This is a genomic window from Arthrobacter sp. NPDC057009 (assembly GCF_042673905.1).
Taxonomy (GTDB): Bacteria; Actinomycetota; Actinomycetes; order Actinomycetales; family Micrococcaceae; genus Arthrobacter.
The window spans coordinates 56,402-114,072 of record NZ_JBHUSB010000015.1 but is presented as its reverse complement, the minus strand read 5'-3'; the positions used below and the strand labels follow the sequence as shown (position 1 = coordinate 114,072).

Here is a 57,671-nt window from a genome sequence, read left to right as displayed (position 1 = left end):
ATCCACAAGGACGAGCAGGATCTCATTCTGGATTTCAAGACGGACGATGCGTCCGGTGCTTTCGTCTTCGAGCGTCAGGCTGGACGGCTGGGCCGGCAGGCCGAGGTCGGTGGGCCGGGAGAGGCTTTCGATGTGGCTCACGCGGGCCCGGGCGATGCGCGTGATGCCCAGGAGATCGGCGAGCAGCAACAGTTTCCTCTCGACCGGGGTGCTCGCGTCGAGGATTTGCCCGATCCGGATCATCCGGCTGATAGAGCCGTGGACGCCATGCTCCCTCAGCTGTTGTGCGGAACACGGATACATGGCGGTGGCTGCCCAGCCGCCCAGTTCGGTTACCAGTGCACGCACCAGCGTTTCGGCCCGCTGCGGGCTTTCGACCTCAATCACCGCCCGTTCCCCGGTTACCCCCATTAGCGCGATGGGGCCAATCGCCACGTTTCCAATGTTCAGCGTTGTCTGACTGATCAAGGGGAAAACTCGGCCCATGGGGTCGGAATCGATAACGGGTAGCGAGGACTGCAGCCCAACCATAAGGGGGACGATTCCATTGATGTTGGCGGCGGCAAGCGAATAGATCGCTCGCACCGGCCGGCCGAGAGTGGCCTCGATGGCACGGATGCAGCCGAGGAACTCATCGCCCACGGGAGGCATGTCGGCGATGAAAAGGCCTTGCGTTACCATTCCGACCGCCACCACCAGATCATCGGGCGCAAGCTCGTCGACGGTGATGAGTTCCAACGACCGGTCCTCCATCGCCCGTTGAATCATTTCTGCGTAGATGTAGATGGCCGTCGGGTCGATCGTGCAGGTCAGAAAGTGGGCCCCCGTGCGGAGGTGCCGGATGTCCTCGGCAGTCAGTACGGTGCTCATGGGTTGGTTCCCCGCACTGCTGCTGGCAGCATGTGGTTCTCGTTCCCGGACGTTTCTCCTGCCGCTTGGACCCGGACGCGAACGATCCCGGGGTTGCCATAGGGCATGGCAAAGACGTTCGATTCAAGGATGTGGGTTTGCCCGGGGCTGGCGCCCAACTGGACCGCCGCTGAGTGGGCGTCCTCTTCGGCGAGGTCCTGGGCGCGTTTCATGTCAACCCGGCCACTGACGGTCTCGAGCCTATCGATCCACGCTGTCAGCGGGGCCACGGCAGATCCGACCAGTGCCGCGTCCTGCCCCGCCGGCAGAGTGGGCACCAACCCGAAGGGGAGCGCAGTCTCCTGCCGGTCGCGGAGGTCGACAACCACAGAGGGGACGTCGGCGCGAACCGGGTGGTGGACGGTGTACGGCTCGAGAAAGGCGGCGTTGCTCGCCAGGCTCGCGTCAAATCCCTGACGTATGAGGCTTCTGGATACAGGCAGGCCACCGCGGGTGTGGCCCACGGCGGCCCCAGCCTCCATGCAGAGAATGACTTCCGCTTCGGGGATTCCCGCCAACCTGGCCACGCCAAGAATTCCCAACGCGGGCTCGGCGCGCAACCCGTGCACAGGCGTCAAAGCCAACCGCGACAGAGGTGCGCGGCCGCCATCGTTCTCTGCAAACGACAACTGGGCCGCCGGAAACTGGCGCCGGCCCGCCTCCCCGAGCATGGCAACGAGGTCTTCCCCGGTCTCCATCAGGGCGCTGTTCATGATGGCCGTGTAGTCGCGGTCCCGGAAAACGCTGGAATAGAAGTCGCTGGAAAGACTGATCCGCATATCTCTGTCGTTGCTTAGGATGGCATCGGCTATGCGCATTTCATGATCCTTTGACGCCGTCGAGCCGACAGAAGTGATCGCGACGTTCCGTACGCCACTGGCAAGGATACCGGGGAGGTCGGCCAGGAAGGCCTCCAAGCCCAACGAAGCCAGAGGCCGTCCCCGCAGGTCGTGCCCCCCGCCGACATGCACGACGCGGGTCACTGCCGACTCAACAAAGGGTGGCAGGGCAGTCATGTGGTAGTCGTCCGCGGGGGGACGGGGCGAAATGCGGATGGCCACGACGTCGGCCAGTTTCCGCTCCACCAAGACCCGTCCGACGTCGGCAGTGATCTCCGTGATGCCTGACCCGGACTCCCGACGGAGCGCTGATAAGGACGATTCCAACGCTTCTGACAAGCTGCCCGCATGCACCTCCCGAGCCGCAGAAGCCACAGTCAGCCCGTCCAGTACAACGCTCTGGCAACTGCTTCCCTGCAGCCGCAGCCCCACTCTCATTGCTCCGCTTCCTGCCTGGCGTCTACTAACGATGAGTATCTGCCGAGCCGTGAATCTTCCATGTGTATAGAGTGCACCACGACTCGCTCTCCAGCGCCGCCCTCAGGTCGTTGGGAGAGCATTGCCGCGCGCTCCTCAGCCTATCGAGAGGTTGACGAAGACAACCCCTATCGAGGACCACAGCACAGACATCAAACTCCTTTCCGCGAACATCGAAGGCGTGGAGGCCTTGATCAAGTGGAGTTCCGAAGAACCTCAATGCTTCAGGGCCCGAAGGGTGCGCTGGGTTTAGCAACTGCCCAATCCTTCCTTGCCCCTAGGATGAGCCTCATAAGTTCTGATGATGATAAGGATCCCCCTGTGCCCGGCGACCTGGTCGGTGCCTCGAGGTCATGTTCCCGGTATGAGTTGTCCATGGCTGCAGCCTTTCACAGCGGCAACTCCAAGCTGACACATGGCTCCTTGCTTTGGTCCTCGGAACAACCGGAACTGATCTACGTTCGAACGAGAAGTCCGGTCAGCCCTCCCACAGCCGGGGACAATTTTCGTATGTTATCCACCGCTACTGCTACCAGGGAGCTACCCCGGCGGCTCCTCCGTGGATAACCTGAATTGCCCCCAGCCATGGACGCAACGAAGTCGCCACCAGTTCCGGCGTGATCGGCAAGCAAGCACGCGGTTGCCACACCGAGGCCGGTTGACGGAATATCAATTATCGACTCTTCTATGGTTGTCAACGCACTAATGGCAGGGACTGTTGGCATTGAGTGTGCGGTAGATCCTTCGGGCAAGGTAGCGTTTCACGCACCTACGGATCTCCCTCTTGGTTCGCCCTTCCGCTTGCCGTTTTGCTACGTATTCGATGGTCTCTGGGTCGAAGGCCATCCGGGTAACAGCAACCAGGTGCAGGGCTTTATTCAGGGTCCTGTCGCCGCCGCGGTTGAGCCTGTGACGGACGGTATTTCCGGATGAAGCGGGAATGGGGTTGACCCCTGCGAGGGAGGCGAAAGCCGCCTCGGAATGAACCCGGCCCTGATGAGACCAGGCGGTAAGGCATATGGCTGCCGTGACTGGTCCGAAGCCGGATTCCTGCAGCAGGGGCGCGGCTTCGCTTACCTCAACCAGTTCGGTGATCCGGGAGGCGTTAGCCTTGATCTCAGCATCAAGGTCGCCGATGCGCTTAGCGAGCCTAACTGCTTCGGAGCGGGCTACCGATACCGCAAGCGGTTCTTCACGGGTCCGCCACGTGGACACTTCTAGTATCTGGCTCCCGGTCAACGAGCTCCGCGCATCCAAACCCAAATCATTGATCCGGAGCAGCGCGGTCAACGCATTGACTGTCCTGGTCCGGTCGGTTGTCATCGAATGACGTGCACAGACCAGGACCCGCAAGGCTGCGCGGACCCCTTCGTTCAACCGTGGCCGGCGCAACTTATCTTCTTCCAAGGCAAGGACCGCAGAAGCGATCGGGTGCGCGTCCAACGGATCCGACTTACCAACCCCACGACGGGGCATGGCATCCATGCGAGTGGCCTCGGCGACCTGATAACCGGCAGCAGCGACAGCCCCGGCCAGCACGGCACCATAAGAAGCGGCGCCCTCAATCACCCATAGAGTGGCCAGATCGGCTTCGGTGCGACGCGCAACCCAAGCAATGGGGCGGGTGATCCCGGCGCCCGTCGCTGGGAAATCACGGGTGTCGATCTGTTCGCCGTTTGCCGCGGCGATGATGGCGAAGACGTGCTTCCGGGCATGGGTGTCAACGCCCACGACAAACGGGTGGGAATAGGCAACGATAGTCATAGCGGTTCTGGCACCTTCCTCATTTCGCGGACTTGGTCAGGGCCGTTACGGGCCGGTACCAATCCGTGTAGAGGTCACTTCGGAACAGCACTGTGACGAGCCACGCCCCCGCGCGGGAGCGGACAATCTTCTGATCAAGTCACCGACGTGGGCCGGGCAGGTGCCGGCCGCCCACCCCCACGGTCGGACAAGTCGATAACAGGGCACCCAACGGGGGCCAAGCGTTCAGATGAGTCACAACCGCCAGGTGGAACGGCCTGCACCTACTCTGCCAGCCAATCCCAGACCAGCCACTCCAATCCTCACAGCCGTTGAAAATGACGGGAGTAGACGTAGCTGCGAGAACTCCTGTTCCGCCGCAATTTCGCCAGCCTCGCATGATACAGAAGAGGTGGAATCCGAACTATGGCTGGACGAGGACCTTGAGAGACTCTCGAGCGTCCATCGCACGGTAGCCTGCCGGAACTTCGTCCAGTCCAATGGTGCGGTCGAAGACCTTCCCGGGGTTCACTGTTCCGTCAAGGACTCCGGGCAGCAGCGTCTCGATGTAGGCCCGAACGGGGGCCGGGCCTCCGGTGAGGGTGATGTTCGGTCCAAACATGGAACCGAACCCAATTGGGGCGTCCTCGTACTGCGGTACGCCGACCCTGCTGATCACGCCGCCGGGCCGGACCACGCCCAGTGCCTGGTCGTAGGCGGGACGGTGGCCCACGCATTCAAGCACCGTATGCGTCCCGTCACCGCCTGTCAGGTGCCGCACCTTCTCGATGCCAGCCTCGCCCCGTTCCGCCACAACATCCGTCGCGCCGTACTCCCGACCGAGGTCGGTGCGCGCCTGGTGCCTGCCCATCAGGATGATCTGCTCGGCCCCGAGCTGTTTTGCCGACAAAACTGCGAGGAGCCCCACCGCGCCGTCCCCGATGACCGTGACCGTGGTCCGCTCATTCACCCCCGCCTTCAAGGCTGCATGGTACCCGGTGCCGTACACGTCGGACAGCGTCAGCAATGACGGCAACAACTTTGTATCCTCCCCCGCCGGTGCCTTCACCAAAGTCCCGTCAGCGAACGGAACCCTGATTGCTTCAGCCTGGGCACCCCCGATCCCGTTCGAGGCCCAGAACCCGCCATGCCGGCAAGAGGTCTGCAGCCCCTCACGGCAGAAATCGCACGTGCCGTCCGACCACGCAAACGGGGCGATCACAAAGTCGCCCTTCTTCAGCGATGACACCTCAGTGCCCGTCTCCTCGACGACACCCACGAACTCATGCCCCATCGGTGTTCCCTGATGGGACTTCGGCAAGCCGTGATACGGGTGGAGGTCAGACCCGCAAATACAGGAATTAACGATCCTGACAAGCGCGTCGGTGGCCTCCTGCAGGACCGGATCCGGCACGTCTTCTACGCGCACGTCACCGGCGCCGTACATGAATGTTGCTCGCATCGTTGTTTCCTTTCACTGCTCCAAGCATTTTGGGAATGCTTGGGAGTTACTCCACGATTCCAGGAGTGGAGGCTCGGGAGGGTTCTGTGTGTGCATGCCAGCTTGCGAGGAGCCTGACGGCTTCGGCGGTGCGGGAGCTTGGTTCGACGGTGAAGACCAGCATCGTGAGCCCGGGGTCTGCTGACAGCTCGAAGGATTCGTAGCCGAACTCGAGGTCTCCAACGTCGGGGTGGGTGAGTAGCTTCATGCCGGTGCGGTAGCGGAACACTTCGTGGGATGCCCACATGGCCCGGAATTCGGGGCTTTGCGTGGACAACGTCCCAACGATGGCGATGAGTTCCTGGTCGTAGGGGTCCCGTGCAGTGGCCGTGTGGAGGAGCGCGACGACGTTTTCCTTGGCGGCGTCGTAGTCGCGGTGGAACCGCTTCGCTGCCGGATCGAGGAAGAGCCACAGCGCGTAGTTGTAGTGGTCGCCTGAGCCGTCTGGGGGAAGGGAGTGCAGGGCGCGGGCGACGTGGTTGAAGGCGAGGCGGTCAAGGCGTTCGTTCTGGACCAGTGCGGGCACCTGGATCGAATCGAGGACCCGTTGCACGTCGGGACGCACGGTCCAGCGTTTCTGTGTCCGCTTGGCTGGTGAGCGCCGCTGCGTGATCGTGACGAGGTTCATGAGGTGGTCACGTTCGTCGTCGTTGAGCTGGAGCGCCCGGGCGATTGCCTCGAGGACTTCCCGTGACGCGCCGGAGGTCTTGCCTCGTTCGAGTCGTGCGTAGTAGTCGGCGCTGACGCCGGCCAGCTGCGCGACTTCCTCCCGCCGCAGGCCGGGGACTCTGCGGTTCCCGCTGTACAGCGGTACTCCGGCCTGTTCCGGGGTGAGCCGGGCGCGGCGGGCGGAGAGGAAGCTGCTGATCTCTGATGGAGTGTCCATGGTCGGAGAATACATCCGTGTTCGTCGTGTAGTGCTCGCTGGTCTGAACGAGGCGGCCGGGTGCTGTGCCGCCCGGTCAGCGGTCAGCAGATCGGGGTGTTACGCGAAGCGTGGTGCTGCGCGGGCCCGGAGCGATCATCGGGGCCAGGTACGGGCTGGTTCCGTACTTTTGCCGGTAGGCGTCATCGACGCCCGGGAGCGCTGCCGTGCCGGCGGGCACGAAATCGACTTCGTAGTCGGTGCCGGCGATGCTGACACGGCCGCTGCCCTGCGATAGGGCCGCCTGGTACCACCGTGAACGGCGGCCGTTGTATGGGCGGACGTAGAGATCTCCGTGGGCGACGACCGACCAGATGAAGGTGGGCGTGCCGTACGTTGTCCCGTTCTCGCGGAACGGTGCGATGTGGAGGTCGTCCGCGGAAGCGAAGGAGCGAAGCTGCTCCGGAGTCCATGTGCTCATGAGGTCTCTGTCCGTTACTGGGTGGTGAATCCGCCGTCGACCGGCAGGGCGACACCGACGACGAAGCTGGCGGCAGGGCTGCAGAGCCAGAGCACGGCGGCGGCGACCTCGTCGGCGGTGCCGAGCCGGCCGATGGGCTGGGATTGCATGATGCCGGCCATCGCTTCGGCTTGTCCTTCGAGCATGGCGGTGACCATGGGGGTTTCGATGACTCCGGGGCAGATGGCGTTGATGCGGATGCCGCGCGGGGCGTATTCGACGGCGGCGCTCTTGGTCAGCCCGATCACGCCGTGCTTCGATGCGTGGTACGCAGCCCGCTCGGGAAGCCCGACGAGGCCTCCGAGGGATGAGTTGTTGACGATGGCGCCGCTGCCCTGCTGACGCATGTGGCGCAGTTCGTGCTTCTGGGCAGCCCACACGCCGCGGAGGTTCACCGCGTTGACCTGGTCGAAGTTTTCCGCGGTTTCGTCTGCGGCGTCCGACGGCGGTACCTGGATGCCGGCGTTGTTGAACGCCATGTCCAGCCGGCCGAACGTCTCGATCGTCCGGTCGACCGCCGATGCTGCCTGCGCCTTGTCGGTGACGTCGCAGCGTAGTCCGAGGGATTTGTAGCCGGCGTCGGCCAGGGACTGGGCAGCCTGCTGGGCGGCGTCGCCGTTGAAATCGGCGATGACGACTGTGGCGCCGTTCTCGGCGAACATACGCGCTGCCGCCAGGCCCATCCCGGAAGCGCCACCGGTGATGAGCGCGACCTGGCCGTCGAAGTCATAGCGCGGACTGGAAGTCATGGTTGTCCTTTCGTTTGGCAGCGCTCCGGTTCCCTGACCGCTGAAAGAGGCCGTCACGGTTGTCGAGGCGCCGCGTCGCTAACGAGCTTAGGCGCGCTGTGCAAGACGAAACAGGACCTGTCAGACCACTGTTCAACGGGTCCTTCCAGGAGGGAAACAGAGCAGGCAAAGTCTTTCGTGGAGCATTTACGCCGCGAGCCATGCAGTGTTCGCCGTGAACTCACCAAAGCACATCCCAGGCTCACCGCTCCGGCGGGGACCGGACCTCGCAGAAGACCTCCACCAGCTCGCGCCCCGGCCCCCGTACGCCCCAGCAAGGAAAGAACCCCGCATGACTACACTGACTGCACCCACGCCGACGACGAGGAGTGACAGGCTTCCCCTCATCGTGCCGCTGCTGACAGTCGGCACGTTCCTGATGATCACCACCGAGTACATGGTCGCAGGGCTCCTACCGCAGATGGCGGCCGACCTCAACGTCAGCATCGCCCAGGTGGGGCTGCTCATCACCGCATTTGCGGGCGGCATGATCGTCGGCTCACCCATCATGGCGCTGGCGACCCGGAAGCTTCCGCACCGGGCGACACTGATCCTCGCCCTCATTATCTATGCCCTTGGTCATGCCGTCGCGGCGCTCAGCACCAACTTCAGCGTGGTCCTCGCCGGGCGCGTCGTGACCGCAGTCGCCGCCGGAGCGTTCTGGGCTGTCGCTTCCGCGGTTGCGACCACGGCAGCCGGTCCCGCCAAGAGTTCACGCGCTCTCGGCGTGATGATGACCGGTGTCGGCCTGGCCACCGTCGCCGGGGTTCCCCTGGGATCCTTCGCGGGGCAGTTGCTCGGCTGGCGCAGCATCTTCTGGGCACTGGCAGTCCTTGCGATCCTCGTCGTCCCCGTCATCGCCAAGTTCACGCCCACCACCGAAGACCACGCCATGGCCCCGATGCGGACCGAGCTGCGCGCCATTGCCTCCGGCCGCATGGTCATCCTCGTGATCGCCACCATCCTCGCCACCGGCGGCGGCATGACGGTCTTCAGCTATCTTTCGCCCCTCGCAGGTGAACGCGCCGGAATCCCGGCGTGGGCGGTCCCCCTGGTGTTCGTCACCTTCGGCATCGGCTCGATCATCGGGTCAAACACGGCAGGACGGTTCGCCGACCGCCGCCCGCTCACCACCTTCATCACCGCCACCGCCGCATCCGCGGTGCTCATCGGACTCCTCATGCCGCTGTCAGCGTCCGCTGCCGCCACCTTCGGCCTCACGTTCCTGCTCGGGGCCGCCGGGATGGGGATCCCACCTGTCGGCACCGGACTCGCAGTGCGTTTCGCTTCCGCCGCGCCCGCCCTCGCCGCCGCGGTCGCAGTCGCCGCCTTCAACGGCGGAACCGCCATCGGCACCTGGGCCGGCGCAATCGTCCTGGAAACGCCGCTCGGCGTCACGGGACCCCTCATCGTCGCCCTCTCGATGTCCGTACTCGGCGTGCTGACGCTGGTCCTCATGGCAGCACGGCGCGTCACCAGCCACCGCCCTGCAACTGCTGCAGGGCACTGAAAGGACGTCCGGTCTTGGCCGACCAGACCGGCACCCAGGCAGCCAACGCGGGCATCACCCGTACCAGTCAGGTCCACGACCAACCCCGGAGACGATCATGAAGCCAACACCCCTCCTGACCATCCTCACCGCCGCGTTACTCCTGACAGGATGCACGACTACCCCCAACGGGACGACCGCACCACCGACACCCGTTGCCTCACACAACGAAGCCGAACCGCCCTCCCCTGACGGCGGTTCCGATTACACAGGGCCGAACCTGACCGGGCTGACCACTGACGACTTCGACGTCACGGTCCTCACCGACGAGCTGAACTACCCCTGGGAGGTCCGCCAGTCCGAAGGCACCCTGATCGTCACAGAGATCGCGGGCACGATCGCGATGATCGACCATCAAGGCCGCTTCGACCGCTACGACGTGCGAACCTCCGACCCGGTCACCCACGATGGTGGCAGCGGGCTGATGGGCCTGGAACTGGCCGGGGACTTCGCCGAATCCGGCACCGCGTACATCTACTACACCTACACAAGCGGCTAAGGTCTGACCAACCGGATCGCCGAGGTGAACTTCGACGGGTCCTCCTGGCAGGAGACCCGCATGCTGCTCGACGGCATTCCGGGCCACAAGCTCTACAACGGAGGCCGGATCGCGATCGGACCCGACGGCAACCTCTACGCGACCACCGGCTGGGTGCACGACAACCAGATGCCCCAGGATGTGAACAGCCTGGCCGGGAAGATCCTGCGCCTTGGCCTGGACGGCTCCGTCCCCGAGGGCAACCCGTTCGAGGGCTCCTACATCTACTCCTACGGCCACCGCAATCCGCAGGGCCTGGCATGGGACCCTGAGGGGCTGCTCTTCTCGGCGAACACGGCGAATCAGCCAATGACGAAATCAACCTCATCATGCCGGGCACGAACTACGGTTGGCCCGTTGCCCAGGGCGGGAACGCCCGGGAAGGGATGGAAGCCGCCCACTTGGGTTCCGGCTCGCAGACGTGGGCTCCGTCGGGGATCGCGTTCGCCGGCAACGAGCTCGTGGTCGCCGCCCTAGCCGCGCAAATCCTCTACGTGATGGACGACGACGCGCAGAGCCTGGACCCGCTGTTCAGCTCCGGCGAGCGGGCACGTGCCGTCCTGCCCTATCAGGACGGGATCTACGTGACGTCGACAAACACCTCCCCCCGCGCCCCGGCCGGTTCGGATTCAGTGGACCGCCTGCTGTGGATCAGACCCACACGATAAGCACCGAACCCGAACCTTCATCAGGGAACCCCACAAGAAAACAAGACCGCAGCTTACGCAGCGTCCTGACTCCGAAAGGAACAACCATCATCATGTTTAACAGCACTACACCTGTGAACCGACGACTGCTCTTGCAAGGCTCCGCAGCCGCGCTGCTGCTGACCGGATGCAGCAGCGCCGTGTCGGGCTCATCCTCGACCACCACGGCCACCCTGGCGGCGACCACCCGTCACGAAGAGGGCGCTGAGAGCGTCACCTTTCCCAGCGATTCGGTGACCATCGCTGGCAACCTGTACCGTCCGCAGGGCTTCGATGCCTCACGGAAGTACCCGGCGATCGTCGTCTCCCACCCATGGGGCGGAGTCAAGGAACAAACCGCGGGACTGTACGCCCGCTCACTGGCCGAGCAGGGATTTATCACGCTTGCCTATGACGCCTCGCATTACGGGCAGAGCGAAGGCCTGCCGCGCGACATGGAGGACCCCAGCCACCGGGTCCGCGACATCCGCAGCGCGGTCACCTACCTCAGCAACCACGGCCAGGTCGACGCGAACCGGATCGGCACCCTCGGCATCTGCGCCGGTGGCGGCTACACCATCGATGAGGCCCAGACCGACCTGCGGGTGAAAGCCGTCGCCACGGTCGTCGCCTACGACATGGGTGCGGCCGCGAGGGAAGGTATCGAGGGGGCACCGGTCTCCTACGAGGCCAGGCTGGACCAGCTCAACAAGATCAACGAACAGTTGACCCGGGAAGCTGGAGGGGATCCGCTCGTCGAACAACTGGTCCCCAGCCCGGACACGATGACTGGCCAAACCCCGGCGTTCTTCCGGGAGGCCGCGGACTACTACCTGACGGACCGAGGCGGCCACCCCAACGCCAAGAACCGATTCGTCGTCACGAGCGTGGGTCTGCACATGGCCTACTTCCCGTTTGCGCAGATCGAGACGATTTCCCCGCGCCCGCTGCTTCTGATCGCCGGGGAAAACGCCCAGACGTTGAACTTCAGCCAGAACGCCTACGACCTGGCCAAGGAACCCAAAGAGCTCATGTTCATCCCGGGCGCCTCACACTTCGACCTCTACGACCGACCCCAGTACGTCAAGCCCGCCGTAGCCCGCATGACCACGTTCTTCACCAAGCATCTGGCTTAGACCAGCACTCCTTGACCAACACAGTCCTCGGAACACCGTGGTGAAGGCCCGGTCACGGGCCTTCACCACGGCCAGCCCAAGCCAGGAGCTCTGAACCCGCCGTGGCTCCTGCACGAATAGGCGTTCAGGAGGCCGCGCCAAGGGGAACAGTTGCACGGCAGCCCGGCGACGGGCATTCCCAGGAACCGGGAAATGAGAACCCCTTACCCGACGGATCCCCCCTCCGCCCGGCAAGGCCCCCGGCCACTCACCACGAGTATCCCTGAAAATAAGCAAATGAGGGTCCGAAAATTGAACACCCCGATCCAACAACACCCTTCACCCGGCATGGTCCAGGTCCACGTCGAGGATTCTGCAGAACTAGACCGCGCCCTTGATGACGCTATTGAAGGCATCTAAAGCGCCGCGAATCACTACCGGACAGGAATCATGGTCACCCGCACGGGCCCTGGCCGCTACATCGTCCGAGCGCACCCAGCAGTTCCCCATGGACTGATCCGTCAACGACACGAATAGGCCAAGACTTGGCCTCTTGTAATCTCCACATGCATATGCCCACTTGGCTTACACCCCAACCTGACGTCAGGTGCCCGCGGCTGAACGGAAAGCCCATAGGAGTAGTTCCGGTGGTGCGCTCGGGGCGGTCTACCGTGGAAGTAAATGCCCCGATATCAGCTCGGCAGACTTCCGCAGATCGATATCTCCGGCGGCCACACCGACCACGAGGTCAAAGCCGTCGTCAGTCGTGAAGTCATGACGGTAGCCATTGATCCACAACAGCAACACCATCAGCGTCCAGGCAGTACGCTTGTTGCCGTCAATCAGAGGGTGGAAGCGCGCCACCGATTCGAGCAACGCCGCCGCCTTCATCGATAGATCGGGATAGGCGTCGGCTCCCATGACAGTTGTCGCGGGCCGGGCCAAGGCCGAGGCGAGCAGTCCGACATCCCGGATGTGAAAGCCGTACCGGTCAACTACCTGGAGCGCGTCTTCGATGTCGAGGTATGCGGTCACGCGTCCTCAAGACGGGTGAGCAGTTCAGCGTCATGGCTCATCACAAAATCGAGTCCCTCGCTGATCTCACGACGGCGCGCGTGACGCTGCAAAACCATTTCAGCCCCCTGGAGCAGGAGCGCGGACTTGGAGGTGTGCTCCTCGGCCGCAAGCTGCTCAAGACGGCGATCAAGGTCTTCGGGAACGCGGAGATTCATGGCCATACTCAATGATACCAACTTAGTACCAAGTTGGTACCAGCCATCGAACCTGCCGAGTGGCCCCGTACCCCGCCGCTTCAAGGGCTGCCGTCATCTTTTTCACGGACGCCGCGAACGTTTCAGGGGTGTGCCGTCGGTGCAGCGCAAAGAGATCAACCGCCTCCCAATCACGCCATGCTCGGCCAGTGCCTGTCCACCGGCGAGGATGAAGCCGCCGGATTCCTACCGTCTCCCGGATAGTCCGGCGTCGTCTCCTAAACCCGTCATGTACTCATCCAACAGGCTGGCAATGAACAGGCATGAAAGACAGGAACCAGCCCGCTGGATCCTCGCCTCGAGGCATCGTGACAAAGATTCATAGCGTCATGCAGTAGACGCAGACGGCAGTCATGAATAGCTATACACAGCAAGACTCCTGGACCCGGGAAGAAGGACGGTGAGCATCATGAGCTACAACCTGGGGCATCGTTGCGCGCCGTCAGGCAGAGCCGGCAACCCTGCGGGTCGCCTGGCAGCACATACTTGGGGCCGGTTGGACACAAGTCATGCCGTCCTCCCCCGGACCGTCCATGAACGAACAAGAACAGCCGCCAACAGCCCAGCAGGAGGGAACCTGGTGAACACCCAACCACGCAGCAAAGAATCCCCCAAAAGAATTTTTCTCACGTCATGTGCGCCGACCCATGAACATCCATGAACAGGTAACGAACGACAACCTGTCGATTCAGGAAGGCAAGGAGGCAACCGGCACCACCACCGGCCAGCAATGAAAAAGGCCCCGGAAGGGGCCCCTCACAACACAAAATGTCCACACTCAGAGGCTAAAAAGCCCCTGAGCAGGGAAAACACGTGCCCGAGGTGGGACTCGAACCGGGCGCCAACCCTTGAAAACCCGCCACTCCCCCGAAAACATCCCCAATCCGAACCAGTCCGACGCCAGTACAACCGAATCCGAAGCCCCGGGTGTGCACATTGTGCACACCCTCTTTTTCGTCCTCAGCGATGAACCAGCCAGCAAAGGGCGCCGTCCTTCAGCCGTGGCGAAACCTGATTTCTGCGCGTCTCGGTTCCGTCGAGTGTCATCATATCTCGGAGACTTGGCCGGCATTGGCACACCGCAGACCGACCACCGACAGGCTCGCCAGGTAACGCGCCGGGAACTAACGGGCGTCATGATGCTGAACCTCCTTCGGACATTTCATGGGTCAGGGAATGTGAACGCACGTGACCAAAATCGACTCCACGCGGGCAGGCCTCGCCGACGGAATGTCCTTCCCTTCGTTCCGGACCTTCCATCGCCGTGGTCCGAAATGAGATGAGCATGACATTGGACCGGACACCTAAACCGGCCGCCGGGCACGCGCCAAAGCGTAGGCATAGCAGGCGGGGGAACGCCCCTGCCTTGGCCGCAACCGTCACGCTAATGACCTCAGGTGCGGATGCTATTTGTTCGGAAGATTGTGGAGCCATTCGCTAACACTGGATAGGACTGCATCTCGGTCCCGCGCATACCCAATAACTGTCCCGCGCGTGTCACCGGAAATCGAGCTAATTCGCGCCCGAAATGGCTGGTCGTGCTCAGGTTCATACCAGACGCTGATGACCAGAGTTGCCTCATTTCGCTGGGCTTCCCCGCCGTCGGCCATCGTAGAAACCACAGTACGCACCTCGCCCTTCTCAAGATCGGTCATGTATTCTCCATCGCGCAGTCCACCCAGCGTCAATATCGGATAGATCGCTCTCAGTAGAATGCTGACACACAAATCTCAAGGCCGCGGACACGTTCCATCAAAAAAACCACAAATGGAAACCGTGAGTAACCACCAATGTACTCAAAGCGTGACCAGGGAGCTAAGGCTCTGCCCGCTCCTTTTGCTCTGCCACCGCCTTCGGCCCTCGAAGTTTCGTCGCGTCCTCGTTGGACAGGTGAAATAATTGTTACTTCCGTTTCCTTATTCCTGCCAATGGGCTAATTTGTCGATAGGCAGGAATGGAAGCTAGGGAGGGAGGGTACAGACGGGGCTTGCTGAGGCGGGCAGGCTGGGGATGCACGCTGAAGAGTAAGCGCGGTTGGAAGCACGCGACAGCCCACATAGGCTGCGCCATACTGCGCACTGCAACGTACCTTCCACGAGTCTCAAGGTCATGTGCAGCCGCTCGGGGGACCTGATGGTAGAGGACAAAGACGTCCGTTTTCACCTGAACCTGTTTCAGCGCTGGCAGTTGATTAGCGGGGAAAGTGAAGTCTACGTCGCGTCACGGCAACAGCGCTTAATTGCCGCCCTAGCGCTTTATGGTGCTCGGAATCGGCGGTATATCTGTGGGCTTTTATGGCCAGATAGCCCGGAAGCCCGAGCCTTGGAAAGCCTGCGTGTGACTATGCACTTGATATCGCGCCAGATTCCGGGGTTGTTAGTGAATGGCGGCCCTGTTCTTTCCTTAGCCCCCAGTCTAAGTGTGGATCTGCACAACTGCCTCGAACAGGTCCGAGGCTGTCAAACTTCCATATCCTACACACCCGACGATGCATGTCTGTCTCATCTCCGGCATGCCGAATTGCTGCCCGGCTGGTATGACGACTGGGTAATTCTGGAGCAAAACCGACTGCGTACCTTTCGATTGCGTGCTCTGGCAGGTCACGCCCAGCGATGGCTCGACAGGGAGGAACCTGAGAAAGCCGCTGAGGCCGCCCGCAGCGCTCTCGAACTTGAGCCCCTTCAGGAAGCCTGCGTTGGGCTCCTGATGCGCGCGGAACTTGAATTAGGGAACCGGGTCGGAGCCGTTCACACGTTCGAAAGTTTCAAGGCTAGCTTGGCTACTGAACTGGGGGTAGCACCATCGGCTTACCTCTACCAGCTCGTCGCAGGCATTCGCGGGCCTGTTCGCAGCTGACGATCAAAGACCCGTCGCTCCATACATGGTCCTCAACCCTGCGGACCGGCCAGGCACATGGGCGATTGCATTGCCCCGGTACAATCGCGCGGGATCCCGATAAGTGGATGCGATCACGTAGGCGCTGCCTGACCGTTCTCGTCTGGCTGCTTGAGCGCTAGCTGTACTAACCCGGTTGATTAGTGACGCGGCTGGCTGATGAGGCGCCTTTGAGGGCGGTGTGGGGCCTGCGGTGATTGTAGTAGTCGACGAAGTTCTGGTGACAGGCCTGACGTTCTGCTTCTGAGCCGTAGGCCCTGGCCCATTCTTCCTGGAGGATGCGGTTGAAGCGCTTGCGTGGTGCCACGAACGTGTAGCCCCGGACCTGGCCGCGGTCCGTGCGCCGGCCTTCTGCCAGGTTTCGGGCCCGGGAGTTGGCTTCGCCGTGTACCCAGCCGCGGACCCGGTGCCCGCCTCCGTTGGGGATCCGGCCGAGCTTCTTGATCTCCACGTGGATCATCTCGCCCGGCCAGGCATATTCGTAGCGTCGGGCGAGGTCCCGGCCACGGACTCTGATCCCTGTTGCCGGGTCGGTGAAGCGCAGCGGCGGGCAGTGATAGCGGGTCAGGCTGCGATGGACTGTCGAAATGTTCAGATGCAGGTCGTAAGCGATTCGGGCCGGTCCCCAGCGACGGTTCACCCGCAGTCCCAGCACGAGCCGCTGCGCGTATCACCGTCCTGTGCGGGCAGGTCAGTGGCCGGCTCTTTCGGTCCTCCAGCCCAGCTTCCCCCAGTTCCTGGCAGCGGCCCGACCAGCGCGCGGCAGTCGGGACGGAAACGTGGAATTTTTCCGCGGCCCGACCGCAACGGCCATCCATCAACCACGATGCACCGGGCAAGCTGCAAGCGCCCCGAGTGAGCTAAAAACGCGTTACGGTGGGACACGAGGACCTCCTGGTTTGTGTTCGCTCTCGACAAGCACCACACAACACCCGGAGGTCCTCTTATTGCGTTAAATCAATCCCCGTGTCATCAACCTGCCGGGGCAATACAGCTAGCGCGTCCCAGAGACCCCGACGGTCGGTGTTCACGGGACTCAGCGCCACAGCCGCATCCAGCAGATCGACTGGCTGTAACGCTGGCGTAACGGACGGGTGTTTGACTATCTCGTGCCCGCGCTTCTTCCCGGTCCATATGACGACGTTCCATGACGGAGGACAGGATGACCCACCGACATCGGCTGCCAGACCAAATCCAGTCAACCTCAAGGAGATGCCATGAGCGAGCTTGAGAAGGCTCTCCACGATCATGTCCAAGATGTCAGACATGCGTTGCAGCTGCTTGGCGATAAGGGCACAAGTTCCCTCAATGGTTCGGGTCGAGTCGACTCAGCCTGCGCAAAGTAAGTTCAGCCTCGGGTTAGCTGATGAGGTGTCATATCGCCCCGGCGCCGACGGAGAGACCAGCAACTGAGAGTTTTATCGACTGAATCGCAAGGAAAAATCATGACAATATCTGTTTTCGGTCCGGAAGTCGACGAGATCTTCGTACGGTCACGTGCAACGGAGCAACGGACAGTCGAAGTCGCTGGCGAGACGCGGATCATACCGGCGCCTTTCCCGTCCCCGCAGGACTGGCGGGACGTCTGGATCTACCAACTGCTGACGGACCGCTTCAACAATCCCGTGGCACAGCCGCACAGGAACTGGGACGACACCACTGAGGACTTCCAGGGCGGCACCCTAAACGGTGTTCGTGAGCGACTGGACTACCTGCAGGATCTTGGAGTAGGAGCCATCTGGCTATCGCCTGTCCAGATGAACTGTCTCTACCGCCCTTCTTACCATGGCTACGGGATTCAGAACTTTCTGGAGTTAGATCCACGCCTGGCCGCCGACCCCGTCGCCGCCCGAAATGACCCCAGCATTGTCGAAGGCGAGCTGACCGATCTAGTAGATGCCGCCCATGCACGCGGTATGTACGTCATCTTCGACGTCGTCCTAAACCATGTCGGCGATGTCTTCGAATACTCCGCTAACGGCAGCGGCGCATCGGAGGCACCTTTCCGTGAGAACCCCTACCCTGTCCGCTGGCGGGACCATAACGGCACCGGTCGGGCTGACTGGCCCGACGCGGCCGGCATCATCGGCGCGTCGGGCAGTGAACTCGTGTGGCCGCGCGAGTTACAGAACAACAGCTTCTTCCGTCGGCAGGGTAAGGGTAACGGGGACGGAGCCGGGGACTTCGCCTCTCTGAAGGAGCTTGCCACCGAGCGTTCAGAATATCTACGCAACGTCCTTATCAGGGCTCACCAGTACCTTGTCGCCAAGTTCGACGCTGACGGGTTCCGAATTGATACCCTCAAGTACATCGAACCGGAATTCGCGCGCGTCTTCGGCAATGCCATGAGGGAATACGCACTGAGCATCGGCAAGAAAAACTTTTTCACGTTCGGCGAGATTTACGACAACGAGGAAAAAATTGCCTCATACATTGGCCGGAATTCAATCAGCGATTCCTCTGACCTCATCGGAGTCGATGCCGCGCTGGACTTCCCGCTGTTTTATGTCCTGCCCTCAGTGTCCAAAGGCCTACAGCCCCCGTCGGCGCTGGCAGGAATTTATGACTACCGCAAGAATGTCCAGCGCGGAATACTGAGTTCCCATGGCGATGCCGGCAAATTCTTCGTGACTTTTCTGGACAACCACGACCAGTACCAGCGGCTCTACTTCACCGATCCCGCAGATCCACACAAATTCGACGATCAACTCACTTTAGCCGTCGGATGCCTGTTCGCGCTGCAGGGCATCCCCTGCCTCTACTACGGGACTGAGCAAGGGTTAAACGGTAGCGGAAGAGTCCTGGAGGCCGTTCGCGAGGCACTCTGGGGAAAACCCAGGGCCTTTGATCCCATCCACCCGTTCTACCAAACCATCCAACAGTTGTCCGAAGCCCGTCGGCAGGTGCCGGCCCTGCGGTACGGGCGGCAGTATTTCCGGCCGGTGTCAGGCAACGGCACAGATTTCGGCATCTCCCAGTTCTTGGGCGGCGTTATATCCTTCTCGCGGATTCTCAATGATGCGGAGATCGTCGTGGCCGCAAACACCAACACCGTGTCCAGCTGGAATGGCCGGATCCTCGTCGACAGCATCCTGAACCCAGCTGGAAGCACCTTCTCCGACGTCTTCACGAATAAGGCAGCACCCGGGGCACCGGGACAGGTGAGCACGGCACACGGCTTGGCATCGGTGGCCCTAGAACTACGCCCGCTCGAGATCCGAATTCTGGAACGCTCATCTTGAAGCGACCGTCGAGGGCTTTGCCGCCCACGGCGCCTTCCCTGATATGCGCCTCGACCAAGGCCTACCTAGGAGGCCGCCTGCGGAAAAACGGGCTGCAGATATCCGAGGTCGATGGTGGGCAGCGTTGGGCTCCCGACCACACAGGAGGATGAGGGTACCGTGACCACAAACTCGCCATCGTTCTCGTCCCCGACCGCAATTCACCCCAAAAATGCAGTACACCGAATAAACTCGCGAAATATTTTCACTCCGCTGGAGCGCAGGTTTCTGGGAGGCAGAAGCATATGACAGAGCTTCAAAACGGAACCCGTTTCAAGACGCCCGCAACAACAGGGTTGGTCCGCCCGCGCCTGGGTGCTGACTATGGCGACGGATCGGGACCGCGGTTGGCTTTGGTGATCGCACCGGCCGGCGCAGGAAAGACAACGCTCCTGTCTCATTGGGCGGCCCAGGCCGATGGCCGTGTTGCCTGGTTTCGGAGTAGCAGGCTGAACGCGGAATCGGGACAGCTACTTTCCTGCTTCAGTGAAGCACTGGCGGCCGGGGGTGGCGCCGGTCATCCCCGAACCATGGCCGACCTCGTATCGGCCAGTGAGGATCTCGCAGAAGCTCTGTACTTCATCGTCGACGACGTCCATGTGCTGGCAAACACCAGCGCCGAAGCGGAACTTGACCAACTCCTGACGCTGCCGTCGCCCAGTCTGCACTTCCTCCTCGGAAGCCGCTGTTTCCCCGGATTCAACCTCGCGAAGTCCGAACTCCAATCCGCCGTAACAGTCAGCGGTGACGATTTGAGGTTCAGACCCATCGAGGTGGATCTGCTGTTCCGCAGGGTCTACCGAAAACCTCTCACCCCGGCTGGTGTTTTCAACCTCACCGAGAAAACAGACGGCTGGGCTGCTGCCCTACATCTGTTCCATCTGGCCACGACGAGCCACTCGGCTGTGGAGCGGCGACGCGCGGCAGAATCGATCAATCCTACTTCCAGCCTCGAACGGGACTATTTTTCCCAGCATTTTCTTGCGGGTATCCCGGCTCAAATGACGGAGTTCCTGCATCGAACATGCTTTTTTCCCGTCCTCACTCCATCGCGTTGCGACGCACTCTTGGGGTTTGTCGATAGCCGCACATTACTCCTCGGGCTGGAACGGTTGGGTATCATTTCGACGGGCGATAACGGAGTAACATACCGCGTGCCGCATCCCCTCCGCCAGCAGCTAGTTGCCAGCTGGGCTGATGGCGGGGCGCGACTTGCCGCAGATTCACGTCAGGACAGCGCCGCTATCTTAGAACAAGAGCGGGCTTACGGACTCGCTCTCGAATTGCTGGCTGAGGGACAGGACTGGGAGCAGCTGCGCAACCTTCTGCGTCGGGTCGGAGCATCTGCTGTCCAACCAGGCGGCTGCCGATGGGCTTCCCATTTGCCTGAATCGTTAATAATTAACGAACCCGTTGCGGCATTAGCCGCGTCCCGCCAGCTATTGGACGACGGCTGCATTATGGCCGCCTCTGCGACCGCCTCACGGGTAGAACAGCTCACCACCGACCCACAGTGCCTGAAACTGGCTAACGAGATCCACCTTTTGGCGGACGTCTGGGCAAATGATGGTGCCTACGCCGACTCAGGACCTGCAGCCAGCTTACGCGCCGCGTCCCGTTGTCGCCCCAGCGCTGTGGCACAGGCCCTGTCCGGTCAACCCTCAGCGCCGTATGCACTGGCCCGAGGGCTAGCCCTCCTCCTTGCTGGAGATCAGCGGGCATCGCTACCTTGGCTACGCCGCACAGCCGAAAGCCTGGGAGTCGAACCCGCGGCAGCTCTGGCGGCGCAGTTGGTCCTCGCTGTTTTTGGTCCGGAGAATTCGACAACAGCCGCCGACTCCCGCACCGCAGAAGTCGACGCTGTGCAGCGACAAGCCGCCCACTTTGGCCTCACATGGCTCGCCCGCGTTGCGCGCGGGGTTCAGGCAGCATTCCCTGGTACCGCCTCCTCGCAGGCTGCGGTTCAGACTGTGATCGAAAGTTGCGAGGGGCGAGGCGATGAATGGGGGGCAGCCCTCGTCGCTGCAGCGGCAGCACACCTGCGGCTACACTCCGGCAGAGCAGATCCCGCAGCTTTTGAGGAACTGGCACTCCGCTTCCGCCGACTGGGTGCTGGCACATTGGAAGCATGGGCACACTCCGCGCAAGCGCTCGTCGCAGCCTCAGTGGATCTTCCGGAAGCTGTGGATCGACCCCGCGCTGCAGAGGCTTTCGCCCGTGCGGCCGAAGTACCTGGTGCTTTGGCGGTGGCATACGCCGCCATGGCACTGCAGAGTCCGGAGAACTACTCAGACCTCATGCAGGCGGCAATCGAAACGGCAAAGTCCGCAGGACTCATGTGTCGGCCTTGGACCTGGTTGGCCTCGGAGGCATCGCCCGCCTTCCGCCAAGGCGGGCGGCGACCTGCCAGGATTGGTGGGCCCCTACAGAATTCCCCGGATAGGCCAATACGGTTTCACCATGATCGTATTCACGCAGCGCCGGTGCCAGCCAGCGTCGAGGTGCGTTGTTTTGGGGGATTCCGGCTCCGGCTCGACGGATGGGACGTGGACCTCGCCCGTGTAAGGCCACAAGCCAGAACGGTCATGCGGATTCTGGCCATGAACGCAGGCCGCCCTGTCCACCGTGAAAGTCTTGCCGGGATACTGTGGGCGGATCTCGACACAGCTTCCGCCCTTCATAATCTGCAGGTCAGCATTTCCAGCCTCCGACGCGCGCTTCAACTAAGTAACCCCACTCCGTGCCAACCGTCTATTGCGCGGCATGGCGAGGCGTACGCCTTGGTGCTCGCTGGGCAGTCAACATTCGACCTGGTCGAGTTCGATCAGGCTGTGCACGATGCGTATTCGGCGCGAGTAGAGGGCGACCATCGCCGCATGGCAGCCGAACTGCGCCGTGCCGTTGAACTGTACTCCGGTGAAGTACTTCCGGAGGACGGTCCGGCGGAGTGGGTGATCGACACACGCGAGCGATACCGACTTCGCGCAGCCGAATCCGCCGCCATGCTGGCAAACGCGGAACTCGCGTTCGGTAATACCGCAGGGGCTGCCCGGGCCGCATCACGCAGCGTCGAAATCGATCCCTGGCGGGACGAGTCATGGCGCACTCTCGTGGAGGTACTCCGCCATTCCGGCGACCTAGCCGCCGCCGAGCGCGCACACCGACGCTACCAGCTGGTCCTCCGAACCCTAGGGGTCGCTGTTGATGCAGTCTCCGGTTATGGTGAAAAGGACGTCAGCGCATTCCGGGCAGTCTTACCCAGCGACGGGTGCCCGCATCCCGGCCGGATCCCCCGATCCACATCCTGAGCTCTACCGCGCTACCAGATCGGCGCCTTCATAGAAGTTGTACGGACGGGGCACGTGCGATGGGGTCAGGCCGCATGTCCTTAGCAGAGCCGAGGGCAGTCTGCAGCAGCCGGATCCGCTTCTGAACATTCGTCAAAGCGACCTTGGCCAGCCACGCCTCCATCTCGATGGCGCGCATAGATCAATTGCGCCGGGTACGGTCCCGACGGTCCTCATTGGGGAATTGCGGCTCCACGTCCATGCCATTTCTTGTTGGTGTCGTTGAACTTCAGTTCCGAAGGCGTCAGTTGTATGCGGAACGGAATGCCTGGCCGTCCTCCCACCTTGATCAGGAACATCCCCTGCCCCGGAGGCTCAGGCGTGCGGCCAAGTGAATCCCAAGCGGGCGGATCCTGCCAGGAGACGAGTTTCTGCTGCTCTTGCCCCGACAGCGGTACGGCTTGCGTGAGCATCGCCATCTCTGAACGTGGCAGCCCCCCGCAAATCACCATGCCCGAACGCTCCACGAAGCCTTTCGCCTTCACGCGGTCGCTTTCGGCAGGAAGCGCCAACAGATCACTCATTGTGTGCGAAACCATGGCCTGACCGACGCCGACAGTCCGATTCAATCGCGTCAGCGCATCTACGCGGTCCACTATTCCCTGCCCTGCACGAAGGACGCGCCACAGTTCGTCGAGTACCACAAAGTAGTTTCGGCGCGGTTCCAGCCCGGCATCTGCGAGCGCGTTGGCTACATTGATGGTTCCGAAGCCGTAGGACCAGCAGGCGAGCATAGCGGCGGCCTGTAGATCGGCGTCCATCTCGCTGATGCCGGAAACATCGAACACCACTGGCCGGTCCCGGCTCATCGGGACACTGGTGGGTCTGGCAAAAAGCTCCCCCAGTTTTCCTCCGCAGGCCAGTCCCATTAGCGTAGCTTCAAGTGCCCTGGTTTCCCGCAGGTACACATTCATGTCCCCGCGGTCCAGACTTGCTTGACGGACAGAGTCAGGGGCTTCCCTGATGACTTCCAGGAGGTCTGCCAAGACCGGCACGCCTTTCAGGCGGTCGTCCAGCAGTCTCAGGGCGCGGTCCAGAATGGTCTGTTCTTGGTCTGTCGGTGTGGTGTTACGGCTGATGGTTATCAGCGCCACGGCCATATTGAGGCGCCGGCCGTGCGCATCTGCCATCAGGGCGGCACGTGCTCTTCCCGTTAGGCGGGCCGCTGCAGCCGACGCTTCGCCTGGATCCAAGATATTGAGGTGGCCGCGCCCACGCCCTAATGGAATTACCTGTCCATTCAGCGCCTCAATGAGGTCCACATAGTCCGGTTTGAGATCGCCGAGGATCATGGGCATGACCCCTTGGCCGGCAAGTCCGAGGACCATGCGTCGGACCAGTGTCGACTTGCCCAGTCCTGGCTTGCCGAGAACGAAGACTGACGGATTAGAGATCAGCTGCGCTCTTTGAAACCAGCTGACCGGGTCGCAGCAAACAGTGGCATTAGTCTCTTCGTGGCGTCCGAGCGGTACACCGATCATCGGCGCTGAGGTTCCGGCAATGAACGGCCAAAGGCCGCAGACCTGGACCGTGGTTCCGCGCCATTCGGGCGCCGGTTGTACCCATGCGGCGACGCCGCCACCGCGCTGTCGCCATCCTCGTGGTCCCGGCTTCGGTATACCGAGCTGGCCTTGTGCCCTTCCCCTCCCGGAGTGCCGCCAGCTCACAACGCCTCCCTAAGCTCGCTCGGAAGCATGACGTGGCGGGGAAGCACCAGTCCCAAGGGCAACGATGCCGCAAACGCGGTGTCTTGGGAACCGTACGCCCTGCGAAGCAGGATCCGCGAAGCCCCGCTTGTCTGTTCCACGTCGGCGACAGCATCCGCAAGCTGTCCGCCGTCGAGAACGGTTGCTGTGACGACCATGCCGAAGTTCACTAAACCTGCCCCTTGGGCTTCTTCGGCTGCCGTCCGGGCCGCAAGCCGGGCATCCACGAGGGCCCTTGCACTCGGGCGATTCGCTGACGAGATACGGACGTTGGCGTTGTTCTGGTCGCGTTCGACCATTTGGGCGGCTTTGGCGGAGTCGATGGGCCGGTACAGGAGGGAGACCCGCTTTCGAGCGACGTCAATGCTCGGCGACAGCAGTCTGGCAAGAACGCCGGAATGCACGGAACCGCGGGGCGCGCCGGTCATGGTCCATGACACGGAGAAAGCGCCGTCGTGCCTGTACATGTCCCAGCGCGCCTCGGCAGCGACTGGGCCCACGTCATCCCAGGAAAGCGTCAGGGGGCGGCCTGAAGCGTGAGCCTCGTCAATAGTCCTGCCTGCGGAAGGGTCATAGGACACACGGACAACCTCGCAGAGCTCCTGCGCCGGCATGAGCCGGGCGATTCCGGCACCAGTGGTCTGAAGTCTCTGGCAGAGGCCTGGCAGCCTGGCGGCAAGATCTTGTGCCATTTCGTCTGGCTTCCTGCGCCGGGCGCCGGGGCGAACCGCGGCATTGAACGTCAGCGCAATCCATGCCCGAACAGCTGCGGAACCCTGAGGATAAAGTGCCATTACCTCACGGAGCATCGTCTGTGCGGCTTCAGGTGCGTCGTCAACCAACTGGGAATCGATCTCGCTGCATAGTCGGTAGCCAGAATCTGGGGACGTTTCGATGGTCACGGATGCAGCCGCCACGCCCGATTCATCGGCAAGCGCAGTGAGCCAACCGCCCCAATTTGCCACCCATGCGTCGATCTGCTCGGAATCTACAAGGGCTGCGCCGTCCGGTTCTGTGGACATAACGGCCGTATAGTGACCTGTTGTCGGCAGATGCAGCAGTGCAAAAAGCCTGCCGTACGTGTCCGGGAACTCATACAGGAGAGAGCTGGCGGCGAGCCCCGGCAGCTGAAAGCGGCCGCAGTCCAATGCACCGATCGGACCGGCGCGATATAGGTTCATCCCGCGCCATCGGGATAGGGTGTACACGCCCAGCCCGCCCACGCGGCTCGCGAAGGAAACCCCGTGTGCATCCTGCATTGTGAAGAAGGCGAGGGCGGCGGTGAAGCACGCCATTACGGCCATGCCGGGAACAAGGCCCCATAGAGCAAACGAGAGAATGCCAGCGAGGAGGCCGACGAACAGGATTGCAGTTCCTAAGGCTCCAAGGTCGGCGAGGCCTGCTGCTCGTGGGCGCCGCCAGTTGCCGTAGCGGGGCTCGGTGAATGCTCGGTCATCGCTGGTCATGTTCCCCGCCCGGATTTGTGCGTCACCTGTAGTTTTTCGGGTTTCCGTTGGTGTTCCGCCATCGCCAGGCGGAGATTTATTTCCCGTTCCAGGGCCCCGTGGTAGCGAGCGGGTTGTGTGAGACCTCGGGGGTCCACGCCCGTGCCTTCAAGATCCGTTTCATGCACAGCGCCAGGCGCCCCTTGCGGGACGTTGGCGCCTTGGACCCGTGAGCCGTCCGGTTGCGAGCTTCCGCGGGCAAGGGCGGTGACGTCGCCTTGTCCAGAGATAGCCCCCTTGGCACCTCCGGGGAGCCGCATCGTAGGTTCAGCGCCCGAGGGATGACCAGCGTTCAGGGTGCCCGCCGATAGCGACGGCGTACCGCCAAATCCGCGCAGCACCGCGCCGCCGGCAACCGCAGTCCCGCCAGCCTCAGACCCTGCACCTCGCGGATCGCTCCGGCGCCAGCCATCAACTGTCGCGACGGCCAGAGGAGCTGACAGCCGTAAGAGGGCGGGCAGGGCTAGGAGGGCAAAGATCATCAGAACGAGGCCTGTGACGGAATTTACGACGGCTTTATCAGTTGAGCCCTCCTCCGCTGCGGAGGCTGGGCCGGAATTCATATCGGTTAGCCGGAACGCCAAGGCGTATGCTGTGGCCGCGGCTGGCTCATAGAGAATGAACGCAAAGATCCAGGCGAGGCTTCTCTTAAACATCAGTCTCCCCGATTCAGTCACAGTCAGGGCGGCCATCGTGGGCAGAATCCCTGCGAGCAGCAGTAATACGGCACTTCTAAGAACAAGGAAGGCGATTTGGAGAAGGCCTGCAACAGTGGTCGCCAGACCCATGAGGATTACCATGAACGTCCCTAGAGGCTCTCCCGGTGGACGAAATACTGCCTTCAGGCCGGCGCTGAATCCTGCACCCCCGGTGGCATGATGGACGATCCATCCTGAGAATCCTCCCGACGCGGCAACGAGGAGGGCAAACATGGCCAGGGACGTACCTGACACCAGCGTGAGCGTCGTCAGCGATCGCAAAGTGTCCCGTAATGGGGCGCCTCGGTGCTCCCACACGGTACGGATACCACCAACTACGACAGACAGAACCGCCAGAATGGCGGTCCAGTACCACAGACTGTCCTGCAGGAAGAGGGCCGTCTTGAATTGGTCCACCGCTGCCTCGGCGGCGGACATCTGTGTCCAGAAGGCTGCCAACGCTCCGAGCGTCTGACCGGTAGCTTCGGCGACAGCAGCCGCCATGTCATGGATCGCAGTGCCGAGGTCACCGTCGGACCAGCGACTGGCGTCGCTGGCGCCGCGGCAAAAGATATCCCATTCTGTACATCCCGCCACGTCAGACGCCGCCCCAAGGAATGTATTCACGCAGGTTCGCGATTTGGCTGACGCCGGGGTTACCCGAGCCGGGCAAGACAACTTTCCAGTCCCCGTCCTCCCACACGAGCTTTGTCGGCAGCGATCCCATGCTCCCGTCGTCGCGTTGAACAGCGAGGTCAAAAGTGGCGGCCCTCGCCTCATAGGCTCGCAGGATGAAGCCCTTGAACTGAAGCTTTATCTTGCGACCCGGCGGCGCTAGGGGCCTTCCTAATGCGATGCCTGTCAGGACGGCATCGCGTCCGGGACCGCGCGCGGTGAGCTCCCGGTAAGCGCGGTCGGCATCACCGTTGAGGCCGGTCGCCCAAAAGTTGGCGGCTGCGAAGAGGGCACCCGCCGGACTCCGCGCAAAGCAGGTCCGGAAGCCCGTGGCATCCACCGTACCGGGACCTGAGGTACGCGATGCTGCAGGAACGGCCATGCTTCCCACTAACTGCCAGTTGCCTGCCGGTCGGGCACCCAATGCCGTTTCGTTGCCGGCCGGGAGGCCGCATACGCTCGCGCCGGGATTCCCTTTCTGTGCTGGGCGGTCGGACAGGACAAGCGATCTTGGTACGGCTCCGCCAGGGGCTGTTTCACGGCCACCGGAGGCTTCCTTGTTCTCGCCGGTCAGGCCAGAAACTGGCCCGAACCTCGGGACGGATATCATAGCCGCAGCCAAGGTGAGCGCCAGCATCAAAGCAGCAGACACTGCGAACCCGACCCTGTCGTGCTGGCTGAGAAATTCGCTGTCCATCCCGGCCGCTGCCTTTCCTTAGTCGAATCATCAGACGAAGGCTGTGACAAGTCCGGATGCACCGACTACCAGGACGCATCCAATGAGTGTCCAACCCAGCCGCGCGAGGCCGTCACCGCCTTCACCGCGCCTAATCTGCAGCATCATGGTGATGCCGGCGAAGATCACGCCCAGAACTCCGATGGCGAGGCCGGTCCAGGCGGCCCAGCGCAAGATGATTAACAATCCCTCGGCACCTGGTGGCGCCACTCCCCTTCCAGGGTCCGGGATGCTAAACGCAGTGGAGGCGAGCATCTGAAGATTGGCTATGACAACGTTCATCTCCTGTGCCTTTCATCGCACTAAACGTCTGGTCCAATTAACGCCAGCCGACCAGATGGCGGCTACTCGGCCAAGCCCTGGCTTTGGTGCAGGCCTCCGCGTGCAGGGGGACATTGATTGATGCGCTGCTGAACTATCGAAGCTGCACGTTCGGGCTGGTAATCATGCCCGGGCTGTCCGCGGAGTCCCGCAGCGATTGTTCCGATTAAAGCCCACACAGGTCCGAGCGTTCGTTCGCACTCCGGGCATCAGACAGTGGTCCCGTAGTGGAAATGCAGGGAAGCCAAAAATATACGGGGCGCAGCCACCCGCTGGGACTAACGTCCGCCCCGTTGACCGTCGTCGAATGCCCTTCAGGGAAGCGTTAATCCTTCACTTACGAGCACCAGAGCTACCCCTCCGGTACGCCTCAAATCCCCGCCACGAGCAAGCGGCGCAACGAGTGCACTCCCTCCGCCCCGCCGATGTCCTTTGGAGCGCTGGTTCGGGCGGGGCGCATGTCCCAGAATGGGATCAGGCTTTCGGCCCGCAGCTTGTATCAGACAGGAATCGGTTGCATGCCAATGAATCCGGCAAGGCTGGGCGGACTGGCAGTTTTGAATCTGCTACTCATACTCGCCTTGGTCTTCACCACAACAACCTTGACAGCGTATGGAGGTCGGAGATCCACGGCCTTTGGCTGCCCGGATCCACAGGAAGCGGGGATGGCCACACCGGAAAATAGAGGTCCTAACGCTTCAGCGGTCGAGGTTCCAGGGTATTCGGGTGAGCAGCTGCACAATGCGCGAGTCGTCATTGGTGCAGGGCAGGCACTCCGGCTGAACACAAAGGGTATTGCCATCGGTGTGATGACGGCCATGGGTGAATCCAGCCTTCTTAACCTGGCTCACGGAGACGCCGTCGGTCCGGATTCAAGGGGGCTTTTCCAGCAGCGCGCCAATGGCGCGTGGGGCAGCGACGCCGATCGCATGAATGCCGCGGTCAGCTCGGCCAACTTTTTCAAAGCGCTCCAAGGAGTGGACGGCTGGGAAGACCTCAGGCCTACAATCGCTGCCCACCGGGTCCAGCGGAACGCCGACCCCTACCACTACGAGAAATACTGGCCCGAAGCACTTAGGCTCGTCTCCGCACTTCTGGGGGTGACCGGGCTGCAGGACTGCTATGGAACGGGGCCACGTCTTACCGGCCGGGGCGACGACCTGCCGTGGCGCAATTCGGTCTACTGCCAACTCGACACCACTTGCCCCGCCGCAGCCGTCAGTCCCCTGGGGATGTACAACCGCGAATGCGTGGATTTTGCGCTCTGGCGGCTCAACTCCATGTCTTCTTCGACATCGTCCCCATGGAAGCTACACAATTCCCTACTTGGCTTGGGAAATGCAATGGACTGGGAGGCCGGGTGGCAGCGCCATGGATGGGAGACAGGCAACGAACCCCGTGTTGGGGCTATCGCATTCTTTAGTCCAGGAGTGGCAGGCGCCGGCAAGTTAGGACACGTTGGAGTGGTTTCCGCAATCCGCTCCGACGGACGGGTCACTATCGAGGAATACAACGGCAAGCCGCCGCCCAACGACCATCGGTACGGCATCAGGTCCATTCGAGCGGAGGAAGCAAGTTCGTACCTGTACTTTCCCGAGGCGTTCGAACCATGAACGCTGCCCAGCAGTCTCAGAGCGCAACGCCCCGGCGGGTGCGCCAGGCCGCCCTGGTCACGTCACTGGTTCTCATCTGTCCAATCTATTGGACTTCGTGCACGCAAACTCCCACCCCTGAGAGAGTGACTCCCACCACAATAGTGACGACAACAGCCGCCCCCCGGGCTCCTCTTCAGGTGGGCCAAGCCCCGGCCACGCCGGCCACCAAGTATGTTGAACCGGTCTGGAACGAGGCTTCCGAAAATGCTGCACGGAGCGTTGCTTTGAGCGTCATGAATGATTTCGCCCGCGTTGACCGTGATGCCGATGCATGGTCCAACGCCCTTGCCCGCTGGCTCACACCGCAGGCTGTCAGCGATTTCGTGGACACGGACCCCGCAGAGGTGCCTGTACGGGAAGTCATCGGGCCTCCGAGGCTGATCGTCGACCCAAACAACGGCTTCGGCGTCACGGCGATGGTGCCTACGGACACTGGGGAATACACGGTAAGGCTGCTGCGGCAGTCTGCGGAGCACCCGTGGAAAGTGACACGAATTGCGCCTCCTGGGTAAGAATCATGGCAACCTGCCATGGAACGCGATCCGCGCGAGCCGTAAAGCGGCTTCCTCCTGTTTGGAAATGGACCCAGCATTGGAAAACGGTGCAGCTTAACGTTGCCGCGCGCATCGGACCCGGCTGCAACCGCCGGGAGCAGCGCCGTCATGCATCATCCTCAGTAGTCATGCATCATCCCCAGTACTTGGGCGTTCGGCTCACTCTGGCTTTTCCGTCAAACCCCGGAAAGCGCGGTCAACTACCGTGCCAGGATCTGCACCTCAGGGACGGAGACGGCTGACCTGCCCGATGGTTTCGTCGAGTCCCTGTCTCGCGGCCACGTCCTTCAGTCGTCGTTTGTCGTCCGCCGGGGCTGTCTTTGCCGAAGGCGATGACTTCCACATTTGCATTGGGTGTCGTTCGTTGAGGAAGACGTTCATGTCGCTAGACGCACCGTTGCTTATGAATATGTGTGTGAGACGAGGGCTAGCCCATGTCCGGCCCAGGATTCAGTGCCCAACTCCACGCCCGTGATGCTCTGAGCGCGCTGGGTCAAGGTTGCAAGATTATCCTGGAGCCAGTTTACTACGTCGGCAATTTCAGTCCTGAAGAAGTAGGCAGCACCGACAGCAAGTCCGACCACCGCCAGGAAAGCCACTAACCTGAAGGGAAACCGCCTCCGTTTACGCTTTGGCCGGGTCCCTGCCGGTGGTGGCTTTCTTGCGGGGCGGCTCAGGAGACGCCGCCACCACGGAGGAGTCGGCACCACAGCTGCCTCTTTGAGGCTGGCTGCACATCGCCGACAAAAGCTTCGCTCAGGCTTGTTGCCGGCCCCGCATCGGCCGCAGACCAGTTCGCCAGGGGCCGGAGCGATTGCATCACGGTGTGGCGGCGGACGGTCAGGAACTGGGTCGGCCGGGCGGCCAGGTTTTACTTCGCCCAGCCCGGCGTCCGCCTCCTCTGGCGGATTACTACCTGCGGTTACAGAATCGGTCCGTTTCTGCGCCGTGATGATCGTAGGGAACGGTTCTTGAGTGCCGGTCGAAGTCCGCGTGCCCGACGACGTGCGTAACACTGGCCCGGATTTGTCCCCCGAGTCGTGCGGATGGCGGGGCGCGTGGTCCGGCGGTGGCGGGAGCTTGGGCATGAGAACGGTTTCCTTGACCGACCCGGGATCCGTTCGTGACTTGGCGATGTCTGCAGGTCCCTTGTTCCCCGTGTCGCCACGCTCCCTCTGCCACACGAGATAGGCTCCGCAGTTGCTGCAGAAGCTTTCACCGTCGTTGTTCGGGGTACTGCAATCTCCGCAGATCAGCACCTTGGGGCTCCTCAGGAATTGTCAGGCAATAGGGTGACTCTGGGCAGTATCTCCAGCGTGTGGGGGACGTGGGCCGGCTTCGCGGCGTTGATGACATGTTCCAACCGTGGAACGCTTACGTCCTCCCGCGAAGCTGCAAACACCTGAATATGTAGAAACGGAGCTCCGCTGCCCGGAAAATCCGCACCCGGAGTCGACGACCAGGACGCGCCACCGCTATCCTCGATCCGCACATCCAGGACCCCTCCGACGGCAAGCCGGACAGCGTCTGCCACCCCGGGGACGGTTCCGCGGCGGCGGTGGATCATTGCCGCGTTGGCAACCACATCGCGCCGTTGCACTGCTGACCACGTCTCGTCCAGTCTCACTCCTACCCAATCGGCCAGCCAATCCAAGAAATCCTCGGGAGCAAGCCGCGGGTCTATGTATGAGGCCAGCCCGTCCAGTGTTGTGAATACCGGAGCCAGTGCGTCGTCGAATGCCATCAGGAACCGCTGTAGGAATTGGTCTTCCTGGAGGACTGCGGGGAGCCGCGGCGCCAGTGGCACCGCGCTTGGCAGGCCCTCAACCATTCCGCGCATCGACGGCTCCTTCCGAAACACGTACTTGGTGGTCGACGGAAAACACCAAGGCGTTCCGCTCGAGTTCGACCCGCTGCAACGGCTCGCCCCGCCGGCTGGTGATGGGATTCGCGGCGAACACCAGCACTTCGTCCACAATCTCAGTTCCGGACATGCCCTGAAGAACCGCGTGGACTTCCCCGGCATGGACCGGACGACCAAACGGCCAGCCTTCGCCGTCGGGACCGCCACGGATTGGGTCGAAATATCGATAAAGGGCCCGGAGAGCATCCCGCTGCAGGACCTCCCGTGAGACCCGGGGACGGGCCGTGAGCCTGGCTACAACGGTGATTCCACGGTAGAAAGGCGGTTCCACGAGAACCCGGGCCCCGACGGGCCGCCGCGCGTCGAGATAGGACGCGACCTCCGAAAGCGTCTGATCGTCTGGTACCAGGTCTTCGAAGGCGAGGCGCTCCTCCTTGTCCGGAACGGCGGCGGGAACCACTAGCACCCTCACACCGCCGGCTTCTTCGTCGGCCGTTGCAGGGATGCATCGGACCCGGGCGATATCTGGGGCGGCCCGCTTCGCTAGTTGCTCGTAGTCCTCAGCCGTGATCGCCCGATCACGTGTACGCAGTGCCAGCGGGCCACGGACCTTGGCCTGTTCAATTGTTTCCTGAGCGACACCGCCGTGGGCCGCCCGGCGGTTCTCGACGCTGTTGACAAATGGGATGGTGGACCTTAGTACAGACACGGCCCGCGCTGCGACGTTCCCTTTCGGGCCGCCTCCCGTCCTGTAGTGCGGGACCCTGACCGGGCTTCCGGCCGGGGGCACGGCCCCGTAGTAGCGAAGGGACCCGTCAGGTTCCCGGACAGCGGGAGGGAAATGCACTGTACCGGCAGTGCGGTCAAGTGCAACTACATGATCATCCGGGCCACATCCGGCAAACGAATCCACTTCCCTCCAGGAATCCCAGCCGGAGCCGGAGGCAACCTCAACAAAGAAGTCGTCCGTGCCAGGAACCACCGGGCGACGGCCCAGCTCAAAGCTCTCTCCCGGGATGCCCTCCGAGATGCCGATGACCTCGTCGGTCATCGTCTCAGCATGGACGGCGGGCACCGACCCGCCGATCGTGAATGCGCCTGCAGACCTCACTGTGGGAGAGGCGCTGTAGGAGGGGAAGCCGGGGGTCGGCTCCACAACGCGGCATCTAAGCCACCCTGCCCTTGATCCACCCACAACGGAGGCACGGTGCTTGTGCGGCAGATGAATGATGACATCACCGGACCGGTTGAGGCCGCCGGTTCCGTCGCCGTCCAATTCGCAGGAAACCCATGCGGCACCATCCCATGCTTCCCACAGCAGCGGCGGGTTCCGTGGATTGACCCCAACGCCCCTGACCTCGCACTCAAACCGCAGGGCCACGGCGCAAGATGGCGCCTGATCGTTGAGCCCGAGCAGCAGAACGTCGCCGGGCACTGGAGGAGTGCTGAAACAGGCGAATTCGCCGTCTCCGTGCATTGCCTCCGCGTGTGGCACCGGAGCCCCGCCGTCGGCTTGCGCCATGACATGGGCCAGGCGGCGCGGTGGAATCGTCAGCTCCCGCGTGGTGCTAAAAACTATGGCCTCCTCCTCCTCGGTGCGCCGGGTTGAAGCTTCTGTTCCCGGCGGAATAACGACGGCATCGGGCTGGGGAGCCGAGAGCCGCATCAAAAGCTCGACGGTGGCTGCCGTTGGCGGGTGGAGGGTAACTCCGAGTAGGTCCAGGAACGCGACGTATAGGCGGTCGGGCACGCGGTTGAGCCGATAAAGCAGCTGATCAACCATGAAGGCGAAGGATTCGATAAGCGTCACGCCCGGGTCGGAAACGTTGTGGTCCGTCCATTCGGGGCAGTAGTTCGCCACTAGACGCTTCGCATCGTCCACAAGGTCTTGGAAGCGGCGGTCATCAAGATTGGGCAGGGGCAGCATCAGTACTCACGCTCTTCGCCGTTGCGCGGAATGACGTAGAACGGGAATACAAGGTTTCGTGGGTCGTTCGTGCCCCTGATGGTGTAGTGAATGTCGATCAACAGCACCCCGTCATTTGCCCCGTCAAAGTGCACCTGCACCTTTTCGAGCTCGATTCGGGACTCCCAGCGGTTAAGTGCGACTCGGACCACATAGGCGATGTCTCCGGCTGTTGCGGCATCGGCGGGCGCAAAGACATAGTCGTGGATGGCGCATCCAAATTCCGGACGCATAGGCCGCTCCCCGGGCGACGTTGCCAAGATGAGATGGATGCTTTCTTCGATCTCGCGCTGATCATGAACCAAGGCGATGCCGCCTGTACTATCTGTGCGCAGCGGGAACCCCCAGCCGGCGCCAATGAATTCCTGTCCCACTCTTTCCGTCCTTTCGTCAGTCAGAGGCCCTCGGTTCGGGGAGTCAGTTGATACGCACTACGCCGCCTTTGACCGTTGTCGTGGCGCCACCGGTCAACTCGGCTGTCGCGTCTGCTGCCACTTTCACATTTGGTGCTTTGAATTCAGCTGATGCGCTGCCTGCAACCGTTACGGTGGCCCCTCTCAACTCCAAGCCGGTCGAGGCTTCGACGGTCACCTTCCTGCCCCTGATAAGCACCTCGCCCGTGGACGTCACGACTGAGACGTCCTTCTTCGCCGTAACGTTGACCGGCCCTTCGGAAAGCACCTCAATCGCCGAATCCGGTTTCTGAACGAGAGAAATTTTTTGTTTTCCGCCATGGGTGCTGACAGTTATCTGCTCGCCTTCGGGAGACTCCAGGAACTCCACCACCATTCCCGTACGGGAGACAAACGCTCGGCGTTGGACGGCCCCGTCAGTGGCTCCTACATGTTCCGCCCATGCTTTGTCCGGCTTGTCTTTGCCGTTGTACAGGCCGCCTAGGACGAACGGTTGCTGGAAACTGCCGTGCCCGAAGGCAACAAGCACTTCGTCCCCGACTTCAGGGAGGACGACGGCGCCACGGGAGGCGCCGGCCCCTGCCTGGACGGTTCGCGCCCACCAGCTCTCGTAGTTGTCGGATAGGACCGGAAACTTTACCTTGACCCTGCCCTGGTTCTCCGGGTCCTTTGCCGCGGTCACCACGGCGTTGACGACGCCGGGCACAGCCGTCCTGTTGCTCGCCCCCGCTGCGACTCCGTAGAGGGAACGTTCGGATTCGTGGCTTACCGCAAAGGTAGTGAGGTAGCCGCTGTCGGGACTGAAATCGTGGCGTGTGGAGCTCAGCGTGTACTTGCCGTCAAACGGCTTCCCGGCGCCTTTCAGGGACACAGCCGCACCCGCTCGCAGCTTTGGGTTTCCCCGGGCAACGCCGTCGAGTTCGGCAAACGCCCCGCTTAGACGGGATGCCAGGGCGGCTGCTGTGGCGTCGCACTGTGCGGCTTGGTCGTAGGCGGTGGCCGGCGCGACGTATCGTGGGCTCCGGAACGTCTTGGCGAGGTCTGCCGGGTTCGCGTCCTTGAGCTCGGCGCTGCGGGTTTTTGCCGGGGCCACGGCGACAATGGCCCGCTTGGCCGCGACGTCCCATCCCCTGACTTCCACGTCGGGGACCTGGTCCGCCGAGGTGACCGTTCCTCGCAGGGCCACCAAGTTGACTCCGCGCTGTAGGATCAAGGGCTCGTTCTTAGCTCCGCGGCCATCTGCCGGGGCTGTGGCCGAGTCTGTGGAGGCCGTAAAGTGCAGCGCGCCTTCGGAGACGGAAAGCACGACGCCAGTTTCAGCAGCTAGCCGATGGAGGAATTCCCAGTCGCTAATTCCATCTTGTGCAACGTGCTGCAAGACAGGGCCTTTTCCGTCGATGATGCCTGCCTTGATGCCGGCCCGCTGCGCGACCTTGCGGACTATGTCGGCTGCGGTGCTCTGCAGGTATGCCTCCACCCTGCGGCCGCGGAACAGTCGGTGGGAATGGTCCAGTCCACGGACGATCGTGTAGAGGCCGTCGTGGTCCATTTCCGTCTCGAGCGCCGTGATTTCCCCGGATAGTAACGGGACCGGGCCTCCCGGTCCGCTCTGTTGAACGAGCAGGTTGACGGGGATGCCGATGCTGATCCCGGCCTTGTTCAGAACGGTTGAGTACTCGTCGTTGAAGCGGAGCACAAAGAGGTCGGGAACGTTGCTACTGTCGTCAACATAGCCGGACACCAGACGCGCGGCGATGTCCGGTGGAAGTGGCTTCCCTGCCACTTCCACCAGGAGCATGTTGCTGAACTCTTCGTTATAGGCCACGGCTAGCGGCCTCCTCGTGCCCGACCGGGTCAGGTAGTGCCGCTGTTGGAAGTTCGCTGACCGCGGGGAGTAATACGGAGGTGCCTGGCCGCAGTCGCATGGGATCATCAATCCCGTTGATGGCCGCCACGGCCCGCCACAGGGCAGTATTTCCGTATTCTTTGTAGGCGATTCCTGCGAGGGTGTCCCCGTCGACCAGGACGTGCATGCGGCGGGGCACCAGACCGCCCGAGGTCGGGTTTTGTTTCGGTGGATCACCGGCTATTTCCTCAAGTGTGACGGTACATGTTGCGCGCACGGGTATTCCCGCGGCTGTAAACAGTGTGTACTTGGCCTGGACGCTGGCCACGTAGGCATGGAATTCGGTGTGCTTACCCCATCTGAACATTACCCATGGCGGGGAGCCTTTCCCCGCCTGCACTGAAGCCGGCGTGGGTGCGCAGCAGTCGAACAGCTGCTGGACGCGCTTCACCACGGAGTCATCTTGTTTTCCGGAGGCGTCGAAGAACATCTCGACTGTGATTTTGGAAGGCATGGCGCCCAGGTATTGCGGCGCTCCAGCCTTTTGGTTGGCCTTTGCTGTCTGGCGTACCCAAGAAGCTGCCTTTCCCAGGCTTAGCTCTTTGGGATTGAACTGGAAATGAATTAGCCCGAACTGTGGGCCAGGTTTGTCCAGTGAGCCGTCGAGAGAGGGTTCGGAGAGGATCAAGTACGCGTGCGAGAGCTTCAGTGCTTCTTCGCCGCCGCGATGGGGGGAACGGCCGGCAGCGACGGCGGCGGCAGCAGCGGCATTATTGTCCTGCTCGGCCTCCGCCCGGGTGGTGAATGCCTGAGTGGTCATCGTCCGCTCCTACTGGCCCATCTTCGAGACGAATCCATGGTGGGCGATCTCCAGCGACTCCATGATGACTTTGGGCTGATCCGGGTTCAATGAAGGTCCTTTCCAACGGACCGGGACCACGTCGTAGAGTTCCCATCCCGCGATCTTCCTGCCGTTCGAGGTCATTACCTCGATGGTGCCTGTGCATCGGGTGTATCCCGTGGCGATGCCGGCAAACCATTTGGCGATCTTCTCCGTGTCCTTCCCCAGCGGTCTGGTCAGGGTGATGTTCGGGTACTTTAGCCGCGTGGGTAGTTGCCAGATAAAGGCGTTGTTCCCGCCTTCCTCTCTGGATTCAATGACCACTTCGCAGCCAAGGCCTTCGCAGGTACTGAACGTTCCCAGGTCAACGCGGTCCAACGCCAGCGTGTACCGGACGCTGACCGCCGTATCGACATCCTCCAGCAGCATGGTTCCTCAGTTCATGTCAGTGCGCAGGCCGCGGCGCTCGCGGTCCAGCAGCATCTCGGCCTTGATACGGCGGATCAGTGGCCCCGTCAGCTGCTTGGCGAGCTCTTCCAGCTGTTCGGGAGTGGTTGACGGGGCAGCCGCGCCTGGGCTCCGGGCGGTACCGTTTCCCCTCGTCGTGGATGCCTGCTGGGCGGTTTCCGCCGGAGCGGTTTCCGCGTAGGTCTGGACGTTAGCCACGGTGTTTGAAGTGTCCGACGTCGCGGTCGCCGAACCCGCGGGGGCCTCGAGGCTCGCGGTCGGGACATCTCCTCTGGCTTCAAATGCGGAGATAGCAGCATCTCGCTGAAGGCCGTCGCTGGCCGCAGCACGGGGGGTCGGTTGTACAGCGAGGCCTAAAGCACGGGGCGGCGACCAACTCTTGTAGGTAGGCGTATAGGCGGAGAGTTCTGCAGCGGTTGTGTTGGCAAGGCCTCCTGCTCGGACAGGAGCGCCCTTAGCATGGGCTTCGGGTGGAAGAAGGAGCGTGGCCGACGATACAGCCGATCGTTGCAGCGTGTCCGGTCCTCTCCCACCTGATTGCGTCCCGGTACCGTTCATGACTGGGCGCGATTTGGCCAGCAGCCCAGTACCAAATGGGAGCCTTTGCCCCTGGCCAGCAATTTCCTCCCTCTCTTTAGCGAGTGTTCGCTGAATGGATCTTCCGACGGCGGCGTCCGGCTCCCGTGGTGCCCCAGGCCAAATATCGGTGGCAGGATCTGCCTCCGATGCGGAGACTGAGGCGATGTCGAAGCCACTTCCGGGGGCACGATCGAAACCGATATCAGTGACGAATCCGGATTCCCAAGGTACTCCGAGAGGCGTCTTGGCTGATTCAGCAGCGTCGCTAGACATGGGCCCAGTCGGCCCGGGCGGCCTGCCGTTGGGAGCGATCTCGTAAGGCCGTCCGCCTGGGCTCGGGGTCGGCGCTGAATCGTGCACCAGCTTCCCTCGCTCCTGTTGCACTGTGGCGGGCATGGCTGTCAGCCGCTGCCACGTTTCCGGCATGGTGCCAGGAGAAGATGTCCGGACAACGCGGAGGACAACAGGAGTGGCTGCTGTCGGAATCATCCGAGCCCGCGGTTCACCCGATGGCTGCGCTGGTTGCGTTGACTGCCCTGACTGGCTGGCTCGCTGGACCGGGAAGACAGGCTGATTCGACGACGAAATCGACCCAACGCTCGGCCCGTCGCTTTGGCGGCTGTGCCGTTGGCCATTCTGGCGTGGTTCGGCTTCGCGTTGGACATAGGCGCTCGCACTATCGACATCACGTTGGGCAGGCCTATCTCCAGCCACGGCCGAGCCGCGCCGGAAATCGACGAGCGGCGGACCGAGGTCGGATTCCGCAGCCGGGTAAACGGATTCTGCTTCAATCGCTGCTACACCGTTCCTGTCTGCTGCTAAGCCAATTCCGGCGGGCTCGGCAGAGATAACGGCGCTAATCGCGCCCCCCGTACGGGCGTCGTCGACATCCGTGCCGCCGTCGGTTGCCTTGCCGGTTGCCTCTCCACTGACAGCAAGTGCCAACCGCGAGGCGACGGGCATCTGCGGCGGGCTGGCTGGACTAGCGTCCGTGAGGCGCGCCTCAGGTCTGGCCTCAAGATCTTCATTGGCAGCAGATTCGTGAGGAACGGCAGTCGAGAAAAGGGTTGCTGCCGTCCCGTCAGGAGGCATCGAAGGCTGTGGTTCGGGCGCGGGGGCTGTCTCGTCAATGGTCTCATTAGTCCGAGGATTGGGCTCCTGGACGGAAGAATGGACGGAGGGTTCAGCGTACCCGAACAGGTCAGTTGTCGAGCGCTGCACAGGCAGGCCCGACAGTCCGTCGGAAGCGCCCGCCCCCGGTCCCGCCGGCTCGTCGGGCTCGGAAAAGGAGAGGGGCATGCCGAGTCCGAGCTTTGACGGATGCGGTACCAGCGGAGACTGCGGCGAAGTCCCGGCCGTGCCGGACGATGTCCGCTGCATAGCGGGTGCCGACGGCAGCGGAACATACGTGGCATGCCCATCGGATGTGCTGCCATCGGTGCGACCCAGGGCCCTTGCCTGTGATGGCATTCGCGTCCGGGAGTCTTCGGAGAGGGTCTCGGAGAGCGGCGACGCGGATGTTGCTGACTTCGGGGCCGATTCCGGCGGAACTGATATCTCGGGTTCCGGTAGCAATCCGGGTTCGTGGAGCGGAATGGTATCCACCTGGAGCGTCGGGAAAGCCTCGGGTTCAGCAGCCAGCAGGGAGGCGCCGGCCGGAATTCCGCCGTCGGGCGCCGTGCGCTGAAGTGATGACACGCTTCCCCGCCTGTCCGGCTTGGTGCGGAGGTGAGGTGCTGGAGGCGGCAACAGCGTCATCTCTATCGAGGACGGCGAATAGCCTTCGTTTCCAGGAACAGGACCGCCGCCGTCGACGTCGATAACCCCTGGGGGCGCGTCTGCACTGACAAGATGTGCCATGGGACCAGTGAAAGACGGGTCGCACCAGGCGGCGAGGGTGCCGGTGAAGTGTTCGGGATCCGCGGTCAGCTGGATGTTGCCGGTGGTGCGTTGGAGCGGCGGCAGGAACGCCCAGCCTTCGGGCGGAACCTGGGACATTACGGCTGGCTGTCCCGCACGCCCACTATGGATCTCTTCAGCCCCGGGTTGGGTCCGCTCGCGTTGCCAGGGCCACCGCATGCTTCACCGCTCCTGGGACAGACGGGTATTAATTCCTGCGATTTCCTGGACATAGCGGAGCCGCTGGCCATGTTCGAGATCCAGGATGTCGTTGAGCGGCCAGTGAAAGTGATACGCCACGTACGACACCTCCTCATAAATCCGGTCCGGCGCGTACGTCATGATTCCCCCAGGCGGCCACCGGCAAGGTCAGCAGTGAACCGGTGCGAGCATTCTGGGCACGTGACAGCGATCCTGGTGTGGCCCTCGGCGTTGATTCGTCGGTAGAAGTCCTGCAGGAAGGCGACATCGGAAGCGAACATGTTTTCCACCACCGCGGACGTGACGGCCCCTAGAGTGCCAAGTGCCGTGATGACCCTGCCCAGAAGAACCACGGTGGTGTAGGCAGAGTTCTCCTGAACGCGGGCGTCGTACAGAGGCAGCAATTCGTCCCGGGCCGTCGCCAGCCGCATTACACCATCCCTGTGGACAGTACCGTCTTGGTCCATGTACCCCCGGGGCAGGACAAATCTGAACTCAGTTCGCAACTCCTGGCGGTCCGTTGCCCCGCCCCTGTCATTCGGCCGATCCGCCTGCCCGTCAACCACGTCCGGGTCAGCGAACACGGCAGCGCTGTGTGTCCGCTGCATCACGAGACGGTTGATTCGTCATAGCAGATGACAAATTTTTCTGTGGCTTGCTCCGTAGCGCCGGCCTTCAGGGAATTCAGTTCTACGCTCTTCACCCAGCAATTGACGAAGTTGTAGGTCTTGAGCGTCTCCCCTTTGTAGTCGAGCAGCGCGACTGCAGCCGTCTTGCGTGCCCCGGCGACGTCACCTTCCATCACGGTCTTTAGCCAGTCGGTCACGGTCTTGCTATCGGTCAGTCCTCTCGTGACCGTCAGCTCCCCCGCTTTCGGCCGGCCGATGAGTTGCCGGACGACGTACTTGCCATCCTTCGTCTGCTGCTTCAGTTCGATCTTGTCGACCTCGCTCTTGAGACCGCTCACCTCAATCACTCTCGGCACTTCGATGCCATCAATAGTGACCGTGAATCCATTCGCCGCTGAGTTGTCGAAATCGCCGAGTGCCATGGTTTTGCTCCTTTGAACTGGAATTACTCACTCACGAGGCTGGTGCCGCCGGAGTACTGGGACAGCTGGAAGATGACGAATTCAGCCGGTTTCACGGGAGCAACCCCTATTTTGCAGACCACTTGACCGGCGTCGATGCTCTCCGCCGGGTTTGTTTCGGAGTCGCACTGTACAAAGAACGCCTGCTCGGGCGTCAACCCAAAGAGCGCTCCTTTGCGCCATTCGTTTGTCAGGAAGGCGCTGATGGTGCGGCGGATCCGGGCCCACAGCGCAGGGTCGTTCGGTTCGAAGACAGCCCACTGGGTCCCCTGAAGGATTGACTCTTCGAGGTAGTTGAAGAGTCGGCGGACGTTCAGGTAGCGCCATTCGGCGTCGCTGGAGAGGGTCCGTGCGCCCCAGACCCGGATCCCGCGGCCAGGAAATGTGCGGAGGCAGTTGACGCCGATTGGATTGAGCAGTTCCTGTTCGGTCTTGGTGATCTGGGCCTGCAGGCTGGTGACGCCGCGGATTACCTCGTTGGCGGGGGCCTTGTGAACGCCACGGGTGTCGTCGTTCCGAGCCCAGACTCCTGCCATATGGCCCGACGGCGGGATGAACCTGCCGGTGCCTGTGGACGGGTCAAATGTCTTCACCCACGGCCAATACAGGGCAGCGAATTTGGAGTCGAAGCCGCCACCGTCCACACGCCAGTTTTTGATCTGCTGCGCGTTCAGGTTCGGTGGCGGATCGATGATGGCGATGCGGTCGCCCATCAGTTCGCAATGGGCGATCGTGGCGAGCTGGACAGCTTTGACGGTTTCCAGATCTATAGAGCCCTGTTCGTAAGCGGACATCAGGTCTGGGACGGCGACCATAGTCACATCGTCAACGGCTTCCAGCCCGCTGAACCCGGTACGGTCCGCTGCGTCCCCGACGTAGTCATCCACGTTCAGTTCTTCGGTGCTGGGCGGTTCGGGCTCAGGTTCGGGAGCGACCAACTGCACGATGCCCTTGTCAGGCTTCACGAGGGCCCCGCCAGTGGCGACTTCTTCGAGATTAACGATCTTTGACTCAGCGCTGACTTTGGTGGCTGCATTGTTGGAACCGCGCTTGGTGGTGACGTTGTCCCAAATCTCCGGCGGTTTACTCTCAGCCGTGACGACAATCTTGAACTGGTCCTCCGGGGGATTCTCACCGCTGGGATCGGCGATTTCCACGGTCACCGGCCTGGGGTTGGCAGCGTTGGATTTGGCCGTCACGCGGTACCCGCCGAGTTCGGCGGTCGGCGGCCCGGTCACCCTCGACTGTTGCTTTGGCTTTTCCTCGCTGGCCCCATCAGCTCCGATACGAACCACGTAGCAATTGCCCCCGCCGTTCAGGAAGTAGCCGTAAACGGCGTGCGCAAGATATGAGCCAGGGATGAAGTCTCCGAAGGTCTCCGAGAACTGAGTCCAGTTGGACACCAGGGTGGGCTGGTTATCGGGTCCCTTTGCGGCGAGGCCAACGAACGCAGCGACGGCTGTGCCCACTCCCTCGATCGGACGAGTGCCTGCCTCGACCTCGTTTACGTACACACCTGGCGATCGATAGGTTGGCATCTTGTCTCCTCGTTGAACCCAAAACGTGGTTCAAGGTTCCTACCGGGAGGGTTGATGCGGTACGGCTTTGCGGATGCGTTCACGGGAAGGGCGAGGTGCACGTTGGGGCAGTGTGAGAGGCCTGTGGGGCTAATCGCCAAGGGCGCTGGCCACCACTTGTACCTTGCCGCGGAATTCGCCCGAGAAGCGATGGAGGGATTCCTCACAGCTTGGACATATCTCCTTGTTGGCCAAGATGTAGATGGATCCCTTAACCGTTTTCCCGTCGGCCAGCATTTTCCGGAGGGTTTCGGCGATCTCCTCAAGAATCTTATTCTCCGCATCGTGCACACGATCACCGTGGCCGGGAGCGATTTTCCCTTCAGGCCAGTCCGTGACCCGATTGGCCCTTAGCCACTCTTCCTTCTCTTCAAGCGACCCGAACTTGGGGATACGTCGGGGATCCGGGTCTGTTCCATCCTTCGCCACTTCGAAAGGTCTGAGAACGTGCCGCTCGTGTCCGGCGGGGCCGGTAATGTCGGATCGTGGCGCTGGCCCCCGCCGCCCACTCTTCATTTCAATGGTGGTGCGACCGGGATAGCCACTGATCATAACCTTTCCCCGAGCAGTTGCGGATCCTTTTGTCCAGGGTTTTAGTGCAGCCTTCAACTCCCCCATCGCGGCCTCCATCTCGGCAAGCGTCTCCTCAGTAAGATCGGGATTCACCACGCCGTGGACGGACCAGTGTTTGCCGTGAGGAATAAGTTCAAGAGTCGACATCCGATAACGGATCTTAATCGCCGCCAAGATCGGTATTAGGAGTTTGCCGGACACAGGCTTGCCAGCGAATCGATTCGCCGCCGCCACGGCCGCGGAGACGCCCTTCAGGAGGCGGTCCTTCTTGGCTTTCTCGATCTGCTCGGGCGTCGTCTGCTTCACCCCGAGCTTCTTCTTCGCTTTGCCCAGCAATTCCTTGCCCTTGGCCCTGACCTTCCCGCCGACCTTCTTGGCGAAGCCCAAGAACTTCTTGCCGTACTTGATCGCCTTGGTGACCACCCAGTCCACGACGGCATTGATGGGTTTTTGCAATGTCTCCAGCAGCTTCTTGATCTTGCCGGAAATACCGCCCAGCCCCAGAAGCGAAGCCAAGAATCCGATGAGCACCGGCAACATCTTGGCCAGCGTCTTTTCTATATAGCCGGCGACGGCACCGACTCCGCCAGCGGCAATCGACTCCACGGAATCGAGGACGGAATCAACAAATGCCTTGATCTGCTCGGCCTTCTCCACGAAGAACATCACGACGTCGTAAATCATCTTGCAGGCCTTAATGAAGGCCGATGCCGGGTTCAGCATCGAGATCAACCACACAATCCCGGCTTTGATGATCTCTACCGAGACCATCTGCTGGATCTGGCTCATGATCATTTCTTTGACGTCGCCGACCTTCTCCTTCACCCACTTCCAGAGGCCGCCGACACCCTCCTCGACCAGAACCTTGATCACCGTGAGGCCCTGCATCACTTTTTCGAGGGCCGGAGCTCCGATTTTCGCCGCAATCCGCGCCTTAATGTGTGCCACGGTCAAGCCAAAGATCGACATCAGCAGCTGGACGATGCCTTTGAGGTCGAACCTCGCTGGCAGCTCAATGCCACCTTCGGCCAAGGCGCCCAGGAGCCAGCCCTGCAGGCCTTTCTTCAGGTGCTCGGCGATGTTCTGTCCGAACTGGACGATGCCGCCCTTAACCGCGTTGACGAAGTTGCCCAGGAACCCGATCGGATCTTTGATGATCTTCGCGACGGCATTTGCCGTGCGGGCCAAGACACTCATCAACATGTCCTTAAGCTGAATGATGGTCTTGATCGCTCCGCCTACGGCATTCTTCGCCTTGTCCCAGTAGCCCTTGTTTTCTTCCTGCATCGCCGTGATTTGCGCGTCCACGGCTGTTCGGGATTCGACGTACTTGGCTGCGAGGTCGTTCACCAGCGCGTCCTTCTTGGAGTCGACATCGGTCTCCAGTTGGTCGAACTGGCTGGCAAACTGCGAGGCGGCTGTCTGTGCCACCTTCTGCAGGTTCTTCGGCTTGGAATCCACGTAGGCCTTGATGTCGGAGCGGCCCTTGGCGATGCGCTCCTTGGCCTTGGTCAGCTGGTCGCCGATCGTGTCCGCAATGCGGCCGATCAATGCGGCCATCTCTTTCTCGTACTTCAGCCTGGCAGCGACGTACTCCTGGTCGGCCTCCTTGGGCAGGTTGAAGATCTTGTCCTTGGCCCAGAGCAGGTCGCCGCCCAACCCGGAGTAGCGGCGGTTCTTATAGTCCGCCATCCGCTTCTTGACGTCCGCTGTGAACGCGTCCCTCACCTTCTTCTCGCCGTCCGTGAACTGCGCGGACACGGTTCCGTCAAGGGCACCCAGAATGGAATCGACTTCTTTCTTGGTCCCGTCGAAGATGGCTTTGACCTCGCCTGCCACCTTCGCGCGTTCCGCCTCGTCCTTGGACTTCGCTGAACCCTTCGCGGCAGCGGATTTGCCCAGAGCGCCCTTCTTCGCGACGAGCATGCCGCCGAGCCCATCGGCACCGGCACCCTGCGCGGCCTGTTTGGCCGCGCCGAGCCGTGCTGCCTCGGTAGTCCTAAACGCGGCCGGTGCCGACGCCGAATGCTCCTCGCCGGCCTTTTTTGCCGCGACCGCCCCGACTAATTCGGGCTCATTGGAGGTGGCCAACTGCTGTTCCGAAACGTCAGCCTCCGCCATGGCCGCGTCGGTATCGCGCTTGCCGCCACTGAGGTCGGTCTGCTGAGCGGGGGCGGGGGCAGGCATGGCGACGGCGGCGTTTAATCCGGCCGCAGCGGGTTGGGCTTCTGGCGCGAGCGGCGTGACCGGCTTCTCAACAGCCTTCGATTGGTCCGGTGTGGCGGCGGTCTTTTCTGCAATGTCTTTCGCGGAGGCAGCTTTGCCGTCGGTGACCTTGCCGGCCACCTGCCCCTTGACCGCCTCTGACTTCCCTGATCCTCCGAAGTCCTCCGCTTCTTCTAGCGTTTTCGGCGCCTGTGCCGCGATGGCAGCCTTCACCGCAGCAATGAATCCCGCCTTGTCAAAACCCGCGGGTTTTGCCGCAGCCATCGTTGCGGACTGGGCTTCCTTCGCCTGGGCTTCCTTGTCCCCCGCAGGCGGGACGGCCGCGTTCTTGACCTTGTCGACTTCGGCCTGCGGTGACGGATGGCGCCGGAGCGCCTTGGCTTGGGTAGCGGCCTTGGAGGTGACGGCAAGGAAGCGCGGATCGTTGCCCGGTGCCAAGCCGGCGGGGCGAACCGGGCCGGGGCTTTCGGCCAGCCGTTGGACATAGGAAGCGACGGCGGCGTTGCCGGCGCTGCGCTGCAGCACGTGGAGCATGGCGGCTGACCCCGGACGTTGGCGCGGGGTTGCCGGCCCTGCGCGTTGTGCAGGAACCTTCCCTGAACTGCCCTGAAAGGTCGTCGGCATGGGTCCCGCCAGCAGGAATTAGCCGGCGTCCTCCTCATCGGCATCGTCCCGCTGAATGGACTGTCCGTCCACGAAGAAACCCTGTGCCGTGTCCTTTTCCGGCTCTTCTTCTTCGCGCTGCGCTGTTTCCTGCTGCAGTACGCGCTGGACCGGGCCCCCGTCTGTGAACGTCCCCTGTGCGGTCTCTTCGGCAGCGTCGCGCTGTACGATGGCGGCGCCAGTCACAAAGCGCTGGGCGGTCGCGGGTGCGGCCGGCTCGGACATGGCCCGTTCCGCAGTAGTTGCCGCTTCACGTTCGAATCTGTCGGACGGATCGCTCACCCGCACGCCGGTTCCCGTCGCCGTTCCGTCCACCGGTCCAGTCCGCTGCTGCACCACGTGCGTCAGTTCGTGCGCAATCATTGTCCGGCCGGCGTCGGATCCGGGGTCGTACTTGTCCCGTTGGAAAACGATGTTGGAGCCCACGGTGTAGGCATGGGCGTTCACGGATGTCGCCGAATTGTGCGCCGCTTCGCCGGTATGCACGCGTACGTCCGAGAAGCTGTGTCCAAGCCGGCCTTCCATGTCCGCTCGCACTGGTTCCTCCAGCGGCTGACCGTCGCCCGAAGAAATTACGTCGAGCACCGGTGACCGTTCGGCCGCCAAGCGTCGCGCGCCGCTGTTTCCAATGGCGCGCTGCAGCGCGAGCATCCCGTGCGATCCCACCACGTCCATCCGGCCTGCTGCCGCTGCCCGACCCAGCATCGCGGAGTCCACCGTTTCGGTTCGGATGGCCTTAGTCCGCAGGCCGTCGTCGTGAGACTGGTCGTGGTCGTGGCTGTGCATGATGCATCCCTTTCTTCAAACCTACACACCGACGATGCGCCGCACCCTGCCGGCCTGCAAGGGCCGTACGGCGTCTAGGTGGGCGACCGACAATGCCCAAAGGGGCAGGGCGGCTACTCGCTAAACCTCCGCGCCGTCGCCAGCATCCCCCAGTACGGGCCGAACTCGCTTTCGAGTGTCAGTCGTCCCAGCTTGCGGTACTCGCGCTGCACGGCCGTGACCAAATGCTTCATGGTGACCTTCCCGCCGTCGTCCGCTGCGAGATAGGCGGCGGTGACGGCGGCCGAGCGGATGGCCCCTCCAGCCAGTTCGAACGCCTGCCCCAGGAAGGCGAGGTCAATGTCCGCGGCCCTGTCCAGTGTCCGCCCAAGGCAGCGGTCCCACAGCACCGAGCGGTGCGCTGCGTCCGGGAGCGGAAAGTCGACGACGACGTCCAGCCGCCGGGTAAATGCCTCGTCGATATTGGCCCGCAGGTTGGTGGCTAGAATGGCCAGGCCGTCGAACGTCTCCATCCGTTGGAGCAGGTAGGCGCTTTCAATGTTTGCGTAGCGGTCATGGGCATCCTTGACCTCGGAGCGGCGGCCGAACACGGCGTCGGCTTCGTCAAAGAGCAGCACCCCGTTCACCCCGGACGCTGCCGTGAAGATCCGCTCCAGGTTCTTTTCCGTCTCCCCCACATATTTGTCGACGACGGTAGCCAGGTCCACCACGTACAAGTCCAGTCCCAGCCCGCCGGCCACAACTTCCGCAGACATGGTCTTTCCCGTCCCGGAATCCCCGGCAAACAGGGCAGCAACGCCGTGTCCTCTGCCGGCGCCGGGCCGCATCGCCCAATCACCGAGGACCTGCTCGCGGTGTTTGGCCCGCAGCGCGACCTCCTTTAGCGCCTGCAGCACGGCGTCAGGCAGGACCAGGTCCCCCCACTCCACCACCGGATCGACGCGCCGGGCCAGGCGGTCAAGCGCGGACCCATTTTCGGCTCTGGCCCCCGCTCGGAGGTGTGACGCGACGACACTACCCTCGGCTGTCAGGGCCGCCTGCACCCGTGCGGATCCTGCGGCCCGGGCAACCTGCTCCGGGCGCAGCCGGAACGCTGAAGTTGCTGCCTCAACATCCAGCCCCTTTAGCGGGCCGAGCGAATTGCGCCACAGTGATGACCGTTCCGCCGATGTGCTGACGGGAACGTCAACCAGGAGTGGCGGCCGCGTGGTCCAGGCCGGATCCCATGCAGCGTCCCCAATAAGCAGCACGGGCTGCGGCTCGGCATGCAGAGCCTCCAGCACTGCCGCCTGGTCCGCCACCACAGCTAGGGGTCCCGCAATAAGCCCGGCGCCCCGAAGCCGCGTTTCACGCACTGCAGCTTCCACGAGCAGAAGCGGCTCACGCTCGGCGGTAAGCCGGGTCAGGTCCAGAAGCACCGTTTCGTACCCCGCTGCATCCAGGGCACCAGCTGCCAGCACACGCCCTGAGCCCGTAGGTGGTTCCCGGAGATAGGCAAAACGGACGCCGGCTCGGAGGGCGCGCGTTAGCGGCACAGCGTCTCCCCAGCTGACCTTTGGAGGTTCGGCCAATACAGCTTGGAGAGATAGTTCCGGACTATCATCGCCCAAAACATGGCCAACGACGCGGTCCGGCACCCGCAGCGCCCGTCCAGGTAACGGGCGGTCTGGATCCTCGACAAGCAGCAGTCCGCCAGTGATAAGCGGTCCGGTCAGCAGCCTTGCTCGGCCATAAGAGGCGGACAAGGAGGTCCCGCAGAGCGCCAGCGCAACGGCGACCGACGGGCGGCGGCGGGTAACGTCGTCGTTGAGGTACCCGAAGAGCTGCTCAAAGCGCGGGTCAAGGTCGGCCGCGAGCGCGACTAGCAGCAGATCGACGTCGAGCGGGGCAAGGTCAAAGGTAGAGGCGAGTTCCCTCAGCCGCAGACGGTATCCTTGGGCCTGGGCGGCGTCCGCCAGCTGCTCGCTCTCAACATAACGCGGCGAGTGCCAACCGGTGTTCGCGTCTGACCACCGTCCATCAGGCTGGGTGTATTCCTCCCCGAGCAGACGGTCGACGGCAGCATCGCTGAGGTAGAGCCCTCGGAAAGGGTCGTCCGGCTGCGGGTCTTCGGCGCGTCGCGCCGCGACCAGCAGTCGGATTCGCTCCTCTACTGCCCCCACGCGGCCAAGCAGGTGGGCGAGGCTGGGATTCTCGGTCATAGGGCGAGCATCTCTGCCGTCACCTCGATGGTCGGCGGCGGGGTCCGCGCACCGCTGCAGGCGGTGGGACGTGCTGGTGACGTCCGATATCGGCGCCTCCGCTGACCAGGTCGGACATGTCCATATGCGTCCCGTTGGTGGCGGGCGCCGCGGCCTCGTATACGATGCCGGTGGCGACCGGAGCGATGACCACGATATCGAGTGAGGGCTTCAGTTCTCCTCCCAGGGCGGACCACACGTCGGCGAACGCACGGTCCTCCGGGGGAGGAAGACCCACTGTGACTGGTACGACGAGTCCCGTCTCCGCGAGTGGTCCGACCACCAGCTCGTCCGGAAGCGCCTCATGCTTGAGAAAGCACCGCAGCAGCTGGTCCAGCAGCCGGTGTTCGTCTTCGGGTCGCTGAGTCCATGCCGTGACGAGATAGGAGAGCTTGAAATGGCGGGGAGCAGGCCGGCGTGTTCGGACATACCCGTCGTCTCCTCGTTCTTCGGACAACCCGCGTTCCCTCCGCCGCAGGTCTTCCCGGATGTCGTAGAGGTACAGGTTCACTGTAGGTGCGTTGCGGCGGCTGGCCCAGTCTTTGGTGGGTGCATCGAAGACCACGTCCACTTCGGAACCATCCAAGGCTTCGGTACGGACCAGAGTCCGCAAAGCGTCGTCGATCTGGGCGATCACAGCTCATCCTCGTCCAATGAAGTCAGGCATCGGAGCCACAGGACGGGCGACTATGAGGACTGGCCCGCGGATCTCGCCGAAGAGCGCCTCGGCGTCAGCGCTAGTGACGATGATTTCTCGCGTTCCCAGCTGGTCCCGGCGAACCACCAGCAGGCCCCTGCGCAGCTCAGTGCCGTCGTGTTCGATTTTCGTGGAGTCCGGTGGGATGCCCTTCGACCAGGCAAGTCGCGCTGCCGCAGCCGGAGGCAGGCCCTCAACGATAACGGTGACCACGTCGCCAGGTTTCGCTACGGCGGGATAGATGGTGACACCAGGTTGGTGGACAGTGAATCCTGCGCGGGCTGTGTTGTTGTCCGGTTTGGGGTCCGCACTGGACGTGCTGGCTTCGACGCTGATCTCTTCCTGACGGGCAGACACTCGACCGGTAGGTTCACTCGGCGGCATGTTGAACGTCAGGTCCACCTCGCGGCTGCCTCCCGAGTCCAGGGACCCTAGCGAACACTCGCCGTCACGGCATTCGTTGCCCGGCTGGAGGGTCAGCGAACCTGTTGTTGACACTTTGATGCTGATGTCGGCTACAGCTGCGGGGCCGTTGTTGGTGACTTTGGCTTTCCCTGTTGCCGGCCTACCGCCGTTCCATCCTTCGCTTTGGTCGAGAGTGAGTTCCACGGCAATGTCCGATGAACTAGGTTCCGGGGTGTCAACTCCCCTCACCCGCGTACTGGTCTTGGCCTGGTTGTCGGAAGTAAGTGGTTCCGGAGTATCGGAGGTGACGGTGGCGGTCGATATGTGTTCCCCTTCAGCGTCCCCTTTCACCTGGACTTCGATGTTTGTCTCGGCGCCCTTACTAAGGCTTCCGTCGAGCGTGCACTGCACGGACCTGGTTGTCACGTCGCAGCCTTCCTTGGTCGTGCTAAGCGCGGTCAGTCCATCGGGCGTTTCCATCAGGATCTTCACCGATGCCGCGGGAGACGGGCCCTTATTAACGGCCGTCGCTTTGAGCGTTGCAGTGCTCCCCGTGGAGATGTTGTCCGGATTCGTAGCAAGCCGAACCTCAAGATCTGCCCATGGTTGAATTGCAGGTTGTGTTTCCGGACCGCGGTCCTGTACAACTTTTCGGAGTTTCCTGCCATCCCGGTCGACGGCGTAGATGCCCTGATGGTCCGGCTGGCCGGTGGGCTGGCCGGCGAAGTAGATCTCACTGCCGTCCGGAGACCAGGCAGGGTCTACAGCAGATGAAACTGCTGCCCGGTTGGCCGTCGGCTTGCCTGCTGGATCGAATCCAGTGAGGGCGGTGATCGACGCGGCGGCGTGAGGAACGTCTGGACCGCCTGCCTTGTCGTCGTCCTTCAGGACTACGGCCTGCAGCATGCCGCGGTCGGTGACGACGATCCGGGTGCCGTCCGGCGACCATGCAGGGTGAGCGCCGATGATCGCACAAGCGGCCGTGCACCGCTCCGGTGCGTTCACCGGATTGGCCTCGCCCGTGGTGGCATTCAGCACCCACAACTCCGGCCGAGCAGTGAGCGGTTCAATCCGCGCGGGCAACGCACCCGTCGGTTGAGCATTTATTGCCCCTACTGGAGCATTCTGAGCGGTGCCCGGTGAGGATACGGGACGAACGCTGATTATCGGTGGGGGCTCCGAAGGAGGAGTCGATGGTGGCACTTGACTTTGCGATGGACCGGGTCCCTCAATGATTTGCTCCGGCACATCCACGGTGACGACTGCCTTGTTGTTTTTAAGGACTGTCTCGCCAGGCGTAGTTGAAACGTTTCCCGCGACAGTCTGCATGCCCCACGCATCAGCGCGTACGGTGAGAGTCCACTCCCGGGGAGGATCCTGGGACGTGAGTGCTGGAAAAGTGCATGTGATGTCAGCGCCACTCGGGGAGCACTGCCCCGTCCAGTCAGTGATTGTGAGTCCCGAAGATGGGCTGAACATTACAGTGGAAGCCGCCGTCCGCCCCGGGCCGCGATTACTCACGGAACCGGTCAGATTCACTGACTCTCCCCGGTACGTGCTCGTCTTCTCCGGAAGAAGCTCGATCTGGAGGTCGCCCACATCAATGACGATGGCGATCTCGGCCGCATTGTTTTGAAGGATGACCTCACCGGCTGCGCTTGGAACCTTTCCGGTGACCGTCTGCTTGCCCGCCACATCAGCGTGTACGGTCAGGGTCCATTCCCGCGGCGCGTCTTGGGAAGTGAGTGCCGGAAAAGCACAAGTAATATCTGCGCCACGAGGGGAGCACTGCCCAGTCCAGTCGGTGATGGTGAGTCCAGATGATGGGCTAAACGTAACAGCGGAAGCCGCCGTCCGACCTGGGCCGAGATTACTCACAGAACCCGTCAAACTCACCGACTCTCCCGGGTACAAGGTCGCCTGCTCCGGTCGAAGCTCGATCTGGAGGTCGCCGGCATCAGTTTCGATGACGGTCTCGGCTGTGTTGTTTTCAAGGACGGTCTCGCCGGCTGCGCTTGGAACTTTTCCAGTGACGGTCTTCTTGCCGGGCGCATCAGCCCTTACGGTGACGGTCCACTCCCGCGGTACGTCCTGGGAATTGAGTGCCGGAAAAACACAAGTAATATCATCGCCATGAGGCGAGCACTGGCCAGTCCAGTCTGTGATTGTAAGTCCCGACGATGGGCTAAACGTCACAGCCGAAGCCGCTGTGCGACCCGGGCCGAGATTAGCCACAGAGCCGGTTAGACGCGCCAACTCCCCCAATTGCGTGGCCGTCTTCTCCGGAACAAGCTTGATTTGGAGGTCGCCCGCATCAATTTCGATAACGGCTTCGGCCGTGTTGTTTGTAAGATCCGAGTCGCCAGGCAAACCTAGTCGCACGACAATTTTCTTGTTTCCGACTACGGTACTTCGCAACGTCCACTTTTGGACCGAACTGTCTCCTGGGGCAAGAGGTCCGACCGGACACGTGACAACTCGTGACGCGTTGCTGCATGGTGCTCGTGCCCCTGTCACAGCCAAACCCTCCGGAAGTTCGAGGACGATGTTGGCTGAATCAGTTGTGGCGTGCCCAACATTTGTGATGGTCGCCGCGACCACTATCTCTTCGCCGGCATGGGCCGACTTTGGAGCTTCGAGTTCGACTTTGAGATTCGGAGCGTACGTCCGGGTTACTGCAAGGAATGATCCGTCCGGGGACCAGTTAGGATCCTCTTCCCAGTAGCGGACGTCCGCGGGAGCTTTGTTGCTTACCTGGCGAGAAGGCGCCGGGGCACCGTCCGGTCGTTCTGCCCCAAGGTCGAGGATCCAGGTGGCCGGGTCGCTGTAGCCGTCGCCAGTCCAGGAATAGCGTGTAAAGGCGATCCGCCGTCCGTCCGGGGACCAGACCGGATCGCGGTCGACGTCCCTTTCGCCGCGCTCGTAGTTAAGCGGACTGGCGTCGGAGCCATCCGCCCGTCCGCGGACGAGTTCCCAGCCAGTTCCTGTGCCAAGCTCGTGGCTCCACAAGAGCGCCGTCCCGTCCGGCGAATATGCGGGTCCGGCATTATCTAGCGTGGCAGCAGCAACGACGCGCCGTGCCGAACCGTCGAACGCGGCGGCATCGGAGATGTCTGCCTTTGGAGTCCTAGCGGTGTAGGCAATGAACGTTGACACTGGGTCCGAGCTAAGCCATGCCGCATGGGACTCCGCAGTACCGGCATCCGCGGCCGCTCTCACAATTCGTGACGGATCAATTTCAAACGAATTGTCAGCGAAGACTAGCTGGGCAATCAGAACGTCGCCCGAAGGATCGTCCCGCCGGGATGTGAAAGCGATTCGGTCGCCGGCAGGAGACCATGCAGGCTCCGAACTGCCAAACCCCGGCGCTCGCCCAGAGTCGGCTTCCGTATCTGTGGGCCAGAGAGGGAACACTTTTGGCATCGCGGCCGCACCGGAAGTGATCTGCAGGGCCGCCAGGCTCCCACCCCTGTTGTACCTTGTGGTGGTAAACGCAACCCAGGTTGGTCCAGACCCCGAATCTATATCCACTTGCCGATATGCTGCCGGCTGCGTGTCCGCATCCGGACCAGCAGTGAGCTGGATAAGGTTGGCCTCGGAAGCACCGCCCGGTTCGGGTACGGGTAGCTGGAAGAGATCACCCAGGGGGTCCTTCCGTCCGCTGCTAAAGATGACCGAGGACGAGTCCGCCGCCCAAGTGGGCCAAGCGTCGTCAGCATCCGAGACAGTCAGTTGTTGCGCCTGCGGACAGTCCTTCAGGTCCTCCGCGAGACGCACCAACCAGATGTCAAGGTTTCCTCTCGCATCAGAGGCGTACGCCAGCGCCGTTCCATCCGGCGAAACTACCGGATGAAATTCCGCCGCGCTGTTGTCGCACGTGATGCGCTGCTGAAACGTGCCGTCAGGGTCATTTCTCTCTAGGTACACCTCCCCTTGGGGACTGTCCTTGGTGCTGACATACGCTGACCGCTGCGCGTTGGAACCGGTGGAGAGTTCCCCCCTGTAAGCCGTGGAATCTTGCTTTTCCCAGGGTTCGGGCGCAGAACGCCGAGGAACAGAAACCTTGAGGATCTCGGCACGTCCTCCAGTGAAAGCCACCTTGGGTGCGGCCGGCTCAGGGACACTGACCGCCGCCGGCACCCAAGCGCGAGAGTATGCCATTGGGACAGGCGCGGACGGCGGCGCCCAAAGACCCGCTAGGGCAACGGCGCATGCCGTTAGCGACGCGACTGCCCATCCTGGTTGTTGCACTGGCCTCTCTCCTGGGTCATGGAAAGCAGCGGCGCGCCCTTCGGCACACCTCTATGCCCTGAAGATCAGCCTGATGCCTTCTGGCGGGTCCGGCATCAGCCACCGGGCACACCTACGGGAATGTGATTGTGCACGAAGGGGCAGAGGCCTAGATCAGCCCCTCCCGTAAAGCGTAGGCGACTGCGTGCGAACGGTTCCGCAGCTGCAGGCGGGTGGTTACATCGTGGACGACGTTCTTCACCGTCCGCTCCGAATACGCGAGTTTTCGTGCTATTTCAGATGTATCCAGCCCGTCGGCCAGCAGGCGCAGAACCTCGACTTCACGGGGCGCAAGCCCAGTAAACATGATTCCTCGCGGTCCCAGCACATGACGCTGCAGTTTCCCCACCTGATCCAGAAGCCGCCCCAACAAATCCGGAGGGACGCTGCCTTCGCCGGAGGCAGCCGCCAGAATAACTGAAACCAAACGGTCCGGTGTCGCGTCGCATCGACGGACCAATCCCACAACACCCGTTTCAACCGCTTTGACTAGATCCCCGTCGTCGAGGTGTCCCGCCACCAAGACGGCGCGGGCCAAGCCGGTTCTCTGAACAATGCGGAGCAACGTGAGTGTGTCGTCGTCGACCGCATCTGAGACCACCACGACGACCCTCGCCTGTTCTGTGTCATTGGCCTTCACCACTCGAACCTCGGGACGCGCCCGCAATTCGCTGGCGACACCGGCCTCGGATATTGGGTCACGTGCGTGGACCCGTACGGTTATTGGTTCCATTGATCCTCCTTCGACTGCCAGGCCGGGGCGGCTGGCGCCCGTAGACCTGCCGTGACCGCTTTGTCCGGCCCAGAACAAAGACCATAGCGGTGAGTGCTCTTCGTGCAGTCAACATCCGCTCAACGGGCAGGAACTGTGCCCCTAAAACCGTTCGGCCGCCATGCTTCTGTGCCGAAATTGGGTCGTAGTCTCGGAGGACCGACGGGTGCGGTCGTCCGTAGACGCTGCTCGGTTTGGGAGGAGAAGCTATGAGCATCATTGCAACGCTGGATACGGCCGCCCTCAGCCTGGAGGCCGGCAGCGAAGCGTCTGTACCGCTGCACGTCCGCAATGACGGCGAAATCGTTGAAGAATACGTACTTGCCGTCGTCGGACCCTGCGCTTCCTGGTCTGAAGTTGTTCCGGGACGGGTGTCGCTGTACCCCGGACAAGATGCAACGGCGTCCGTAGAATTCCGCCCTCCTCGTTCCGCCACTGTTCCTGCGGGCGAGTTCTCGTATGGAGTTCAGGTCCTCCCCACGGAACACCCGGAAGATGCCGTCGTACACGAAGGGGCAATAATTATCCTTCCGTTTTACGAGACTACGGCTGAACTTATGCCCCGAATGTCTAGGGGTAGATTCGGCGCCCTGCACCGATTGGCGATTGACAACCGAGGAAACGCCCCGCTGACGGTGACGCTCACCGGTGACGACCCCGGTGAAATGCTCGACATGATTCCACCCGAACAGATGCTGACTGTGGAACCGGGAACGGCAGGGTTCGCCCGAGTTCGAGTGCGTCCAGTCAGGAAAATCTGGCGGGGGATGTCTGCCACCCACACCTTCGCGGTCAAAGGTACCCCGGCAGACGGGTCCTCGTTTGTCCTGGACGGCACGCACCTCCAGGAACCGGTGCTACCATCATGGATCGCAAAAGCCGCCCTCGCACTGATGCTGCTTGCTCTTGGTATGGCTGCCCTTTGGTACCTGATATTCAAGCCGGCGGTCGAAGCGGCCGCCAAGGGAGCTGTAAGCGGCACGGTCGAGCAAGCCAATCAAAGCGCCTCGCAGGCGGCCTCAAAGGCGACTGAGGCATCGGCAGGAGCCGCAGATGCGGGCGTGGCGGCCCAGTCGGCGCAGAAGGCAGCCACGAGTGCGGCAACGTCCGCAGCAAAGGCAGAGAAGGCAGCGGGCGGATCCAGTGAAACGGAAATAGTCGGTTCCATTGCCAAGCGCCTCGAAGTCGAGGCAGCCGCAAAAGCATCGAGTTCCACACCCTTCGTGTTCGAAAATCCTAAGGGAATCTTGAACCTCACTGACATTGTCTTGAACAACCCTCAGGGCGACTTCGGACGAATAAAGTTGGAACTCGATGGAGTCCCGCTCCTGGACATGGCACTGGAGAATTTTCGGGACTTGGACTACCACTTTCTGACTCCACTCAGGGTAACGGCAGGTCAGAGCTTGAACCTAACGATGTCCTGTAACCGAGTGGGGGCACCTCCAGATCAGCCTGCACTTTCCCAATGCAAGTCGGCTGCCTTTCTCAGTGGCACGATAACAATAGTGACCCCCTCCTCTCCCGCTCCCACCAATAAGGGAAGCTGATGCCTACCGGACCCGCCCTTCGGGTCGGAGATACATCCCTTTGTCCACTCTTTGACGGACCTAAGCCGCACGGCGGTGGACCAGTAACTCCGGCGGTGGCGATAGTTACGGTACTCATAGGCGGCATGCCAGCGGCAGTAGCAAACTCCGTCCCTGGTGGAATTGTCTGTGTCTCCCCCGCCCCAAATGGAATCGCCTCCGGAAGCCTTACGGTCATGATCGGAGGCTTTCCAGCTGCGCGGGTGGGAGATCTAACCCTCCACGGGACACCGATAGCCCCTGGTCCGGGATGCCCTACCGTCATTATCGGCGGTTGACCTGGGCAGGCTGATTGGAACAAAATGGCAGGCTGATTGGAACAAAACGCGGTGTACCTCAGGCGCATGGCGCTCGAGAAGATCCGGCGCGCAGGGGAAAGCATGAAGCAGGGAGCTAGGGTCCAGCTACTGGCTCCGGCTGGCAGCCGGTCATTCGGGTCAGGACGCTCCGTCAGGAGCGCTCCCGATGAGGAGGGTCAAAATAAGTCACGGGAACCGACGACGACGGAGGCG

Annotated in this window: 41 protein-coding genes and 2 pseudogenes (1 of these 43 cut by a window edge); 10 read left to right on the top strand and 33 right to left on the bottom strand. The window is 62.3% G+C overall.

All coding sequences use genetic code 11. The annotated features are described in order from the left end of the window. The 7 genes from ACFTR6_RS15930 to ACFTR6_RS15900 all read right to left on the bottom strand — a co-directional run. A protein-coding gene (locus tag ACFTR6_RS15930) for a DUF917 domain-containing protein (protein WP_087873304.1) crosses the window boundary here: on the bottom strand, positions 1–870 show its 5' portion. It extends 213 nt beyond the left edge of the window; the window shows 870 of its 1,083 coding nt (coding positions 1–870); its start codon is at positions 868–870; its stop codon lies beyond the left edge, outside the window. Beyond that, positions 867–2,087: a hydantoinase/oxoprolinase N-terminal domain-containing protein gene (locus ACFTR6_RS15925; protein WP_253250417.1), complete on the bottom strand. Its 1,221-nt coding sequence runs from the start codon at positions 2,085–2,087 to the stop codon at positions 867–869. The genes ACFTR6_RS15930 and ACFTR6_RS15925 overlap by 4 nt, the downstream gene beginning before the upstream one ends. An 840-nt stretch (positions 2,088–2,927) precedes the next feature. Then, on the bottom strand, positions 2,928–3,989 hold the full coding sequence (locus ACFTR6_RS15920) for an IS110 family transposase (RefSeq protein ID WP_377958591.1): 1,062 nt from the start codon (positions 3,987–3,989) through the stop codon (positions 2,928–2,930). A gap of 403 nt (positions 3,990–4,392) precedes the next feature. Further along, the gene (locus ACFTR6_RS15915; protein WP_087873306.1) at positions 4,393–5,430 is read right to left on the bottom strand and encodes a zinc-dependent alcohol dehydrogenase family protein; all 1,038 of its coding nucleotides are present in this window, start codon (positions 5,428–5,430) and stop codon (positions 4,393–4,395) included. Between the two features lie 46 nt (positions 5,431–5,476). Further along, positions 5,477–6,355: a helix-turn-helix transcriptional regulator gene (locus ACFTR6_RS15910; protein WP_377958590.1), complete on the bottom strand. Its 879-nt coding sequence runs from the start codon at positions 6,353–6,355 to the stop codon at positions 5,477–5,479. Between the two features lie 76 nt (positions 6,356–6,431). Continuing rightward, complete coding sequence (locus ACFTR6_RS15905; RefSeq protein WP_377958589.1) at positions 6,432–6,815, bottom strand: DUF2255 family protein; 384 nt, start codon at positions 6,813–6,815, stop codon at positions 6,432–6,434. 14 nt (positions 6,816–6,829) lie between these two features. Next, complete coding sequence (locus tag ACFTR6_RS15900; RefSeq protein ID WP_377958588.1) at positions 6,830–7,603, bottom strand: glucose 1-dehydrogenase; 774 nt, start codon at positions 7,601–7,603, stop codon at positions 6,830–6,832. 331 nt (positions 7,604–7,934) lie between these two features. On the opposite strand from ACFTR6_RS15900, the gene ACFTR6_RS15895 reads away from it, so the two are divergent. From ACFTR6_RS15895 to ACFTR6_RS15885, 3 genes and pseudogenes are all read left to right on the top strand, one after another. Then, positions 7,935–9,152: an MFS transporter gene (locus ACFTR6_RS15895; protein WP_377958587.1), complete on the top strand. Its 1,218-nt coding sequence runs from the start codon at positions 7,935–7,937 to the stop codon at positions 9,150–9,152. Between the two features lie 97 nt (positions 9,153–9,249). Then, positions 9,250–10,397, top strand: a pseudogene (locus ACFTR6_RS15890) (PQQ-dependent sugar dehydrogenase). A gap of 92 nt (positions 10,398–10,489) precedes the next feature. Continuing rightward, on the top strand, positions 10,490–11,551 hold the full coding sequence (locus ACFTR6_RS15885) for an alpha/beta hydrolase (RefSeq protein ID WP_377958586.1): 1,062 nt from the start codon (positions 10,490–10,492) through the stop codon (positions 11,549–11,551). A gap of 645 nt (positions 11,552–12,196) precedes the next feature. On the opposite strand, the gene ACFTR6_RS15880 is transcribed toward ACFTR6_RS15885, so the two are convergent. The 3 genes from ACFTR6_RS15880 to ACFTR6_RS15870 all read right to left on the bottom strand — a co-directional run bounded on the left by ACFTR6_RS15880 (position 12,197) and on the right by ACFTR6_RS15870 (position 14,456). After that, complete coding sequence (locus ACFTR6_RS15880) at positions 12,197–12,565, bottom strand: type II toxin-antitoxin system death-on-curing family toxin (RefSeq protein ID WP_087873314.1); 369 nt, start codon at positions 12,563–12,565, stop codon at positions 12,197–12,199. Next, the gene (locus tag ACFTR6_RS15875; RefSeq protein ID WP_367301632.1) at positions 12,562–12,768 is read right to left on the bottom strand and encodes a ribbon-helix-helix protein, CopG family; all 207 of its coding nucleotides are present in this window, start codon (positions 12,766–12,768) and stop codon (positions 12,562–12,564) included. The genes ACFTR6_RS15880 and ACFTR6_RS15875 overlap by 4 nt, the downstream gene beginning before the upstream one ends. Positions 12,769–14,207: 1,439 nt before the next feature. Further along, entirely contained in the window at positions 14,208–14,456 is a 249-nt protein-coding gene (locus ACFTR6_RS15870) for a hypothetical protein (RefSeq protein ID WP_377958585.1), read from the bottom strand. 478 nt (positions 14,457–14,934) lie between these two features. Here ACFTR6_RS15870 and ACFTR6_RS15865 point away from each other — a divergent pair, with 478 nt between their 5' ends. Further along, positions 14,935–15,657 (top strand): BTAD domain-containing putative transcriptional regulator, encoded by a 723-nt coding sequence (locus ACFTR6_RS15865; RefSeq protein ID WP_377958584.1) that lies wholly within the window; start codon positions 14,935–14,937, stop codon positions 15,655–15,657. Positions 15,658–15,823: 166 nt separating this feature from the next. On the opposite strand, the pseudogene ACFTR6_RS15860 reads toward ACFTR6_RS15865, so the two are convergent. After that, positions 15,824–16,581: pseudogene (locus ACFTR6_RS15860) on the bottom strand (helix-turn-helix domain-containing protein). Between the two features lie 560 nt (positions 16,582–17,141). On the opposite strand from ACFTR6_RS15860, the gene ACFTR6_RS15855 reads away from it, so the two are divergent. Together ACFTR6_RS15855 and ACFTR6_RS15850 are read left to right on the top strand one after the other, a co-directional pair. Continuing rightward, positions 17,142–18,938 (top strand): alpha-amylase family glycosyl hydrolase, encoded by a 1,797-nt coding sequence (locus tag ACFTR6_RS15855; protein WP_377958583.1) that lies wholly within the window; start codon positions 17,142–17,144, stop codon positions 18,936–18,938. A gap of 569 nt (positions 18,939–19,507) precedes the next feature. Next, positions 19,508–22,285, top strand: a complete 2,778-nt coding sequence (locus ACFTR6_RS15850; protein WP_377958582.1) for a BTAD domain-containing putative transcriptional regulator — start codon at positions 19,508–19,510, stop codon at positions 22,283–22,285. A gap of 212 nt (positions 22,286–22,497) precedes the next feature. On the opposite strand, the gene ACFTR6_RS15845 is transcribed toward ACFTR6_RS15850, so the two are convergent. Genes ACFTR6_RS15845 through ACFTR6_RS15825 form a run of 5 tightly spaced genes read right to left on the bottom strand, consistent with a single transcriptional unit; the run spans position 22,498 to position 27,926 of the window. After that, on the bottom strand, positions 22,498–23,991 hold the full coding sequence (locus ACFTR6_RS15845; protein ID WP_377958581.1) for an ATP/GTP-binding protein: 1,494 nt from the start codon (positions 23,989–23,991) through the stop codon (positions 22,498–22,500). Further along, positions 23,988–25,496, bottom strand: a complete 1,509-nt coding sequence (locus tag ACFTR6_RS15840; RefSeq protein ID WP_377958580.1) for an SCO6880 family protein — start codon at positions 25,494–25,496, stop codon at positions 23,988–23,990. The genes ACFTR6_RS15845 and ACFTR6_RS15840 overlap by 4 nt, the downstream gene beginning before the upstream one ends. After that, positions 25,493–26,860: a hypothetical protein gene (locus ACFTR6_RS15835; RefSeq protein WP_377958579.1), complete on the bottom strand. Its 1,368-nt coding sequence runs from the start codon at positions 26,858–26,860 to the stop codon at positions 25,493–25,495. The genes ACFTR6_RS15840 and ACFTR6_RS15835 overlap by 4 nt, the downstream gene beginning before the upstream one ends. Next, the gene (locus ACFTR6_RS15830) at positions 26,832–27,605 is read right to left on the bottom strand and encodes a hypothetical protein (protein ID WP_377958578.1); all 774 of its coding nucleotides are present in this window, start codon (positions 27,603–27,605) and stop codon (positions 26,832–26,834) included. Before ACFTR6_RS15830 ends, ACFTR6_RS15835 begins: the two co-directional genes overlap by 29 nt. Before the next feature lie 30 nt (positions 27,606–27,635). Continuing rightward, positions 27,636–27,926: a hypothetical protein gene (locus ACFTR6_RS15825; protein ID WP_377958577.1), complete on the bottom strand. Its 291-nt coding sequence runs from the start codon at positions 27,924–27,926 to the stop codon at positions 27,636–27,638. Between the two features lie 704 nt (positions 27,927–28,630). Between ACFTR6_RS15825 and ACFTR6_RS15820 the strand changes: the two genes are divergently transcribed. Together ACFTR6_RS15820 and ACFTR6_RS15815 are read left to right on the top strand one after the other, a co-directional pair. Continuing rightward, positions 28,631–29,578 (top strand): CHAP domain-containing protein, encoded by a 948-nt coding sequence (locus tag ACFTR6_RS15820; protein WP_377958576.1) that lies wholly within the window; start codon positions 28,631–28,633, stop codon positions 29,576–29,578. A gap of 266 nt (positions 29,579–29,844) precedes the next feature. Continuing rightward, a complete protein-coding gene (locus ACFTR6_RS15815; RefSeq protein WP_377958575.1) occupies positions 29,845–30,132 on the top strand; it encodes a hypothetical protein in 288 nt (95 codons plus the stop codon). Between the two features lie 1,312 nt (positions 30,133–31,444). Here the strand turns inward: ACFTR6_RS15815 and ACFTR6_RS15810 are convergent. The 17 genes from ACFTR6_RS15810 to ACFTR6_RS15730 form a co-directional block, all read right to left on the bottom strand. Then, positions 31,445–32,005, bottom strand: coding sequence for a phage tail protein I (locus ACFTR6_RS15810; protein WP_377958608.1), 561 nt, complete (start codon positions 32,003–32,005; stop codon positions 31,445–31,447). After that, positions 31,998–33,965, bottom strand: a complete 1,968-nt coding sequence (locus tag ACFTR6_RS15805; protein WP_377958574.1) for a putative baseplate assembly protein — start codon at positions 33,963–33,965, stop codon at positions 31,998–32,000. Before ACFTR6_RS15805 ends, ACFTR6_RS15810 begins: the two co-directional genes overlap by 8 nt. Beyond that, entirely contained in the window at positions 33,965–34,378 is a 414-nt protein-coding gene (locus ACFTR6_RS15800) for a GPW/gp25 family protein (protein WP_377958573.1), read from the bottom strand. Before ACFTR6_RS15800 ends, ACFTR6_RS15805 begins: the two co-directional genes overlap by 1 nt. 43 nt (positions 34,379–34,421) lie before the next feature. Further along, positions 34,422–36,242: a VgrG-related protein gene (locus ACFTR6_RS15795; RefSeq protein WP_377958572.1), complete on the bottom strand. Its 1,821-nt coding sequence runs from the start codon at positions 36,240–36,242 to the stop codon at positions 34,422–34,424. Then, positions 36,232–37,083, bottom strand: a complete 852-nt coding sequence (locus ACFTR6_RS15790; RefSeq protein ID WP_377958571.1) for a peptidase M23 — start codon at positions 37,081–37,083, stop codon at positions 36,232–36,234. The genes ACFTR6_RS15795 and ACFTR6_RS15790 overlap by 11 nt, the downstream gene beginning before the upstream one ends. 9 nt (positions 37,084–37,092) lie before the next feature. After that, the gene (locus tag ACFTR6_RS15785; RefSeq protein ID WP_377958570.1) at positions 37,093–37,533 is read right to left on the bottom strand and encodes a phage tail protein; all 441 of its coding nucleotides are present in this window, start codon (positions 37,531–37,533) and stop codon (positions 37,093–37,095) included. Between the two features lie 6 nt (positions 37,534–37,539). After that, entirely contained in the window at positions 37,540–37,770 is a 231-nt protein-coding gene (locus tag ACFTR6_RS15780) for a hypothetical protein (RefSeq protein WP_377958569.1), read from the bottom strand. Positions 37,771–40,233: 2,463 nt separating this feature from the next. Then, positions 40,234–40,392 carry a DUF6760 family protein gene (locus ACFTR6_RS15775; protein ID WP_377958568.1) on the bottom strand — a complete coding sequence of 53 codons (159 nt, stop codon included), beginning with the start codon at positions 40,390–40,392 and terminating at the stop codon, positions 40,234–40,236. Beyond that, positions 40,389–40,682, bottom strand: a complete 294-nt coding sequence (locus tag ACFTR6_RS15770; RefSeq protein WP_377958567.1) for a hypothetical protein — start codon at positions 40,680–40,682, stop codon at positions 40,389–40,391. Before ACFTR6_RS15770 ends, ACFTR6_RS15775 begins: the two co-directional genes overlap by 4 nt. A gap of 176 nt (positions 40,683–40,858) precedes the next feature. Continuing rightward, complete coding sequence (locus ACFTR6_RS15765) at positions 40,859–41,302, bottom strand: phage tail protein (protein ID WP_377958566.1); 444 nt, start codon at positions 41,300–41,302, stop codon at positions 40,859–40,861. A gap of 23 nt (positions 41,303–41,325) precedes the next feature. Next, on the bottom strand, positions 41,326–42,879 hold the full coding sequence (locus ACFTR6_RS15760; RefSeq protein ID WP_377958565.1) for a phage tail sheath family protein: 1,554 nt from the start codon (positions 42,877–42,879) through the stop codon (positions 41,326–41,328). 129 nt (positions 42,880–43,008) lie between these two features. Beyond that, on the bottom strand, positions 43,009–46,251 hold the full coding sequence (locus tag ACFTR6_RS15755; RefSeq protein WP_377958564.1) for a deaminase domain-containing protein: 3,243 nt from the start codon (positions 46,249–46,251) through the stop codon (positions 43,009–43,011). 108 nt (positions 46,252–46,359) lie between these two features. Next, a complete protein-coding gene (locus ACFTR6_RS15750) occupies positions 46,360–47,166 on the bottom strand; it encodes a DUF4157 domain-containing protein (RefSeq protein ID WP_377958563.1) in 807 nt (268 codons plus the stop codon). Positions 47,167–47,279: 113 nt separating this feature from the next. Continuing rightward, on the bottom strand, positions 47,280–49,367 hold the full coding sequence (locus tag ACFTR6_RS15745; RefSeq protein WP_377958562.1) for an ATP-binding protein: 2,088 nt from the start codon (positions 49,365–49,367) through the stop codon (positions 47,280–47,282). 19 nt (positions 49,368–49,386) lie between these two features. Further along, on the bottom strand, positions 49,387–50,043 hold the full coding sequence (locus ACFTR6_RS15740; RefSeq protein WP_377958561.1) for a DUF4255 domain-containing protein: 657 nt from the start codon (positions 50,041–50,043) through the stop codon (positions 49,387–49,389). 3 nt (positions 50,044–50,046) lie between these two features. Continuing rightward, the gene (locus ACFTR6_RS15735) at positions 50,047–54,435 is read right to left on the bottom strand and encodes a hypothetical protein (RefSeq protein ID WP_377958560.1); all 4,389 of its coding nucleotides are present in this window, start codon (positions 54,433–54,435) and stop codon (positions 50,047–50,049) included. Positions 54,436–54,907: 472 nt separating this feature from the next. Next, positions 54,908–55,531 (bottom strand): LuxR C-terminal-related transcriptional regulator, encoded by a 624-nt coding sequence (locus tag ACFTR6_RS15730; RefSeq protein WP_377958559.1) that lies wholly within the window; start codon positions 55,529–55,531, stop codon positions 54,908–54,910. A gap of 248 nt (positions 55,532–55,779) precedes the next feature. Between ACFTR6_RS15730 and ACFTR6_RS15725 the strand changes: the two genes are divergently transcribed. Together ACFTR6_RS15725 and ACFTR6_RS15720 are read left to right on the top strand one after the other, a co-directional pair. Further along, complete coding sequence (locus ACFTR6_RS15725; protein WP_377958558.1) at positions 55,780–57,120, top strand: hypothetical protein; 1,341 nt, start codon at positions 55,780–55,782, stop codon at positions 57,118–57,120. Further along, entirely contained in the window at positions 57,120–57,437 is a 318-nt protein-coding gene (locus ACFTR6_RS15720) for a PAAR domain-containing protein (RefSeq protein WP_377958557.1), read from the top strand. The genes ACFTR6_RS15725 and ACFTR6_RS15720 overlap by 1 nt, the downstream gene beginning before the upstream one ends. The last annotated feature ends 234 nt before the right edge of the window (positions 57,438–57,671 follow it).

What these genes read in the sequence shown, in the direction of transcription:
- ACFTR6_RS15920 (WP_377958591.1), bottom strand. Translation starts at nt 3,989, where the DNA reads ATGACTATCGTTGCCTATTCCCACCCGTTTGTCGTGGGCGTTGACACC.
- ACFTR6_RS15915 (WP_087873306.1), bottom strand. Translation starts at nt 5,430, where the DNA reads ATGCGAGCAACATTCATGTACGGCGCCGGTGACGTGCGCGTAGAAGAC.
- ACFTR6_RS15910 (WP_377958590.1), bottom strand. Translation starts at nt 6,355, where the DNA reads ATGGACACTCCATCAGAGATCAGCAGCTTCCTCTCCGCCCGCCGCGCC.
- ACFTR6_RS15905 (WP_377958589.1), bottom strand. Translation starts at nt 6,815, where the DNA reads ATGAGCACATGGACTCCGGAGCAGCTTCGCTCCTTCGCTTCCGCGGAC.
- ACFTR6_RS15900 (WP_377958588.1), bottom strand. Translation starts at nt 7,603, where the DNA reads ATGACTTCCAGTCCGCGCTATGACTTCGACGGCCAGGTCGCGCTCATC.
- ACFTR6_RS15895 (WP_377958587.1), top strand. Translation starts at nt 7,935, where the DNA reads ATGACTACACTGACTGCACCCACGCCGACGACGAGGAGTGACAGGCTT.
- ACFTR6_RS15885 (WP_377958586.1), top strand. Translation starts at nt 10,490, where the DNA reads ATGTTTAACAGCACTACACCTGTGAACCGACGACTGCTCTTGCAAGGC.
- ACFTR6_RS15875 (WP_367301632.1), bottom strand. Translation starts at nt 12,768, where the DNA reads ATGGCCATGAATCTCCGCGTTCCCGAAGACCTTGATCGCCGTCTTGAG.
- ACFTR6_RS15870 (WP_377958585.1), bottom strand. Translation starts at nt 14,456, where the DNA reads ATGACCGATCTTGAGAAGGGCGAGGTGCGTACTGTGGTTTCTACGATG.
- ACFTR6_RS15865 (WP_377958584.1), top strand. Translation starts at nt 14,935, where the DNA reads ATGGTAGAGGACAAAGACGTCCGTTTTCACCTGAACCTGTTTCAGCGC.
- ACFTR6_RS15855 (WP_377958583.1), top strand. Translation starts at nt 17,142, where the DNA reads ATGACAATATCTGTTTTCGGTCCGGAAGTCGACGAGATCTTCGTACGG.
- ACFTR6_RS15850 (WP_377958582.1), top strand. Translation starts at nt 19,508, where the DNA reads ATGGCCGACCTCGTATCGGCCAGTGAGGATCTCGCAGAAGCTCTGTAC.
- ACFTR6_RS15840 (WP_377958580.1), bottom strand. Translation starts at nt 25,496, where the DNA reads ATGACCAGCGATGACCGAGCATTCACCGAGCCCCGCTACGGCAACTGG.
- ACFTR6_RS15830 (WP_377958578.1), bottom strand. Translation starts at nt 27,605, where the DNA reads ATGGACAGCGAATTTCTCAGCCAGCACGACAGGGTCGGGTTCGCAGTG.
- ACFTR6_RS15825 (WP_377958577.1), bottom strand. Translation starts at nt 27,926, where the DNA reads ATGAACGTTGTCATAGCCAATCTTCAGATGCTCGCCTCCACTGCGTTT.
- ACFTR6_RS15820 (WP_377958576.1), top strand. Translation starts at nt 28,631, where the DNA reads ATGGCCACACCGGAAAATAGAGGTCCTAACGCTTCAGCGGTCGAGGTT.
- ACFTR6_RS15810 (WP_377958608.1), bottom strand. Translation starts at nt 32,005, where the DNA reads ATGGTTGAGGGCCTGCCAAGCGCGGTGCCACTGGCGCCGCGGCTCCCC.
- ACFTR6_RS15805 (WP_377958574.1), bottom strand. Translation starts at nt 33,965, where the DNA reads ATGCTGCCCCTGCCCAATCTTGATGACCGCCGCTTCCAAGACCTTGTG.
- ACFTR6_RS15790 (WP_377958571.1), bottom strand. Translation starts at nt 37,083, where the DNA reads ATGACCACTCAGGCATTCACCACCCGGGCGGAGGCCGAGCAGGACAAT.
- ACFTR6_RS15785 (WP_377958570.1), bottom strand. Translation starts at nt 37,533, where the DNA reads ATGCTGCTGGAGGATGTCGATACGGCGGTCAGCGTCCGGTACACGCTG.
- ACFTR6_RS15775 (WP_377958568.1), bottom strand. Translation starts at nt 40,392, where the DNA reads ATGACGTACGCGCCGGACCGGATTTATGAGGAGGTGTCGTACGTGGCG.
- ACFTR6_RS15770 (WP_377958567.1), bottom strand. Translation starts at nt 40,682, where the DNA reads ATGCGGCTGGCGACGGCCCGGGACGAATTGCTGCCTCTGTACGACGCC.
- ACFTR6_RS15765 (WP_377958566.1), bottom strand. Translation starts at nt 41,302, where the DNA reads ATGGCACTCGGCGATTTCGACAACTCAGCGGCGAATGGATTCACGGTC.
- ACFTR6_RS15760 (WP_377958565.1), bottom strand. Translation starts at nt 42,879, where the DNA reads ATGCCAACCTATCGATCGCCAGGTGTGTACGTAAACGAGGTCGAGGCA.
- ACFTR6_RS15755 (WP_377958564.1), bottom strand. Translation starts at nt 46,251, where the DNA reads ATGCTCCACGTGCTGCAGCGCAGCGCCGGCAACGCCGCCGTCGCTTCC.
- ACFTR6_RS15750 (WP_377958563.1), bottom strand. Translation starts at nt 47,166, where the DNA reads ATGCACAGCCACGACCACGACCAGTCTCACGACGACGGCCTGCGGACT.
- ACFTR6_RS15745 (WP_377958562.1), bottom strand. Translation starts at nt 49,367, where the DNA reads ATGACCGAGAATCCCAGCCTCGCCCACCTGCTTGGCCGCGTGGGGGCA.
- ACFTR6_RS15730 (WP_377958559.1), bottom strand. Translation starts at nt 55,531, where the DNA reads ATGGAACCAATAACCGTACGGGTCCACGCACGTGACCCAATATCCGAG.
- ACFTR6_RS15725 (WP_377958558.1), top strand. Translation starts at nt 55,780, where the DNA reads ATGAGCATCATTGCAACGCTGGATACGGCCGCCCTCAGCCTGGAGGCC.
- ACFTR6_RS15720 (WP_377958557.1), top strand. Translation starts at nt 57,120, where the DNA reads ATGCCTACCGGACCCGCCCTTCGGGTCGGAGATACATCCCTTTGTCCA.